The 56,197-nt window shown below is 71.4% G+C and carries 53 protein-coding genes and 7 tRNA genes (1 of these 60 cut by a window edge); 39 read left to right on the top strand and 21 right to left on the bottom strand.

Annotated elements, in window-relative coordinates:
- From ACZ5VD_RS28795 to ACZ5VD_RS28820, 6 genes are all read right to left on the bottom strand, one after another.
- Positions 1-1,006: FMN-binding protein (locus ACZ5VD_RS28795; RefSeq protein WP_468683750.1), on the bottom strand; the 1,006-nt coding region annotated here is incomplete at its 3' end.
- Between the two features lie 28 nt (positions 1,007-1,034).
- Positions 1,035-2,417, bottom strand: coding sequence for a ferredoxin reductase family protein (locus ACZ5VD_RS28800; protein WP_468552277.1), 1,383 nt, complete (start codon positions 2,415-2,417; stop codon positions 1,035-1,037).
- Positions 2,418-2,550: 133 nt separating this feature from the next.
- On the bottom strand, positions 2,551-3,243 hold the full coding sequence (locus ACZ5VD_RS28805; RefSeq protein WP_468683751.1) for a L,D-transpeptidase family protein: 693 nt from the start codon (positions 3,241-3,243) through the stop codon (positions 2,551-2,553).
- Between the two features lie 95 nt (positions 3,244-3,338).
- Complete coding sequence (locus tag ACZ5VD_RS28810; protein ID WP_468683753.1) at positions 3,339-3,686, bottom strand: hypothetical protein; 348 nt, start codon at positions 3,684-3,686, stop codon at positions 3,339-3,341.
- A gap of 373 nt (positions 3,687-4,059) precedes the next feature.
- Positions 4,060-4,644 (bottom strand): pyridoxamine 5'-phosphate oxidase family protein, encoded by a 585-nt coding sequence (locus ACZ5VD_RS28815; protein ID WP_468552275.1) that lies wholly within the window; start codon positions 4,642-4,644, stop codon positions 4,060-4,062.
- Positions 4,645-4,764: 120 nt separating this feature from the next.
- Positions 4,765-5,658, bottom strand: a complete 894-nt coding sequence (locus tag ACZ5VD_RS28820; protein ID WP_468552274.1) for a hypothetical protein — start codon at positions 5,656-5,658, stop codon at positions 4,765-4,767.
- Positions 5,659-5,906: 248 nt separating this feature from the next.
- Here ACZ5VD_RS28820 and ACZ5VD_RS28825 point away from each other — a divergent pair, with 248 nt between their 5' ends.
- The 5 genes from ACZ5VD_RS28825 to ACZ5VD_RS28845 all read left to right on the top strand — a co-directional run bounded on the left by ACZ5VD_RS28825 (position 5,907) and on the right by ACZ5VD_RS28845 (position 11,942).
- Entirely contained in the window at positions 5,907-7,100 is a 1,194-nt protein-coding gene (locus ACZ5VD_RS28825) for an argininosuccinate synthase (RefSeq protein ID WP_468683754.1), read from the top strand.
- 92 nt (positions 7,101-7,192) lie between these two features.
- Positions 7,193-8,626, top strand: a complete 1,434-nt coding sequence (argH, locus tag ACZ5VD_RS28830; RefSeq protein ID WP_468683755.1) for an argininosuccinate lyase — start codon at positions 7,193-7,195, stop codon at positions 8,624-8,626.
- A gap of 74 nt (positions 8,627-8,700) precedes the next feature.
- A complete protein-coding gene (locus ACZ5VD_RS28835; RefSeq protein WP_468552271.1) occupies positions 8,701-9,672 on the top strand; it encodes an aldo/keto reductase in 972 nt (323 codons plus the stop codon).
- 83 nt (positions 9,673-9,755) lie between these two features.
- Positions 9,756-10,319 (top strand): TetR/AcrR family transcriptional regulator, encoded by a 564-nt coding sequence (locus ACZ5VD_RS28840; protein WP_468552270.1) that lies wholly within the window; start codon positions 9,756-9,758, stop codon positions 10,317-10,319.
- 99 nt (positions 10,320-10,418) lie between these two features.
- The gene (locus tag ACZ5VD_RS28845; protein ID WP_468683757.1) at positions 10,419-11,942 is read left to right on the top strand and encodes an MFS transporter; all 1,524 of its coding nucleotides are present in this window, start codon (positions 10,419-10,421) and stop codon (positions 11,940-11,942) included.
- Positions 11,943-12,038: 96 nt separating this feature from the next.
- On the opposite strand, the gene ACZ5VD_RS28850 is transcribed toward ACZ5VD_RS28845, so the two are convergent.
- Entirely contained in the window at positions 12,039-12,659 is a 621-nt protein-coding gene (locus ACZ5VD_RS28850) for a lysophospholipid acyltransferase family protein (RefSeq protein ID WP_468552268.1), read from the bottom strand.
- 430 nt (positions 12,660-13,089) lie between these two features.
- Here ACZ5VD_RS28850 and ACZ5VD_RS28855 point away from each other — a divergent pair, with 430 nt between their 5' ends.
- The 3 genes from ACZ5VD_RS28855 (at position 13,090) to ACZ5VD_RS28865 (ending at position 15,404) form a co-directional block, all read left to right on the top strand.
- Positions 13,090-14,280, top strand: coding sequence for a glycerophosphodiester phosphodiesterase (locus ACZ5VD_RS28855; RefSeq protein WP_468552267.1), 1,191 nt, complete (start codon positions 13,090-13,092; stop codon positions 14,278-14,280).
- 74 nt (positions 14,281-14,354) lie between these two features.
- Complete coding sequence (locus ACZ5VD_RS28860) at positions 14,355-14,861, top strand: sigma-70 family RNA polymerase sigma factor (RefSeq protein WP_468552266.1); 507 nt, start codon at positions 14,355-14,357, stop codon at positions 14,859-14,861.
- A gap of 45 nt (positions 14,862-14,906) precedes the next feature.
- Positions 14,907-15,404, top strand: a complete 498-nt coding sequence (locus tag ACZ5VD_RS28865) for a GNAT family N-acetyltransferase (RefSeq protein ID WP_468683759.1) — start codon at positions 14,907-14,909, stop codon at positions 15,402-15,404.
- Positions 15,405-15,410: 6 nt separating this feature from the next.
- Here ACZ5VD_RS28865 and ACZ5VD_RS28870 read toward each other — a convergent pair whose 3' ends face one another.
- Both ACZ5VD_RS28870 and ACZ5VD_RS28875 read right to left on the bottom strand, forming a co-directional pair.
- Positions 15,411-15,827, bottom strand: a complete 417-nt coding sequence (locus ACZ5VD_RS28870; protein WP_468552264.1) for a hypothetical protein — start codon at positions 15,825-15,827, stop codon at positions 15,411-15,413.
- 1 nt (position 15,828) lies between these two features.
- A complete protein-coding gene (locus tag ACZ5VD_RS28875) occupies positions 15,829-16,188 on the bottom strand; it encodes a hypothetical protein (RefSeq protein WP_468552263.1) in 360 nt (119 codons plus the stop codon).
- Positions 16,189-16,257: 69 nt separating this feature from the next.
- On the opposite strand from ACZ5VD_RS28875, the gene ACZ5VD_RS28880 reads away from it, so the two are divergent.
- The 9 genes from ACZ5VD_RS28880 to ACZ5VD_RS28920 all read left to right on the top strand — a co-directional run bounded on the left by ACZ5VD_RS28880 (position 16,258) and on the right by ACZ5VD_RS28920 (position 28,808).
- Positions 16,258-16,908, top strand: coding sequence for an HAD family hydrolase (locus tag ACZ5VD_RS28880; protein ID WP_468683761.1), 651 nt, complete (start codon positions 16,258-16,260; stop codon positions 16,906-16,908).
- 314 nt (positions 16,909-17,222) lie between these two features.
- On the top strand, positions 17,223-18,269 hold the full coding sequence (locus ACZ5VD_RS28885; protein WP_468552261.1) for a methionine ABC transporter ATP-binding protein: 1,047 nt from the start codon (positions 17,223-17,225) through the stop codon (positions 18,267-18,269).
- Positions 18,266-19,003, top strand: a complete 738-nt coding sequence (locus ACZ5VD_RS28890; protein WP_468552260.1) for a methionine ABC transporter permease — start codon at positions 18,266-18,268, stop codon at positions 19,001-19,003. Before ACZ5VD_RS28885 ends, ACZ5VD_RS28890 begins: the two co-directional genes overlap by 4 nt.
- Before the next feature lie 86 nt (positions 19,004-19,089).
- Positions 19,090-19,914, top strand: a complete 825-nt coding sequence (locus tag ACZ5VD_RS28895) for a MetQ/NlpA family ABC transporter substrate-binding protein (protein ID WP_468683762.1) — start codon at positions 19,090-19,092, stop codon at positions 19,912-19,914.
- 191 nt (positions 19,915-20,105) lie between these two features.
- The gene (locus ACZ5VD_RS28900) at positions 20,106-20,744 is read left to right on the top strand and encodes a GNAT family N-acetyltransferase (protein WP_468552258.1); all 639 of its coding nucleotides are present in this window, start codon (positions 20,106-20,108) and stop codon (positions 20,742-20,744) included.
- A gap of 105 nt (positions 20,745-20,849) precedes the next feature.
- The gene (gene cbiE / locus ACZ5VD_RS28905) at positions 20,850-22,067 is read left to right on the top strand and encodes a precorrin-6y C5,15-methyltransferase (decarboxylating) subunit CbiE (RefSeq protein ID WP_468552257.1); all 1,218 of its coding nucleotides are present in this window, start codon (positions 20,850-20,852) and stop codon (positions 22,065-22,067) included.
- Positions 22,068-22,445: 378 nt separating this feature from the next.
- Positions 22,446-26,537, top strand: coding sequence for a nicotinate-nucleotide--dimethylbenzimidazole phosphoribosyltransferase (gene cobT / locus ACZ5VD_RS28910; RefSeq protein ID WP_468683763.1), 4,092 nt, complete (start codon positions 22,446-22,448; stop codon positions 26,535-26,537).
- Between the two features lie 143 nt (positions 26,538-26,680).
- On the top strand, positions 26,681-27,925 hold the full coding sequence (cobA, locus tag ACZ5VD_RS28915; protein ID WP_468552255.1) for a uroporphyrinogen-III C-methyltransferase: 1,245 nt from the start codon (positions 26,681-26,683) through the stop codon (positions 27,923-27,925).
- A gap of 64 nt (positions 27,926-27,989) precedes the next feature.
- Positions 27,990-28,808, top strand: coding sequence for a TrmH family RNA methyltransferase (locus ACZ5VD_RS28920; RefSeq protein ID WP_468552254.1), 819 nt, complete (start codon positions 27,990-27,992; stop codon positions 28,806-28,808).
- A gap of 16 nt (positions 28,809-28,824) precedes the next feature.
- On the opposite strand, the gene ACZ5VD_RS28925 is transcribed toward ACZ5VD_RS28920, so the two are convergent.
- The gene (locus ACZ5VD_RS28925) at positions 28,825-30,231 is read right to left on the bottom strand and encodes a protein kinase domain-containing protein (RefSeq protein ID WP_468552360.1); all 1,407 of its coding nucleotides are present in this window, start codon (positions 30,229-30,231) and stop codon (positions 28,825-28,827) included.
- 196 nt (positions 30,232-30,427) lie between these two features.
- Here ACZ5VD_RS28925 and ACZ5VD_RS28930 point away from each other — a divergent pair, with 196 nt between their 5' ends.
- The 4 genes from ACZ5VD_RS28930 (at position 30,428) to ACZ5VD_RS28945 (ending at position 32,841) form a co-directional block, all read left to right on the top strand.
- Positions 30,428-30,703, top strand: coding sequence for a hypothetical protein (locus tag ACZ5VD_RS28930; protein ID WP_468552253.1), 276 nt, complete (start codon positions 30,428-30,430; stop codon positions 30,701-30,703).
- 197 nt (positions 30,704-30,900) lie between these two features.
- Entirely contained in the window at positions 30,901-31,098 is a 198-nt protein-coding gene (locus ACZ5VD_RS28935) for a hypothetical protein (protein ID WP_468552252.1), read from the top strand.
- 367 nt (positions 31,099-31,465) lie between these two features.
- A complete protein-coding gene (locus ACZ5VD_RS28940) occupies positions 31,466-32,434 on the top strand; it encodes a phosphotransferase family protein (RefSeq protein ID WP_468683765.1) in 969 nt (322 codons plus the stop codon).
- An 80-nt stretch (positions 32,435-32,514) separates the two neighbouring features.
- The gene (locus ACZ5VD_RS28945; RefSeq protein WP_468552250.1) at positions 32,515-32,841 is read left to right on the top strand and encodes a TFIIB-type zinc ribbon-containing protein; all 327 of its coding nucleotides are present in this window, start codon (positions 32,515-32,517) and stop codon (positions 32,839-32,841) included.
- Between the two features lie 76 nt (positions 32,842-32,917).
- Here ACZ5VD_RS28945 and ACZ5VD_RS28950 read toward each other — a convergent pair.
- From ACZ5VD_RS28950 to ACZ5VD_RS28970, 5 genes are all read right to left on the bottom strand, one after another.
- A tRNA-Val gene (locus ACZ5VD_RS28950) sits at positions 32,918-32,989 on the bottom strand.
- Positions 32,990-33,000: 11 nt separating this feature from the next.
- Positions 33,001-33,072 (bottom strand) — tRNA-Val (locus ACZ5VD_RS28955).
- Between the two features lie 34 nt (positions 33,073-33,106).
- A tRNA-Val gene (locus tag ACZ5VD_RS28960) sits at positions 33,107-33,178 on the bottom strand.
- 1 nt (position 33,179) lies between these two features.
- A tRNA-Cys gene (locus ACZ5VD_RS28965) sits at positions 33,180-33,253 on the bottom strand.
- A 37-nt stretch (positions 33,254-33,290) separates the two neighbouring features.
- Positions 33,291-33,363: transfer RNA gene (locus ACZ5VD_RS28970), tRNA-Gly, on the bottom strand.
- Between the two features lie 179 nt (positions 33,364-33,542).
- Here ACZ5VD_RS28970 and ACZ5VD_RS28975 point away from each other — a divergent pair.
- The 3 genes from ACZ5VD_RS28975 (at position 33,543) to ACZ5VD_RS28985 (ending at position 36,296) form a co-directional block, all read left to right on the top strand.
- A complete protein-coding gene (locus tag ACZ5VD_RS28975) occupies positions 33,543-34,586 on the top strand; it encodes a chorismate-binding protein (protein WP_468683766.1) in 1,044 nt (347 codons plus the stop codon).
- Positions 34,583-35,404 carry an aminotransferase class IV gene (locus tag ACZ5VD_RS28980; protein WP_468552248.1) on the top strand — a complete coding sequence of 274 codons (822 nt, stop codon included), beginning with the start codon at positions 34,583-34,585 and terminating at the stop codon, positions 35,402-35,404. The genes ACZ5VD_RS28975 and ACZ5VD_RS28980 overlap by 4 nt, the downstream gene beginning before the upstream one ends.
- Positions 35,405-35,471: 67 nt before the next feature.
- Positions 35,472-36,296: a GNAT family N-acetyltransferase gene (locus tag ACZ5VD_RS28985; RefSeq protein WP_468552247.1), complete on the top strand. Its 825-nt coding sequence runs from the start codon at positions 35,472-35,474 to the stop codon at positions 36,294-36,296.
- Positions 36,297-36,365: 69 nt separating this feature from the next.
- Here the strand turns inward: ACZ5VD_RS28985 and ACZ5VD_RS28990 are convergent, their stop codons facing one another.
- Entirely contained in the window at positions 36,366-36,890 is a 525-nt protein-coding gene (locus ACZ5VD_RS28990) for a DsbA family protein (protein WP_468552246.1), read from the bottom strand.
- 213 nt (positions 36,891-37,103) lie between these two features.
- On the opposite strand from ACZ5VD_RS28990, the gene ACZ5VD_RS28995 reads away from it, so the two are divergent.
- Together ACZ5VD_RS28995 and ACZ5VD_RS29000 are read left to right on the top strand one after the other, a co-directional pair.
- Positions 37,104-37,553 carry a hypothetical protein gene (locus ACZ5VD_RS28995; RefSeq protein ID WP_468552245.1) on the top strand — a complete coding sequence of 150 codons (450 nt, stop codon included), beginning with the start codon at positions 37,104-37,106 and terminating at the stop codon, positions 37,551-37,553.
- A gap of 179 nt (positions 37,554-37,732) precedes the next feature.
- Positions 37,733-37,885: a hypothetical protein gene (locus tag ACZ5VD_RS29000; RefSeq protein ID WP_164873000.1), complete on the top strand. Its 153-nt coding sequence runs from the start codon at positions 37,733-37,735 to the stop codon at positions 37,883-37,885.
- An 87-nt stretch (positions 37,886-37,972) separates the two neighbouring features.
- Here the strand turns inward: ACZ5VD_RS29000 and ACZ5VD_RS29005 are convergent, their stop codons facing one another.
- A complete protein-coding gene (locus ACZ5VD_RS29005; RefSeq protein ID WP_468552244.1) occupies positions 37,973-38,533 on the bottom strand; it encodes a CGNR zinc finger domain-containing protein in 561 nt (186 codons plus the stop codon).
- A gap of 218 nt (positions 38,534-38,751) precedes the next feature.
- A complete protein-coding gene (locus ACZ5VD_RS29010) occupies positions 38,752-39,165 on the bottom strand; it encodes an SsgA family sporulation/cell division regulator (protein ID WP_004002642.1) in 414 nt (137 codons plus the stop codon).
- Positions 39,166-39,356: 191 nt separating this feature from the next.
- Here ACZ5VD_RS29010 and ACZ5VD_RS29015 point away from each other — a divergent pair, with 191 nt between their 5' ends.
- From ACZ5VD_RS29015 to ACZ5VD_RS29045, 7 genes are all read left to right on the top strand, one after another.
- Entirely contained in the window at positions 39,357-39,815 is a 459-nt protein-coding gene (locus ACZ5VD_RS29015; protein WP_468683767.1) for a TIGR02611 family protein, read from the top strand.
- A 78-nt stretch (positions 39,816-39,893) separates the two neighbouring features.
- A tRNA-Val gene (locus ACZ5VD_RS29020) sits at positions 39,894-39,965 on the top strand.
- A 425-nt stretch (positions 39,966-40,390) separates the two neighbouring features.
- Positions 40,391-41,680, top strand: coding sequence for an ABC transporter substrate-binding protein (locus ACZ5VD_RS29025; protein WP_468552242.1), 1,290 nt, complete (start codon positions 40,391-40,393; stop codon positions 41,678-41,680).
- On the top strand, positions 41,680-42,681 hold the full coding sequence (locus ACZ5VD_RS29030) for a carbohydrate ABC transporter permease (protein WP_468552241.1): 1,002 nt from the start codon (positions 41,680-41,682) through the stop codon (positions 42,679-42,681). The genes ACZ5VD_RS29025 and ACZ5VD_RS29030 overlap by 1 nt, the downstream gene beginning before the upstream one ends.
- Positions 42,678-43,589 carry a carbohydrate ABC transporter permease gene (locus tag ACZ5VD_RS29035; protein ID WP_468552240.1) on the top strand — a complete coding sequence of 304 codons (912 nt, stop codon included), beginning with the start codon at positions 42,678-42,680 and terminating at the stop codon, positions 43,587-43,589. Before ACZ5VD_RS29030 ends, ACZ5VD_RS29035 begins: the two co-directional genes overlap by 4 nt.
- 11 nt (positions 43,590-43,600) lie before the next feature.
- Positions 43,601-44,200, top strand: a complete 600-nt coding sequence (locus tag ACZ5VD_RS29040) for a hypothetical protein (protein WP_468683768.1) — start codon at positions 43,601-43,603, stop codon at positions 44,198-44,200.
- Between the two features lie 117 nt (positions 44,201-44,317).
- Positions 44,318-47,053: an exo-rhamnogalacturonan lyase family protein gene (locus ACZ5VD_RS29045; protein WP_468552238.1), complete on the top strand. Its 2,736-nt coding sequence runs from the start codon at positions 44,318-44,320 to the stop codon at positions 47,051-47,053.
- A gap of 7 nt (positions 47,054-47,060) precedes the next feature.
- On the opposite strand, the gene ACZ5VD_RS29050 is transcribed toward ACZ5VD_RS29045, so the two are convergent.
- Complete coding sequence (locus tag ACZ5VD_RS29050) at positions 47,061-49,520, bottom strand: SCO7613 C-terminal domain-containing membrane protein (protein WP_468683769.1); 2,460 nt, start codon at positions 49,518-49,520, stop codon at positions 47,061-47,063.
- 111 nt (positions 49,521-49,631) lie between these two features.
- Here ACZ5VD_RS29050 and ACZ5VD_RS29055 point away from each other — a divergent pair, with 111 nt between their 5' ends.
- A complete protein-coding gene (locus ACZ5VD_RS29055) occupies positions 49,632-50,078 on the top strand; it encodes an SRPBCC family protein (RefSeq protein WP_468683770.1) in 447 nt (148 codons plus the stop codon).
- 39 nt (positions 50,079-50,117) lie between these two features.
- Positions 50,118-50,189 (top strand) — tRNA-Val (locus tag ACZ5VD_RS29060).
- Positions 50,190-50,265: 76 nt separating this feature from the next.
- Here the strand turns inward: ACZ5VD_RS29060 and ACZ5VD_RS29065 are convergent.
- Positions 50,266-50,991 (bottom strand): exonuclease domain-containing protein, encoded by a 726-nt coding sequence (locus ACZ5VD_RS29065; protein WP_468552235.1) that lies wholly within the window; start codon positions 50,989-50,991, stop codon positions 50,266-50,268.
- A 192-nt stretch (positions 50,992-51,183) separates the two neighbouring features.
- Between ACZ5VD_RS29065 and ACZ5VD_RS29070 the strand changes: the two genes are divergently transcribed.
- The 3 genes from ACZ5VD_RS29070 to thrS all read left to right on the top strand — a co-directional run bounded on the left by ACZ5VD_RS29070 (position 51,184) and on the right by thrS (position 55,046).
- On the top strand, positions 51,184-51,750 hold the full coding sequence (locus ACZ5VD_RS29070; protein WP_468552234.1) for a DUF4365 domain-containing protein: 567 nt from the start codon (positions 51,184-51,186) through the stop codon (positions 51,748-51,750).
- Positions 51,747-52,979 (top strand): hypothetical protein, encoded by a 1,233-nt coding sequence (locus ACZ5VD_RS29075; RefSeq protein WP_468552233.1) that lies wholly within the window; start codon positions 51,747-51,749, stop codon positions 52,977-52,979. Before ACZ5VD_RS29070 ends, ACZ5VD_RS29075 begins: the two co-directional genes overlap by 4 nt.
- Positions 52,980-53,069: 90 nt before the next feature.
- Positions 53,070-55,046: a threonine--tRNA ligase gene (thrS, locus tag ACZ5VD_RS29080; protein ID WP_468552232.1), complete on the top strand. Its 1,977-nt coding sequence runs from the start codon at positions 53,070-53,072 to the stop codon at positions 55,044-55,046.
- Between the two features lie 104 nt (positions 55,047-55,150).
- On the opposite strand, the gene ACZ5VD_RS29085 is transcribed toward thrS, so the two are convergent.
- Positions 55,151-55,828 (bottom strand): potassium channel family protein, encoded by a 678-nt coding sequence (locus tag ACZ5VD_RS29085; protein ID WP_468552231.1) that lies wholly within the window; start codon positions 55,826-55,828, stop codon positions 55,151-55,153.
- Positions 55,829-55,894: 66 nt separating this feature from the next.
- On the opposite strand from ACZ5VD_RS29085, the gene ACZ5VD_RS29090 reads away from it, so the two are divergent.
- Positions 55,895-56,197: the 5' portion of an HIT family protein gene (locus ACZ5VD_RS29090; protein WP_468552230.1), read on the top strand. The gene runs 258 nt beyond the window's last position; the window shows 303 of its 561 coding nt (coding positions 1-303); the start codon lies at positions 55,895-55,897; the stop codon falls past the right edge of the window.

Consider the following 56,197-nt stretch of genomic DNA (forward strand, 5'->3'; position numbering starts at 1 on the left):
CGTCGATGTCCGCGGTGCCGGCGGCGACGGCTGCCTGGTTGAGTTTGGGTACGGCGTTGGCGGTGACCTGGTCGCTCTGGCCGCCCTTGGGTGCCTGGACGGTCTCGGCCTTGGTGATCTTGCCGCCCGCGACCGTGATCCGGACCTGCACCGCGCCGTACTGCGTCTGGGCGGCGGCACCGGTGACGGTCTTGGCGGCCTGGGCGCCACCCGCGTCCTCGGCGGCACCCGACCCCGACCCCGCGGAGGCCTCCACCTGGTCCAGGGCCGACTGGAGGGACTTCTTGTAGCCGGCGCTGGTGTAGGTGGCTCCGGAGACGGCGTCGATGTCCGCGGTGCCGGCGGCGACGGCTGCCTGGTTGAGTTTGGGTACGGCGTTGGCGGTGACCTGGTCGCTCTGGCCGCCCTTGGGTGCCTGGAGGGTCTCGGCCTTGGTGATCTTGCCGCCCGCGACCGTGATCCGGACCTGGACGGTGCCGTACTGCGTCTTGACCGCGTCCCCGGTGAGCGTCTTGGCCTCGGCCGCGCCCTCCGCGGCGCCCGACCCGGAGCCCGCCGTCGAGTTGGCCTTGTCGATGGCCGACTGGAGGGACTTCTTGTACCCGGCACTGGTGTAGGTGGCGCCGGACACCGCGTCGATGTCCGCGCTCTGCGCGGCCACCGTCGCCTGGTTGAGTTTGGGTACGGCGTTGGCGGTGACCTGGTCGCTCTGGCCGCCCTTGGGTGCCTGGAGGGTCTCGGCCTTGGTGATCTTGCCGCCCGCGACGGTCAGCCGGACCTGGATCGCGCCGTACTGGGTCTGGGCCGCGTCCCCGGTGACCATGCCGGTGCCCGCGGCCTGGGCGCCGCCCTGGGCCGACTCCTGCGCGGCCGGCGGCTGGGACGAAGATCCGCCCGCGGCCGCGGCCGGGTCCGACGACGGTTTCAGCGACAGCAGCAGCACGACACCGGACACGGTGGCGGCGCTGGCGAGCATGACACGTCGGATGGGGTGACTCTTCCTCATCGCTTCTGAGCTCCTGAAGTCCCGTCGCTCACATCTCGAACGACTCGTGATGGATGCGGCGGGCGGGCACACCCGCGCCGCGCAGTGCTTCGTAGACGGACTGCGCGAACCCGGGCGGGCCGCACATGAACACGTCGTGGTCGTCGATGTCCGGCAGCTTCTGCCGCAGCCGGTCCGCCGAGATGTCGGGGCGCGCTCCGTCCGGGCTGTTGACCGCGTACATCAGCCGGGCCCCGCGCTCGTCCGCGATGGCCGCCAGCTCGTCCCACAGGGCCAGGTCGTGGGTGCTGTTGGCCCGGTACAGCAGGGTGATGTCACCGGCAGCGCCGGGCAGCGTCTCGAACAGCGCCCGCATCGGGGTGATCCCGACGCCGCCCGCGACCAGCAGCACCTTGCCGCGGCTGCGGCGGGACGCGGTGAGCGCGCCGTAGGGGCCCTCGGCCCACACCTTGGTGCCGGAGGTCAGCTCGCGCAGCCGCTCGCTGTGGTCGCCGATCGCCTTGACGGTGATCCGCAGCATGTCGGGGCGGGGTGCCGCCGACAGCGAGTACGGGTGCGAGCTGAACCGCATGCCCGGGGCGAGGAACCGCCACCGGAAGAACTGCCCGGCCTCCGCGCCCATCCGGTGCAGCTTCCGCCCGCCGATCAGCACCGACACGATGCCCGGCGTCTCCTCGATCACCGCGGCCACATACAGGCGGTGCCGCAGGTTCAGCCGGATCGGGGTGAGGATCCGGTACCAGATCACCAGCGCGGTCACCGAGCCGTACAGCCCGTACCAGACGGTCTTCGCGGCCGGCTCGACGGCGAACTCGTTGCCGGTGGTGAGCTGGTGCCAGAACGTCAGGAACACCGCCGCGTACGTCAGCAGGTGCACGTGGTACCAGGTGTCGTACGGGATCCGGCGGCGGACCGGGCCGATCGAGAGCAGGCCGATCAGGAACAGCAGACCGGTGCCGATGGCCGCCTTGCCCATGTCGGGCAACTGGTTGATGGAGTCCGTCGTCTGCTGGACGATGTCGCCGAGGCCCTTGCCGGCCTGGAGGGCGTAGCCCCACATGATCAGGAAGACATGGGCGACGGTGAGGCAGAGCGTGTACCGTCCGCTCATCGCGTGCCAGCGCGCCACCCGGTCCGAGCCCACCCGGCGCTCCAGCGCGGGCACCCGGGCCATCTGCAGCACCACCAGCGCCATCAGGTAGCCGGCGAGCAGCCCGGTGATCCGGCCCGCGTTGAGGATCTTGCCGTTGTTGTCGCTGATGGAGGGCGTGTTGGCCCACCACAGCCACAGCACACCCGCTGCCCCGGCCCACACGACGAGCAGCAGCAGGGTCGCCGGTGAGCGGCGCGGGCGGATGCGGCGCATCGTCTGGCGGCGGGCGGCGCGGCCGCCTGCGAGCGTGCTGGTCACGGTTCCTCCGGGGACGGGCAAGGGGGATGGTGTGGTCCCTTGGCCCACAGATACGTGCCGCGTCGCCCGAGTGTTCAGCCGCCCGCCGAGTCCGGTGCGGAAGGAGTGACTGGCGGTAACACCCGCCCGTGGTTCAGTACCGGGTGATCGCCGTACGTCCGCCCGTCGTCCCGATCGCCAGGTGCGGCCCCTCGGCGGGCTCGGCCCAGGCGAGGATCCGCCGCATCGCGTCGGCCGGCACGGACACACAACCGGCGGTGGCCCCACGCCCGTTGACATGGAGGAAGATTCCGGCGCCCCGGCCCCGCACCGGTTCGGCGTAGTTGAACCCGATCACCAGCGCGTGGGCGTACTGCGTCCCGTAGGAGCTCAGCCGCTCCGCCTCCGCCGCCGCACAGTGCGCGGGGCGCGGCTCCACCCACCGGTTGTACGACCGCGAGTCGTTGTCCTGGCACCACCAGGAGTTCCGCCGCACCGCCCGGTAGGGGTACGTCGTCCCGCCCGGCGCCGCCCTGATCCCGAACGCGTACGGCAGGTCGTACAGCCCCGTCGGCGTCGTGCTCGTCCCCTGCCTCCGGGAGGCCCCCTCCACCAGCCCGTTCGCCCCGAAACGGGCTGGTGCGGAACCGGACTTCACCCACCGTCCGCCGCGCCGGTCCCACCACGTCACAGTGCCGGACGTCGAGCCGGTGTGCGCGGCCACCGCCGTGACCAGCTGGGTGCCGCCGCCGGTGTCGGCCATGCGGGAGGGCAGCGGGGCCGATGGGCTCGGGGTGAGTGCGAGCAGGGGCAGGGACGCGAGGGCGACACCACGGCGAAGACGCATGGACCAGACGCTAGGGGACAGCTGCGCACAGAGCGGCACGAACGGGTCCGACCGGGCCGATTCGCGCCGCCCGTGCCGTACGGACCGCTCGTCCCTCAGGCGCCGACCGGGTTCAGCAGGTCGGCGTTCTCCTCGAAGGCGTACAGCAGCAGGTCGGTCATCGCGAAGGTGCCGGCCTTGCGCCGCTCCTCCACCGGACTGAGGAACGGGCGCCGGAACGGGGCCCGGAGGATGGAGTACCGGCTGCCCTCGATCGCACGGTGGAACACCTCGGCGACGACGCGTCCGCCGACGCCGGTCAGCTTCCCGCCGCCGTTCACCTCGGCCTCGCGGAGGATGTGGAACCACAGCGGACGGTCCCGGACCGGCCTCTTGCGCAGCGCGGGCGTCAGCTGGGCGCCGCCGGGCAGGTCGGCGAAGGCGCCGGCCGGCGGCTCCGCCACGTCGAGGCCCGCCTCTTCCCGAGGTGCTCGACGAGCTCCTGGCCGGAGGCCGGCCGCATCATGGTGGCCCGCGTGAGGTTGCGGAACGCCAGGTTCAGTTCGACCGGCGGGGGGCTCGGTGCCGCGCCCGCCGAACGTGCCCAGCGGCAGGTCGGCGAGGGGGTTCACCGGCAGGGTGTCGATGCGCTCGGCGACGTTGAACCGCGCGTCGCTCACGGCGAGATCGGCCCGGCCCGCGGCGCCGAAGTCGAGCGGGCGCCGGAAGTCCGCGATCCAGCCGTGAGAACCGGAACCGGCGCAGTGCGGCGACGTCGGAGAGTGCGGCGGGCTCGGCGCACACAAGAAGATGTTGTGTGTATAGATCAAATAAAAGCTACTGAATCGGACCCAGGGGCAAGGGCAGCCCGGGGAGTCCGTCCATGCTCGTGGCGATGTGCTCCTTCTTCGCGAAGTACGCGCTCAGCGAGTCGTCGTCCTCGCGCGCGAAGCGCCTGCCGTGCAGGTCGCGGTCCTCGTCGTACGACATGTACGGCACCGCGTACCCGCAGGAGTCCCGGACGAGTTCGGCCCGTACGACGATGATCGCGCGCAGCCCGTGCGCGCTCGGGTCGATGTCGGGGAAGCGGGCCAGCAGCTCCCCGAAGCGCGGGTCGTCGCGGAAGACCGGCTCGCCGCGGCCGTGTACGCGCACGATGTTCGGCGGGCCCTGGAAGGCGCACCACATCAGGGTGATCCGGCCGTTCTCCCGCAGATGCGCGATCGTCTCCGCGGAGGACCCGGCGAAGTCGAGGTAGGCCACGGTCAGTTCGTCCAGGATCACGAACGAGCCCTTGAGGCCCTTGGGGGAGAGGTTCACCGTGCCGTCCCCGGAGAGCGGGGCGGTGGCGGTGAAGAAGAGGGGCTGCTCCTCGATGAAGGTGCGGAGTCTGCCGTCTATGCGTTCGTATGTCTTTCCCATGTCTAACGATTATGGGCGAAAGTCTTTTGCCTGTCTAAGGGATTCCGGTATCCGCTCCCCGCGGAGGACCGTGGCCGCCCCGGCCGGCGCTCACACGGGGCGGCCACAGCGCCTGTCACGTCACTCGGTGACCGTGCAGGCGGCCAGGGTGTTCAGACCCTGCGGCTTCTCGGCCGTACGGCCGATGGAGATGGCGATGCGGTCGATGGTCGAGGCGCGCTTGTCCGCCAGCGGGCCGAGGATCGCGTTCTGGACGAAGTTGGGTCCGCCCTGGCCGACGGTGTCGACGAGTCGCTTGTTGGCCTCGGAGATCTGGGTCTGGAGGAGGGTCAGGTTGCGGTCGACCTCGGCCTGCGCGGAGGCCGGGATCGCGGGCAGCTGCGACGCGACGTCCGGGCAGTCGATGGCGCCCGCCGCGCCGGCCTCCTCGCCCGCACCTGCCTCCTCGCCGGCTTCCTCCGCGGCGGTCTCGCTCGGCGTGGCCTCGGCCTCGCCGCCGGCCTCTTCGCCCGCACCCGCTTCCTCGCCGGCGCCCGCCTCCTCGCCCGCCTCGGCGGCACCGTCCGCGTCAAGGGCGCACGGCGCGAGCGCCTCCAGGCCCTGCGGCTTGTCGGCCGTGCGGCCGATCGAGGTGGCGATGCGGTTGACGGTGGCGATCCGCTTGTCCTCCAGGGGGCCGAGGATCGCGTTCTGGACGAAGTTGGGTCCGCCCTGGCCGACGGTGTCGACGAGTCGCTTGTTGGCCTCGGAGATCTGGGTCTGGAGGAGGGTCAGGTTGCGGTCGACCTCGGCCTGCGCGGAAGCGGGGATCGCGGGCAGCTGCGACGCGACGTCCGGGCAGCTGATGGAGCCGGGACCGGCCAGCGTCCGGGCGTTGGTGGTGCCGCTCTTGGAGCTCGCGGGCTCCCCGGCGAGGGCGGTGCCCGCGATGACCGCACCGGTCAGTGCCACGGCGGCGGCTCCGCCGATGATCGTGACGCGACGCTTGTTGTACTTCGGAAGAGCCCTGGACATGGGGATGCCTCACTCGGGTCGGGGGGTCTCGTCGTTGACAAACGCGGCGCCTGCGTTCGGCGAGAGATACGGGTAAGCGGTTTCGGGTGTTCAAAGGATCTTCAAATTTATGGTCATCCCGGCCGGGATTGACGAATCATGCGGAACTCTGCATACTCATGCATGCCGGTGAACGCGGCTGGAGCGAACGCGGTCGCAGTGACTGCGGCCGGCACGCACGGCAGCGAACGCACTGTGAGGAGCACCCCGTGACCGAGCGCGTCGTACTCGCCTACTCGGGCGGTCTGGACACCTCCGTCGCCATCGGCTGGATCGCCGAGGAGACGGGCGCCGAGGTCATCGCCGTGGCGGTCGACGTCGGCCAGGGCGGCGAGGACCTGGACGTCATCCGCAAGCGCGCCCTCGCGTGCGGCGCGGTCGAGGCCGAGGTCGCGGACGCCAGGGACGAGTTCGCCGAGGAGTACTGCCTCCCGGCGATCAAAGCCAACGCCCTCTACATGGACCGCTATCCGCTGGTCTCCGCGCTCTCCCGGCCGACGATCGTCAAGCACCTCGTCGCCGCCGCCCACAAGCACGGCGCCGGCACGGTCGCCCACGGCTGCACCGGCAAGGGCAACGACCAGGTCCGCTTCGAGGCCGGCATCGTCGCCCTCGCCCCCGGCCTGAAGTGCATCGCCCCGGTCCGCGACTACGCGATGACCCGCGACAAGGCCATCGCGTTCTGCGAGGAGAGGAACCTCCCGATCGCGACCACCAGGAAGTCCCCGTACTCCATCGACCAGAACGTCTTCGGGCGCGCGGTCGAGACGGGCTTCCTGGAGGACATCTGGAACGCCCCGATCGAGGACGTCTACGAGTACACCTCCGACCCGGCCGTCCCCCGCGAGGCCGACGAGGTGATCATCACCTTCAAGCAGGGCGCCCCGGTCGCCGTCGACGGCCGGCCCGTCACCGTCCTCCAGGCCATCCAGCAGCTCAACGAGCGCGCCGGTGCCCAGGGCGTCGGCCGGATCGACATGGTCGAGGACCGCCTCGTCGGCATCAAGTCCCGCGAGGTGTACGAGGCCCCGGGCGCGATCGCCCTCATCACGGCCCACCAGGAGCTGGAGAACGTCACCGTCGAGCGCGAACTCGCCCGCTACAAGCGGCAGGTCGAGCAGCGCTGGGGCGAACTCGTCTACGACGGCCAGTGGTTCTCCCCGCTCAAGCGCGCCCTCGACGGCTTCATCGCCGAGGCCAACCAGTACGTCGACGGCGATGTCCGGATGACCCTGCACGGTGGCCGCGCGGTCGTCACGGGCCGGCGCTCGGAGTCGTCCCTGTACGACTTCGACCTCGCCACCTACGACACGGGTGACACCTTCGACCAGGCCGCGGCCAAGGGTTTCATCGACATCTACGGCCTGTCGTCGAAGATCGCGGCGCGGCGGGACCTCGCGTAAGCAGTAGCGTGAACGCCGCCTCCCCACTCGCGCCCTCGCGCCCGGGCGGGGAGACGGCGGCACATCCGATTTCTCGACTAGGAGCAACGCAAGTGAGCAGCAACAGCGGTGACGTACGGCTCTGGGGCGGCCGTTTCGCCGACGGTCCCGCCGAGGCCCTGGCGAAGCTGTCCGCGTCCGTCCACTTCGACTGGCGGCTCGCGCCCTACGACATCGCCGGTTCGCGTGCCCACGCGCGCGTGCTGCACAAGGCGGGGCTGCTCACGGAGGACGAGCTGACCCGTATGCAGGCGGGCCTGGACCGGCTCGAAGCGGACGTGGCCAGCGGTGACCTCGTCGGCACCATCGCCGACGAGGACGTCCACACCGCCCTGGAGCGCGGTCTCCTGGAGCGGGTCGGCCCCGACCTCGGCGGCAAGCTGCGCGCGGGCCGGTCCCGCAACGACCAGGTCGCGACCCTCTTCCGGATGTACCTGCGCGACCACGCGCGGATCATCGGCGGCCTGATCGCCGAGCTCCAGGACGCGCTGGTCGGCCTCGCGGAGGCCCACCCGGACGTGGCGATGCCCGGCCGCACCCACCTCCAGCACGCCCAGCCGGTGCTCTTCGCCCATCACCTCCTCGCGCACGTCCAGCCCCTGATGCGGGACGCCGAACGCCTGCGCCAGTGGGACGAGCGGACGGCCGTCTCGCCGTACGGCTCGGGCGCGCTCGCGGGTTCCTCCCTCGGACTGGACCCGGAGTCGGTCGCCGAGGACCTCGGCTTCGAGCACGGCAGCGTCGGCAACTCCATCGACGGCACGGCCTCCCGGGACTTCGTCGCGGAGTTCGCCTTCATCACCGCGATGATCGGCGTGAACCTCTCGCGGATCTCGGAGGAGATCATCCTCTGGAACACGAAGGAGTTCTCCTTCGTGACCCTGCACGACGCGTTCTCCACGGGCTCGTCGATCATGCCGCAGAAGAAGAACCCGGACATCGCGGAGCTGGCGCGCGGCAAGTCCGGTCGTCTGATCGGCAACCTCACCGGCCTGCTGGCCACCCTCAAGGCCCTCCCGCTCGCGTACAACCGCGACCTCCAGGAGGACAAGGAGCCCGTCTTCGACTCCTGTGACCAACTGGAGGTCCTGCTCCCCGCCTTCACCGGCATGATCGCCACCCTCACCGTCCACCGCGAGCGCATGGAGGAACTGGCCCCGGCCGGCTTCTCGCTCGCCACCGACATCGCCGAGTGGCTGGTCAAGCAGGGCGTGCCGTTCCGGGTCGCGCACGAGGTCGCCGGCGAGTGCGTGAAGGTCGCCGAGGCCGAGGGCAAGGAGCTGGACGGCCTCACCGACGAGCAGTTCGCGAAGATCTCCGCCCACCTCACGCCGGACGTCCGTTCCGTCCTCAACGTCCCGGGCGCTCTCGCCTCCCGCGACGGCCGCGGCGGCACGGCACCCAGCGCGGTCGCCGTCCAGCTCGCGGAGGTCAGGGCGGACGTGGCGGCGCAGCACGCGTGGGCGACCGCGAAGGACAAGAAGTAGCAGGTCCGGTAGGGCGGGGGCATCGCGGGTACGTTGGTCGTCAGCTGTGCAGAGCCGACCGAACGGAGCCCTCGATGCCCTTCGCCCGACTGGCCTCGGCCACGACCCCGACCTGTCACATCGGCCTGGGCCTGGCCGCCGTCGGCCGCCCCGGGTACATCAACCTCGGCCGGGACCGTGACCTCCCGCCCGTGCGCAGTGTCGACGCCCTGCGCGCCCGCACGCACGAACTCCTCGACGCCGCCTACGCCCAGGGCGTCCGCTACTTCGACGCGGCCCGCTCCTACGGCCGGTCCGAGGAGTTCCTCGCCGACTGGCTGCACGCCCGCCCCGACATCGACGACATCGTCGTGGGCAGCAAGTGGGGCTACACCTACACCGCGGCCTGGAGCACCGACGCCGACCGGCACGAGGTCAAGGACCACACGCTCGCCACCTACGAGCGGCAGCGCGCCGAGAGCGACGACCTGCTCGGCGAGCGGCTCGACCTCTACCAGATCCACTCGGTGACCCCGGACAGCCCGGCCCTCACCGACAAGGAACTCCACACGCGGCTGGCCGAAGCCGCCGCCCGGGGCCTCACCGTGGGCTTCTCCACCAGTGGCCCCGCCCAGGCCGACGCGATCCGGGCCGCCCTCGCCGTGACGGTCGACGGCGAGCCGCTCTTCCGGACCGTCCAGTCCACGTACAACGCCCTGGAGACCTCGGCCGGCCCCGCGCTCGCCGAGGCCCACGACGCCGGACTCACGGTGATCGTCAAGGAGGGCATGGCCAACGGGCGGCTCGCGGCCCCGCACGCGCCGGACGCGCTGAAGGCCGTGGCCGAGGAGACGTCTCTGGGCTGCGATGCCGTGGCCCTCGCGCTCGTCCTCCGGCAGCCCTGGGCCGGCGTCGTCCTCTCCGGTGCCGCCACCGCCCAGCAGCTCGCCTCCAACCTGCACGCGGCGGTCGTCGACCTCGACGAGGAACAGCTGAACCGGCTGGCCGGACTGGCCGAGGAGCCGCGGACGTACTGGGAGAAGCGCGGGCAGTTGCCCTGGCACTAGAGCCGGACCTGCCGAGGGAACGGCCATGAGACGGCCATGCCCACGATGAGACAAGAATGTCTCACATGGGTTATCGTCGTCTCATGGCCGTCGATCGTGATCACGTACTGCGCAGCGCCGCCGCCCTGCTGACCCGCAAATCCACCGCGACCATGGACGAGGTCGCCAAGGCCGCCGGGATCAGCCGGGCCACGCTGCACCGTCAGTTCGCCGGGCGCGACGCACTCGTGCGGGCGCTGGAGGCGCTCGGCATCGCCGAGTGCGAGACCGCCCTGGACGCGGCCCGCCTGGACGACGGCCCCGCGAGTGACGCCGTACGGCGCCTGGTGCGCGAGATCGAGTCCGCCGCCGGTCTGCTCGCCTTCCTCTACACCGAGAACCAGCTGTTCGAGGGCGGGGAGCAGGACGCGGGCTGGTCCCGCATCGACGACCGGATCTCCGCCCTGTTCCGGCGCGGCCAGCTGGACGGCGAGTTCCGTATCGACCTCACACCGGCCTGGCTCACCGAGGCGCTGTACGGCCTGCTGGCCTCCGGCGCCTGGATGGTGCAGTGCGGCAAGGGTGCCCCCAAGGACTTCCAGCACATGATCGCCGAACTGCTGCTCGGCGGCGCACTACGGCATCCCGCGGTCCAGCCCGCCACCTGACGGCCCCACCACGTGACGGAACCCGCGCACGCACCCCCGTACGACAGAACCCCCGCGCCACATCACAGCACGGCACCCCGCACGACAGAGAGAGGAATCATGACCAGCACCCTGCAGCCGGCGAACCCGACCGAGGCGGTGAAGCGTCCGGGCCGTTGGCTCGCGCTGTCCGTCCTCGTGCTCGCCGTGCTGTTGGTGGCCGTCGACGCGACCGTCCTCGGTCTCGCGACCCCCTACATCAGCGAGGACCTGAACCCCACCGGCACCCAGCTCCTCTGGATCGGTGACGTCTACTCGTTCGTCATCGCCGGTCTGCTCGTCTCCATGGGCAGCCTCGGCGACCGCATCGGCCGCAAGCGGATCCTGCTCGTCGGCGCGACCGCGTTCGGTGCCGTCTCGGTCCTCAACGCCTATGCCGCGACGCCGGAGTTGATGATCGTCGCCCGGGCGCTGCTCGGAGTCGCCGGCGCGACCCTGATGCCGGCCACGCTCGCCCTGATCCGCAACCTCTTCCACGACGCGCGTGAACGCAGCCTCGCCGTGGGCATCTGGGGCGCGACCGCCTCCGCGGGTACGGCGGTGGGTCCCATCGTCGGCGGCTTCCTGCTCGAACACTTCTGGTGGGGCTCGGTCTTCCTGATCAACCTGCCCGTGATGGCCGTTCTGGTCCTCGTCGGCATCAAGCTGCTGCCCGAGTCGCGGAATCCGCGTCCCGGCCCGTGGGACATGGTCAGCGTGGTGCTGTCGCTCGTCGGCATGATCGCGGTCGTCTACGCCGTCAAGGAGGCCGCCACCCACGGTCTCACCTGGGAGACGGTCGCCTCGGCCCTGCTGGGCGGGGGCGCGCTGTACGGCTTCGTGCGCCGCCAGTTCACCCTGCCGACCCCGCTGCTGGACATGCGGCTGTTCCGCAACCGGGGCTTCAGCGGTGCGGTCCTCGCCGACCTGCTGACCATCCTCGGCCTGTCCGGGCTGGTCTTCTTCCTCTCCCAGTATCTGCAACTGGTCCAGGGCAGGCGCCCGTTGGAGGCGGGACTGGCCGAACTGCCCGCCGCCGTCGGCGCGGTGGCGGCCGGTCTGATCGCCGGTTCCGTGGCGCGCCGCTACTCGGTGCGCTCCGTGGTCGCCGGCGGCCTGGCGGCCGTGGGTCTCGCCCTGGCCGCCCTCACCGTGATCGACGAGTCCACCGGCTACCCGCTCCTCGGCGCCGCCCTCCTGGTCGTCGGCATCGGCGCCGGTTTCTCCTTCACCGTGACCGCCGACGTGATCCTCGGCTCCGTACCCAAGGAGCAGGCGGGCTCCGCGTCCGCGGTCTCGGAAACGGCCTACGAACTCGGCGCGGCCCTCGGTATCGCCGTACTCGGCTCGATCGTCACCGGCGTCTACCGGGACTTCACCGGCCCGGCCGGCACACCGTCGGCGGCCCACGAATCCCTGGGCGGCGCGGTGGAGGCGGCGGCCGGACTGCCGCCGCGGACCTCGGAAGCACTGCTGACCGCGGCCCGGACGTCGTTCGTGGACGGACTCGCCCTGGCGGCGGGGGTGGGCGCGGCGGTACTGCTCACCGCGGCGGTAGCGGCCTGGTTCCTGCTACGGGACCAGCGTCTCGACAGCGCACCGTAGGCGCACGGCCCAACGCCGGGCCGGCCAACGCCCCAGGGGCGCGGGGAACCGCGCGACCAGCCGCAACGCACCCGCGCCCGGCACACCACAGACCGCTTACGCGGCCTTCGCCTTCGTGGCGTACATGTCCACGTACTCCTGGCCCGACAGTCGCATGACCTCGGTCATCACCGAGTCGGTGACCGCCCGCAGCACGTACCGGTCACGGTCCATTCCCTCGTACCGGGAGAACTCCATCGCCTCGCCGAAGCGAACGGTGACGCGGCCGGGCCGCGGAACACCCGCGCCGCCGGGCTGGATCTTGTCCGTGCCGATGATGGCGAACGGCACCACGGGCGCGCCGGTCATCATGGCCAGCCGGGCGATGCCGGTACGGCCGCGGTAGAGCCGGCCGTCGGGGGAGCGGGTGCCCTCCGGGTAGATGCTGAAGACCTTGCCCTCCTCCAGCACCCGGCGGCCGGTCATCAGCGCCGCGACACCGCCGCGCCCGCCGTCCCGGTCGACCGGGATCATGCCGCAGCCGGTGAAGAACCAGGCCATGAGCCGGCCCTTGAGGCCCTTGCCGGTGACGTACTCGTCCTTGCCGATGAAGAAGACCTGCCGGTCACAGAAGAGCGGCATGATCATCGAGTCGATGAAGGTGAGGTGGTTGCCGGCCAGGATCACCGGACCGTCGCCGGGGATGTGCTCCGCGCCCTCCACCCGTGGGCGGAACATCAGGCGCATGATCGGTCCGAGCACTGCCTTGATGAGCGCGAAGCGGGACAACGGGCCCTCCGGTGTCAAGAGAATGGTGAGGGAATCTGTATGAGTCTGTGCAGGTGAGGACATTACTCGCGGCCAGGGGGCTCGTGCACATCGGGCGCAGGGGATTCACCGAGGTCTTACGTACTGTTGACGTCGGTTTACCTGCGGTGGCACCGCGTTGCCCGCCGGTAACCCGCACGGAACGATGTGACGGAGGTCGCGCACCCACCGCACAGCCACCGAGTGCCCCGCCCGCCGGCCCTGAAGCCGACCGGGCATCAGACATCTGTTCCCATGCGACATCCCGAGTCACCCGCGTGTTCCGCCGGAGGTCTCCCACCCGCCATGGACACGCACCTACGATCGGCGCGCATTGTCGAGCCGACGGTAGGAGGCGTTCATGGGAACCCAGGAGTCGCAGCACGCGCAGGGGCCGACCGGGCAGACGGGGGGTACCGGACGCCGGGCGCTGCTCGGCGCCGCGGTGCTGGGCGCGGGCGGAACGGTCCTCGGACTGTCCGGGACGGCGAGAGCGGCCGACGCGGGCCACGGAGGCGGGGGCGGCGGCGTGAGGAGCCTGCCCCGGCCGACGATCATCGGCCACCGGGGCGCCAGCGGCTACCGCCCCGAACACACCCTCGGCTCCTACCAGCTGGCCCTCGACCTGGGTGCCGACATCGTCGAGGCCGGCGACCTGGTCCCCACCAGGGACGGCCACCTCGTCTGCCGCCACGAGCCGGAGATCGGCGGCACCACGGACGTCGCGAACCACCCCGAGTTCGCGGACCGCAAGACCACCAAGGTCCTCGACGGCGTCCCCACCACCGGCTGGTTCACCGAGGACTTCACGCTCGCCGAGCTCAAGACGCTCCGCGCGATCGAGCGCATCCCGGCCAACCGCCCGCACAACACCCTCTACGACGGCCGCTGGGAGATCCCCACCTTCGAAGAGGTCCTGAAGTGGCAGGACGCACAGACCCGCAAGCGCGGCAAGCAGGTCTGGATCTACCCCGAGGCCAAGCACCCCACCTACTTCCGCAAGCTGGGCCTCGGCCTGGAGGAGCGGATCGCCCGGGTGCTGCGCAAGCACGGCAAGGACCGCAAGAACTCGCCGGTCATCGTCCAGTCCTTCGAGCCGACCAGCATCCGGCGCCTCGCCAAGCTGATCGACAACCCGCTGGTGGTCCTGCTGTCCGGCGCCACCAGCCGTCCCTGGGACTTCGTCGAGACCGGTGACCCGCGCACGGTCGCCGACCTCGTCACCCCGAGGGGCCTCAAGGAGATCGCCTCCTACGCCCAGGGCATCGGCCCCACCCTCGACCTGGTCATCCCGCGCGACGCGGCCGGCCGGCTCACCACGCCGACCACCCTGGTCAAGGACACCCACGCGGCGGGCCTGATCCTGCACCCCTACACCATGCGCAACGAGAACCCCTTCCTGCCCACCGAGTTCCGCAAGGGCACGGACGCCGACGCCTACGGCGACGTCTTCGGCGCCTACCGGGTGTACTTCGCCACCGGCATCGACGGCGTGTTCACCGACAACCCGGACACCGGCGTGCTGGCCCGCGAGGACTTCGTCAACGGCTGAGCCACCGGCCCCGGTTGGGGTGACAGTCGGCCGCCCGGGCAACCCAGGACCCGGGCGGCGGCGTCGCCCCGCATATGACGCACGACCTCCTCACCACCCTGCGCCCCCTGCTCACCGCCGAGGCCGATGCCGAGGCACATGCCACCGGTACGGAACCGGGCGACCTGGAGCAGGCGGTCTGGCTCCGCCTCCTGGAACGCCTGGACACCCAGGGCCCGCCCCTCGACCCGCCCGGCTGGCTCCGCCGCGCCGTCCGCTCCGAGTCCCGCCGCACCCGCCGCAGGAGCCGCCTCGAACGGCCGTACGCCGCCGAACCGGCCGACGACGGCGACCGCACCCCCGAACAGCTCGCCCTCGCCTCGGCCCGCCGCCGCGCCCTCCACGACGCCGTACGCCGATTGCCGGGCCGCTGCCCGCGACTGATGGCGGCCCTCCTGTCACCCAGGGACCTCACCTACCGGGAAATCGCGGGGGAGTTGGGTATGTCACAGGGCAGTCTGGGTCCGGAACGTTCCAGATGCCTGGGATGTCTGCGCCGATTGCTCACTCCGGAGGTTGCGGCCCGTGGAGCACGGGGATAGGAGTGAAGGACAACAGGCGATCAGGTGAGCGGGAGGCGTGCGCACATGGGCATGAGCGTGACCATCTCGGCGGCGACCGAGCACGACGCGGAACAGATCTTCAGGCTGCAGTACCTGTGCTTCCAGAGCGAGGCCGCGCTGTACGGCAACTACCGCATCGATCCGCTGGTCCAGAGCCTGGACTCGGTCCGCGGTGAGGTCGTCGCGGACTGTGTCTTCGTGGCCCGGCTCGGCGAGGAGGTCGTCGGCTCGGTCCGCGGCTCGGTGACCGAGGACGGCGCCGCCGCCATCGGCAAGCTCTGCGTCCACCCCCGCCTCCAGGGTCACGGCATCGGCGCGCGGCTGCTGCGCGCGGCCGAGTCCGCGCTGGCCGAGGAGCGCGGCGCCAAGCGGTTCCGCCTCCACACCGGCCACCGCAGCGAGGGCAACCTCCGCCTCTACCGCCGGGTGGGCTACGAGACGGTGGGCACGTCGGAGGGCGCGGACGGCGTACCGATGATCGTCCTGGAGAAGCCGGCGGGAGCCTATGTGGCCACCGCCTGACGTCCGTCAGGCGGTCCGCGCCCGGCGCAGCCAGTAGATGGCCGACAGCGGCAGCAGGACCGGGATGAAGAGATACCCCATGCCGTAGTCGGACCAGACGGTCGCGTCGGGGAACGCCGAGGGCTCCACCAGGGTCCAGGTGCCGACGGTCAGCACGCCCACCAGCTCGGCGGCGCAGCACACCAGCGCCGCCCTGCGGGCCCTCTCGCCGCCCCGGACCAGCGTGTACGTGATGAAGCCGTACACCACACCCGCGATCGCCGACAGCGTGTACGCGAGCGGCGCCCGGTCGAACTCGGTGGCGATCTGGTAGATCGAGCGCGACACCGCGCCGACGACCATCACGCCGTACAGCCACACGAGCAGCGTTCCCGGCCCGCTCGCCAGCCGGCTCCGCGCCGGCCTCTCCTGCGTGGCGGCCACCTCAGCCTCCCCAGATGTCGTAGAGACGTACCTCAAGGACCGCCAGCACCACACCGCCGGCGGCCACCGTCACCGAACCCCACCGCGTCCGCTCGCCCAGCGACATGAACCCCGCCGCCGGGACACACGCGAACGCGCCCAGCAGATACGCCACGAAGATCGCCGTGCCCTGCTCCGGCTTCTCGCCCCGCGCCAGCTGCACGATCCCGACCACCAGCTGGACCAGGGCCAGCACGGACACCACGGCCATCCCGATGAAGTGCCAGTCCTTGGTCGGCTGGTCACGGTAGGCGGCCCAGCCGCACCACGCGGCGAGCACGAGCGCGGCGACGCCGGTCACGAGCGTCAGGGCAGCAAGCATGCCGCGACCCTATTACGGGCCAAAAGACCCGAGGCCGCCGACCCCGACGTGCGTCGTAGGGTCGACGGCATGAAGATCCACGCACAAGCCCTGCTGTTCGACAACGACGGGACCCTCGTCTCCTCCCTCGCCTCGGTGGACCGCTGCTGGACCCGGTGGGCCGCGGAGTACGGCATCACCGCCGAGGACTTCGCCCGCGTGGAACTGCACGGCCGGCCGGCCGCCGAGATAGCCGCCGACCTGCTGCCCGCCGACATCGTGGGGCAGGCCGTCGCGCGGATCGAGACGCTGGAGGTGGAGGACGTACCCAACGACGGGGTCCGCCTGCTTCCCGGCACCCGGGCCTTCCTCGACGCGCTCCCCGCCGACCGCTGGGCCGTCGTCACCTCCGCCACCCGCCGCCTGGCCGAGGCCCGCCTCGACGCCGTCGGCATCCTGCCCAAGACACTGGTCACCGCCGACGACATCACCCGCGGCAAGCCCGACCCCGAGCCCTACCTGCTCGCCGCCCGCGCACTGGGCGTCGACCCGGCCCGCTGCGTCGTCTTCGAGGACGCCCCGGCCGGTCTCCAGGCCGGCCGCGCCGCCGGGATGACCACCGTGGCATTGGCCACAACCCACCAGGCCCACGAGCTCACCGCCGACCTGGTGGTGAAGGACCTGTCGGCCCTGTCCGCACTGGTCACCGCCGAGGGCGTCGAGATCTCCGCCCAGGACTGACGACTGTCCACCACTGTCCGCCATCCGGACAGTAGTTCTTGGTCGACTCCATACGTCTGCTTTACTGATCACATGACCACGACGAGCATGCGCACCCTTGCGACCGAGGCGACCCTGACGCCCGGTGCTCGTTGTACGTGTCGAATGCGCGCCTTCTAGAGGGCCCTCGCACCACCCCTGAGCCTCGCGCCCCGAAGCGAGCCTGTGGCATGTCCGTACGCCTCCAGCCGTACGTGACCGCGCCGCCGCGCGCACCACCTCCTCCCGTACCAGGGCACACCCACGCCCTGCACACGACAGTGACGGAAACCCACGTGATCACCACATCGGGCCTCACCAAGGTCTACCGCTCACGCGGCCGCGAGGTCACCGCCCTGGACGGCGTCGATCTCCATGTCCGCGAAGGCGAGGTGTACGGCGTCATCGGCCAGTCCGGCGCCGGCAAGTCCTCGCTCATCCGCTGCGTCAACCTCCTGGAACGCCCCACCGCCGGAACGGTGACCGTCGCCGGCCAGGACCTCACCGCCCTCGCCGGACGCGGACCCCGGGCCGGGCGGGAACTGCGCCGGGCGCGCAGCCGTATCGGCATGGTCTTCCAGCACTTCAACCTGCTGTCCACCCGGACCGTGCGGGACAACGTCGAGCTGCCGCTCGAAATCCTCGGCAAGTCCGGCCAGGAGCGCTCCCGCAAGGCCCTCGAACTGCTCGACCTCGTCGGTCTCGCCGACAAGGCCAACGCCTACCCGGCCCAGCTCTCCGGCGGCCAGAAGCAGCGCGTCGGCATCGCCCGCGCCCTGGCCGGCGACCCCAAGGTCCTGCTCTCCGACGAGGCGACCAGCGCCCTCGACCCCGAGACCACCCGCTCGATCCTCCACCTGCTGCGCGACCTGAACCGGCAGCTGGGGCTCACGGTCCTGCTCATCACCCACGAGATGAACGTCGTGAAGTCGATCTGCGACTCGGCCGCTCTCATGGAGCGGGGCCGCGTCGTCGAGTCCGGCACCGTCAGCGAACTGCTCGCCACCCCGGGCTCCGAGCTGGCCGCCGCGCTGTTCCCGGTGGGCGGCGAGGCCTCCGGCGCCGACCGCACGGTCGTCGACGTCACCTTCCAGGGCGAGGCCGCCACCCAGCCGGTCATCTCCCAGCTGTCCCGCACCTACAACATCGACATCTCGATCCTCGGCGCCGCCATCGACACCGTCGGCGGCCTCCAGGTCGGCCGGATGCGTATCGAACTGCCCGGCCACTACGAGGACAACGTCGTGCCGATCGGCTTCCTGCGCGAAAAGGGCCTGCAGATCGACGTGGTCGGCGAAGAAGACGGCGAGGAGCCCCAGCTGGTGAAGGAAGGTGCCAAGTGACCTGGTCCGAGATGCAGCCCCTGCTGGAACAGGCGTGTTGGGACACCCTCTACATGGTCGGCTGGTCCACCCTGATCGCCGTCGTCGGTGGCCTCCCGCTCGGCATCCTCCTCGTCCTCACCGACCGCGGCGGACTGCTGCAGAACGTCCTCGCGAACAAGGTCATCGGGCAGGTCGTGAACATCGCCCGCTCGATGCCGTTCATCATCCTGATGGTCGCCCTGATGGGCTTCACCCGCTCCATCACCGGCACGACCATCGGCCGCGAGGCCGCCATCGTGCCCCTGGCCATCGGCGCGATCCCCTTCTTCGCGCGCCTGGTCGAGACGGCCGTCCGCGAGGTGGACGGCGGGCTCGTCGAGGCCGTGCAGTCCATGGGCGGCAACACCTGGACGATCGTCCGCAAGGTCCTCGTACCCGAGTCCCTGCCGTCGCTGATCTCCAGCACCACCACCACGATCGTCGCCCTCATCGGCTACTCGGCGATGGCCGGCACGGTCGGCGCCGGCGGACTCGGCGACATCGCCATCCGCTACGGCTACCAGCGCTTCGAGACCGACCTGATGTGGATCACCGTCGCGATCCTCGCCGTCGTGATCTCGCTCATCCAGTTCGCCGGCGACTTCGCGGCCCGCTCCCTGCACCGCCGGGGCGGCCGGGGCGGTGCCGCTCCGAGGCTCCGCCTGTTGAAGCCCAAGGGCCCGGCGACACCCGACGTCGGCAAGGCCGCCTGAAGCCCCTCGCCGCACCCACCCCACCCGAAGACCGCCCCGTCCCACCCATCACGGGGTCGCTCCACCCATCAGGAAAGGCACTTTTCGTGCGTAACACCGCCAAGATCACGACCGCTGTCCTCGCCGCCGGAACCCTCACCCTCGGGCTCACCGCCTGCGGCGCGGACGACTCCGCCTCCGACACCAGCGGCCCGCTGGTCGTCGCCGCGAGCCCCACCCCGCACGCCGAGATCCTGAACTACGTCAAGGACAACCTGGCCGAGAAGGCGGGACTCGACCTGGAGGTCAAGGAGTTCCAGGACTACATCGTCCCGAACACCGCGACCGAGGACGGCTCGGTGGACGCCAACTACTTCCAGAACCAGCCCTACCTGGACGACTTCAACAAGAAGCGCGGCACCCACATCGTGCCCGTCGTCACGGTGCACCTGGAACCGCTCGGCCTCTACTCGAACAAGGTGAAGAGCGCCGACGCCCTGAAGAGCGGCGCGACGATCGCCCTCCCGAACGACGCCGTGAACGAGGCGCGCGCCCTGAAGCTGCTCGCCGCCGACGGGCTGATCACCCTCAAGGAGGGCGTCGGCAGCGAGGCGACCCCGCAGGACATCTCCAAGAACCCGAAGAACCTCAAGTTCAAGGAGGTCGAGGCGGCCCAGACCGTGCGCTCCCTGGACGACGTGGACGCCGCGGTCGTCAACGGCAACTACGCCATCTCCGCCGACCTCAAGCCGGCCGAGGACGCCCTCGTCCTGGAGTCCGCGAAGAACAGCCCCTACGGCAACTTCCTCGCCGTCAAGGAGGGCAACGAGGACGACCCGCGCGTGAAGAAGCTCGCCAAGCTCCTCACCTCCGCCGAGGTGAAGAAGTTCATCCAGGACAAGTACGCCGGGTCCGTCATCGCCTCGTTCTGAGCGCTCCCGGAGTCCGCGAAGGACACCCCCACGCCGGTCGCCTCCGGCCGACGGGGCGTATACGGCGTATCGCCACGCACGGGGTCGACTCCCTCACCGGGAGTCGACCCCGTCGTGCGTCGCGGTGCTTTCATGCTGCATGCTGGGCAGTTCAGCAGGCTGAAGGTTTCCCGACGGTTACGGAGCGGCGCATGACTGGCACCTTCCCCAACATCTCCATCAACACGGAGCGGTTGGTGCTGCGTCCCCTCGACGAGGACGACGTGCCTGCCCTGGCCGAGATGATGAACGACGAGCAGGTCGCGGCCTGGACCGACGTCCCCCAGCCCTTCACCGAGGACGCCGCCCGCGCCTGGATCACCGACCACGCGCCCGCCGAACGCGAGTCGGGCCGCGGCCTCGACCTCGCCGTCACCGAGTTCCTCACCCAGCGCCTGGTCGGCGTCGTCCAGCTCACCAAGACGAACTGGCACATCAGGTCCACCGAGCTGTCCTACGTCATCGCCCCCTGGGCCCGAGGTGAGGGGTACGCCTCCGAGGCCGCCCTCGCCACCTCCCAGTGGCTCCTGCGCGACCAGAAGATCGAGCGCGTCGAGCTGCGCACGGCGGCCGACAACACCGCCTCCCAGCAGGTCGCCCAGAAGATCGGCTGTATCAGCGAGGGCGTCCTGCGAGGCGCCTGCATAGCGCACGTCCGCACCGAGGACGGCACCTGGACCGACGTCCGCACCGACTTCATCGTCTGGAGCCTGCTCCCCGAGGACCTCGACGGGGCCGACGAGCAACTGGCCGACTCCGGCGGTTTCACGTCGTTCTCGGACTGGAACTGACCGAGGGGGCCGACGATCCGGCCGACTCCACCGGATACGCTCACGGAGCCCGCCCTCCGGGCCGGTCCTGACACCCCGCGCACACCCTCTGGAGACTGAGACACGATGGCCGACCGGGTCACGGTGATCGGCTGGGACGGCTCGCCGCTGACCGCCGCGGCACGCTCCGCCCTGAGTGCCGCCACCCTGGTGGCCGGCACCGCCCACCACCTGGCGCTCCCCGAGGTGCCGCCCGGCGCCGAACGCGTCCGCCTCGGCAGCGTCGCCCTCGCCGCCCGCCGGATCGCCGGCCACCGCGGCACCGCGGTCGTCCTCGCCGACGGCGACCCCGGCTTCTTCGGCGTCGTACGGACCCTGCGCGCGCCCGAGTTCGGCCTGGAGGTCGAGGTCGTCCCCGCGGTCTCCTCCGTCGCCACCGCCTTCGCCCGCGCCGGCATGCCCTGGGACGACGCCCAGGTGGTCGTCGCACACCGGCGCACCCTGCGACGCGCGGTGAACGTGTGCCGCGCCCACAGCAAGGTCGCCGTCCTCACCTCGCCCGGGGCCGGCCCCGCCGAACTCGGCCTCCTCCTGGAGGGCGTCCACCGCACCTTCGTCATCTGCGAGGAACTCGGCACCGACCGCGAACAGGTCACCGTCGTCACCTCGGACAAGGCCGCCGACCACATCTGGCGCGACCCGAACGTCGTCATCGTCATCGGCGGAAACGCCGCCCCCGCCGTCACGGGGGAGGGCGGCTGGATCGCCGGACGCGACCCGGGCACCGGACCGCGCGGCTGGACGCAGCCCGCCGAGGCCTACGGCGGTGACCTGGGCGAAGGCGAGTCGGACCTGCTCCGCGCGGCCCAACTCGCCCGGCTCGGACCACGCGTCGGCGACCTCGTGTGGGACATCGGCTGCGGCAGCGGTGCCTTCGCGGCCGAGGCGGCGCGGGCCGGGGCGGCCGTCATCGCCGTCGACCGGGACCTCGCCGCGTGCGCCCGCACCGACGCCGCCGCGCGCGGCTTCGGCGTCCAGCTCCAGATCGTGCGCGGCGCCGCCCCGCTCGTCCTGGAGAACCTGCCCGAACCGGACGTCGTCCGCGTCGGCGGCGGGGGAGCGGCCGTGATCTCGGCCGTGGCCGACCGCCGCCCGCAGCGCATCGTGACCCACGCGGCGACCCGTGACGCGGCCGAACTCGTCGGCCGCGACCTGACCGAGCACGGCTACCGGGTCGAGTGCGCCCTCGTTCAGTCCGTCGAACTCGACACCCGGGCCTGGACGGAGACCGAGCGGAGCGTCGCGTTCCTGCTCAGCGGCCTGCTGCCGGATCGTACGGCCTGACTCCGGAACCGTCCCGGATTGTGTCCCCGTGATCCTGTTGTCGTACTGCGCGCGGTAGGCTGGCCGATCGTCGTACCGCACTCGGACGCCCGGCGCTTCGTCGCTCAATGTCCCGAAAACACGCCCGTTTTGGGGTGGGTGTGGTACGGCGAGACCGGAGGACGCGCAACGTGGCGCAGTCCACAGCGGACCGTGGCGGATCAAGCTGTCGCAACGGGGGAACGGCCGCGACAATGCCAGTTAATGGCTTTGTCGTCTTTTGGCGTCGGGTCGTTCGTGCCGCTGGGCACGCACGCTCGTTCTTCACTGCGGGGCGGTCGGTGCGCCGTTCCGGGTGAGCCGGCCGAAGAAGCACTAACCGATGGGCGAGGGGTACGCATGACCGACACCGGCCAGGTCCCGGGCGAGGGACTGCCGGAGAACGCAGGCATGGTGGAGCAGCCGGGCGTCTCCGCGCACGGTGCGTACACCTACCTCTCCGAAACCACCGCCGAGGACGAAGACCTGTTGCTGCTGCCGGGTGCCCAGGGCGCGTGGGGCAACGAGGTCGCCCCACCCACGCCGGAGCCGGTCGTCGAGACCGTGCACGAGCCGGGCCCGCACGAGATGTCCGGCCGCGACAGCGGCTCGGTCGACCTGAGCGCCGTCCGTTTCCCCGGCTCCGTGGCGCCCGCGGTGTCGGTACCGCCCCGCCGCCCCCTGCACCTCGGCCCGCCCATCCCCGACGCCTCCGCCAGCCCGGTCCGCTCGCTCGCCGACCGCGGTGCCGTCGGAGCACCGGTACGGCACCCCGGCCCGATGGCGGCCGGCCCCGAGTACCTCGACGTGCCCCAGCCGCTCCGCGAGATGTCCCCCCAGGGCGCTGTGCCCTGGGGCGCCGCCCCCGTCCAGGGCGTGGCCCCGGCACCGGTGGCCTTCGAGACGACGGCTGCCGAAACGGTTGTTCCGGCGCCGGTGCCCGAGATCGACGCGGTGGAGGCGGCCCAGGCCGCGGTGGCCCGCCTCACGACCGAGGCCGACGCCGTGACGGCCGCGCAGCTCGCCGAGACGGAAGCGGAAGCGGAGGCATTCGCCGTCCCGGAGACCGGGACAGCGGCGGAGGCGGTGACCCCGGACGCCGAGGTCGCCGCGGCGCCTGTCGCGCAGGCTCCGGAGGGACAGGGCCACGGGTTCGCCGAGGTCCCGGAGGCCCAGACACACGAGCTGGCGGAGACGGCCGAGGGCCAGGACCCCGGATTCACGCCGTCCCCGCAGGACGCCGTGGCCGTGGCCGACGCCGAGGTCGTACCCGTTGGAGAGGCCGTGTGGGGCGACGACGCCTCGCGGACTCCCGCGGAGACGCAGGTTCCGGAGGCCGAGCAGGTTCCGGCGACCGAGCAGCTTCCGGAAGCCGTCCAGGGTGTGGACGAGGACCCGGCGTCGCCGGTGGATCAGGGCGAGGCCGTCGCCCCCCTCGCCACCGAGGCCGTCGCCGTGGACGCCGAGCAGGCGGCGGCGTTCGCAGCGGAGGGCGGACCGCTGGAGGCGCTCGACGCCGACCAGCAGCCGTGGCCCGACGCCCCGGCCGACGCCGGTCGGGAACCGGACGCCGAGGTCGGAGAGGCCCCGGCAGCCCCCCCGGCCCCGGAGGCCGCATACGCGCCGGACGCCGCACACTCCCCGGAGTTCGGACACCCGCTCGCAAGCGACCTGGTGTCCGAGACCGCTCCGGTGTCCGACATCGCCGGGGTGTCCGAGGCCGAGCCGGAGGCCATCCCCTCCGACCTTCCGCTCGCCCCCGAGGCCATCGCCGCCGACATCGCGCCGGAGGCCGATGCCGCCAGCGGGCAGCCCGCCCCCCTGGACGCCGGGACCGCGGAAACCGACCCATCCCAAGACGCCATCGACCCCTCCCAAGACGCGGCACCGGCCCCCGAAGCCGCCGCTCAGGACGCCGTACTGATCCCCGAAGCCGCACCCGAGGAAGCCGTACACCCCTCCGAGGCTCCCGCCGCAGAGCACGTGCCGGCGATGCCCGAGGCCGTACCCTTCCCGGCCGCTGCGGACGTCGCGGACGCCGGCGAGGCCCCGCAGCCCGCGGACAGCCCGGCGGCAGTCGTGGAGGAGGTCCCCGAAGCCGTGACTCCCGAGCCGTCTCCCCAGGCCCAGTCCCAGCCGCAGCCCCTGCCGGTCGAGCAGGCCGTCGCGGAGCAGATCCAGGTCGCGGAGCAGGGCCACGCACCCCTCGTGACCGCTCAGGACGCGCAGGGCCCCCAACTCGTCCCGGCCCCGTACCTCGCGCACGAGGACACGCCGCCCGTGATCGACCCGGCCGCCGAACTCCCCGAGGCCCAGCCGCAGTTCGCGGTCCCCGACACGGACCTCCCCGGTCACGCCGCCCCCACCCCCGAACCTTCCGCCGATCACCCCCTCGGCGAGTTCGTCCAGGTCGAGGGCTTGGTGCCGACCACTCCGCACCTCGCACCGACACCCCCGCACGGCATGACCCTCCCCCCGGAGATCCCGCAGGCGGCGGAGACACCGCAGACCCCGGAGATCCCGCAGGCACCGGACGCCGTCACCCCGGTCCCCGCACCCCGTGAGGGCGACCCCGGCCTCGTACAGCACGCGGACGACCTGGACACCCGGGCCGCCGAACAGGAGGACCAACAGGACCGGGACCGGCAGAACCAGCAGGACCAGCAGGACCAGGAAGAGATGAGCACCGCGCCCGTGGCAGACGTACGACAGTCCACCGGCCCGGCCGCCCCCGCCTACGACGACGCCGAGCGCGAGGCCGTCCTCAAGGTCATGCGCGAGCGCCGCGACATCCGCAACGGTTTCCGCAGCGACCCGATCCCGCACGAGGTGCTGCTCCGCGTCCTGGAGGCGGCCCACACCGCCCCCTCCGTGGGCCACTCGCAGCCCTGGGACTTCGTGGTCATCCGCTCGGCGGAGACCCGCGACAGCATGCACGAACTGGCCATGCGCCAGCGGGACGCCTACGCGAAGTCCCTCCCCAAGGGCCGGGCGAAACAGTTCAAGGAACTGAAGATCGAGGCGATCCTCGACACCCCGGTGAACATCGTGGTCACCGCCGACCCGACCCGCGGTGGCCGGCACACCCTCGGCCGGCACACCCAGCCGCAGATGGCCCCGTACTCCGCCGCTCTCGCCGTCGAGAACCTGTGGCTCGCCGCCCGCGCCGAGGGCCTCGGGGTCGGCTGGGTCAGCTTCTTCGACGAGCGCGAGATGGTCCGCGCCCTCGGTCTGCCCGAGCACCTCGAAGTCATCGCGTACCTGTGCGTGGGCTACGTCGACGAGTTCCCGGACGAGCCCGAACTGATGCAGGCCGGCTGGTCCAAGCGCCGCCCGCTGTCGTGGGTCGTGCACGAGGAGACGTACGGCCGCCGCGCGCTGCCCGGCGAGGAGCCGCACGACCTGCTCGGCGAGACGGTCGCGCAGATCCGCCCGCTGGACGCCAAGGCGCTCGGCGAGGCGTGGGAGCGACAGAAGCGGATGACCAAGCCGCCCGGCTCGCTCGGCATGCTGGAGATCATCTCCGCGCAGCTGTCCGGCCTGTCCCGGCAGTGCCCGCCGCCGATCCCGGAGCCCGCGGCCGTCGCGATCTTCGCCGGCGACCACGGCGTGCACGCGCAGGGCGTCACCCCCTGGCCGCAGGAGGTGACGGCCCAGATGGTCGCCAACTTCCTCGGCGGCGGCGCGGTCTGCAACGCCTTCGCCGCCCAGGTGGGCGCCGAGGTCTGCGTGATCGACGTGGGCGTGGCGGCCGAACTCCCCGCGACCCCGGGGCTGCTGCCCCGCAAGGTCCGCGCGGGCACCTCCGACATGACCACCGGCCCCGCGATGACCCGCGAGGAGGTCAAGCAGGCCATCGAGGTGGGCATCGAGACGGCCCGCGACCTGGTGGCGGCCGGCAACAAGGCCCTCCTCACCGGTGAGATGGGCATCGCGAACACCACCGCGTCCGCCGCCCTGATCTCGGTCTACACGGACGCCGACCCGGCCGAGGTGACGGGCCGCGGCACCGGCATCAACGACGAGACCCTCGCCCGCAAGACCGAGGTCGTCCGCCGTGCCATCGAACTCCACCAGCCCGACCCGGCCGACCCGATCGGGGTCCTCGCCGCGATCGGCGGCTTCGAGCACGCCGCCATCGTCGGCCTCCTCCTGGGCGGCGCCTCCCTGCGGACGCCGGTGATCCTGGACGGCGTCAGCGCCGGCGCCGCCGCCCTGGTGGCCCGCGCCATCGCCCCCGAGGTCCTCGCGGCCTGCATCGCGGGCCACCGCAGTGCCGAGCCCGGCCATGTGGCCGCCCTGAACAAGCTGGGTCTGCGTCCCCTGGTCGACCTCGACCTCCGTCTGGGCGAGGGCACGGGCGCGCTGCTCGCCCTGCCCCTGGTGCAGAGCACGGCCAGAGCGATGCACGAGGTGGCGACGTTCGACTCGGCGGGAGTCACCGAGAAGTAGGCGGCGACCGGGGGTGGTCCGGGCACGTGTCCATGCGGGCCCCCCACCCCCGCCGTACGCTGAACCCGCAGCCTAGAATCCGCACGTCAGGGCCGCTCCAGAGCCGCAGCGCCCAGCCATGCCCGTCCGAGGAGCCGCACCTCATGGCCGAACACCCCGCCTACCCCGTAGGCCTCCGCCTCACCGGCCGCCGAGTGGTCGTCCTCGGCGGCGGCCAGGTCGCCCAGCGCCGCCTGCCGGCCCTGATCGCGGCGGGCGCGGACATCCTTCTCGTGTCTCCCGAAGCGACCCCTTCGGTCGAGGCCATGGCGGATGCGGGCGAGATCGGCTGGCAGCGGCGCCCGTACGCCGACGGCGACCTCCGGCACGCCTGGTACGCCCTGATCGCGACCAGCGACCCGGAGGCGAACCGGCGGGCCTCCGCCGAGGCGGAGACGCACCGCGTGTGGTGCGTCCGCTCCGACGACGCCGACGCGGCGACCGCGTGGACCCCGGCCACCGGCACCAGCGAGGGCGTGACGGTCGCCGTCCTCACCACCAACGCCAAGGGCCGCGACCCCCGCCACACCGCCGCCATCCGCGACGCGGTCGTGGAGGGCCTCCGCGACGGCACCCTGGTGGCGCCGCACCACCGCACCCGCACCGCCGGCGTCGCCCTGGTCGGCGGCGGCCCCGGCGACCCGGACCTGATCACCGTGCGAGGCCGCCGTCTCCTCGCCGAGGCCGACGTCGTCATCGCCGACCGCCTCGGCCCGCGCGACCTCCTCGCCGAACTCCCGCCGCATGTCGAGGTGATCGACGCGGCGAAGATCCCGTACGGCCGCTTCATGGCCCAGGAGGCCATCAACAACGCCCTGATCGAGCACGCCAAGCAGGGCAGGTCGGTCGTACGGCTGAAGGGCGGCGACCCCTACGTCTTCGGGCGCGGAATGGAGGAGGTCCAGGCCCTCGCCGAGGCCGGCATCCCCTGCACCGTCGTCCCGGGCATCTCCAGCTCCATCTCCGTCCCTGGCGCGGCCGGTATCCCGGTCACGCACCGCGGGGTCGCCCACGAGTTCACGGTGGTCAGTGGCCATGTCGCCCCCGACGACGAGCGTTCCCTCGTCGACTGGCCGTCCCTCGCCAAGCTGACCGGCACGCTCGTGATCCTGATGGGCGTCGACAAGATCGGCCGGATCGCCGAGACCCTGGTCGCCCACGGCAGGTCCCCGGACACCCCGGTCGCCCTGGTCCAGGAGGGCACCACGGCCGCGCAACGCCGGGTCGACGCCACCCTCGCCACGGTCGCCGAGACCGTACGGACCGAGGAGGTGAAGCCGCCGGCCGTCATCGTCGTCGGCGAGGTCGTCACCGTGGGCACACAGGCCTCCGCACACCCCTCCGAGTAACCGCGGGTAACACAACTCGTTCCCAGCCGTTGGCACCGCACCCAGGACAAGGCAGTATCACCCTGTGGCCGATCTCATCACCGTCGATGACCCCGACGACCCGCGCCTGCACGACTACACGGGCCTGACCGACGTCGAACTGCGCCGCAAGCGCGAACCGGCCGAGGGCCTGTTCATCGCCGAGGGCGAGAAGGTCATCCGGCGGGCCAAGGACGCCGGATACGAGATGCGCTCGATGCTGCTGTCCGCGAAGTGGGTCGACGTCATGCGTGACGTCATCGACGAACTCCCCGCCCCGGTCTACGCGGTCAGCCCGGAACTCGCCGAACAGGTCACCGGCTACCACGTGCACCGCGGAGCGCTCGCCTCGATGCAGCGCAAGCCGCTGCCGACGGCCGCCGACCTCCTCCAGAGCGCCCGCCGGGTCGTCGTCATGGAGTCGGTCAACGACCACACCAACATCGGCGCGATCTTCCGCTCGGCCGCCGCCCTGGGCATGGACGCGGTGCTGCTCTCCCCGGACTGCGCCGACCCGCTCTACCGCCGCAGCGTCAAGGTCTCCATGGGCGCGGTCTTCTCCGTGCCCTACGCCCGTCTCGACACCTGGCCCAAGGGCCTGGACTCGGTCCGCGAGGCGGGCTTCACCCTCCTCGCCCTCACCCCCGACCCCAAGGCCAGAACCCTCGACGAAGCCGCCCCCCACAAGATGGACCGGGTGGCCCTGATGCTCGGCGCCGAGGGCGACGGCCTCTCCACCCAGGCCCTGGTGGCCGCCGACGAATGGGTCCGCATCCCCATGGCCCACGGAGTCGACTCCCTCAACGTGGGCGCGGCGGCCGCGGTCGCCTTCTACGCGGTGGCGACGGGCCGCCCCGCGCTCTAGCCGCCGAAGCGCGCCCCTACTCGGACGTCGAGAGCGTCGACTCGTAGCGCTGGGACATCACCGGCGCCGGCAACGGCTCATACCCCGGCTGCTCCAGCCGATTCCGTACGACGTCCCCCTCGCCACCGAGTCCGCGCGACGGCCCCTGACAGCCCTGCGCCGCGGCGATGGCGAGCGCCACCAGCAGCGTGACCACGACGAACACGAACAGCCGCTGGCGCAGCAGGCGCGGATTGGCGGGCCGCCGGCCCGTACCCGTGCCCCTCGGCCCCGGCCGACCCGCTCCGCTGCGCGGCGCCGGACGGCTTCCGCCGCCGGACCGCGTCGTGTTCCGCGCGCCCGCCCCGGACCGCGAGGACGGACCGCCGCCCCGCGAGGCACCGCCCCCGCGCGACGGGGCCCCGCCCCGCATCGGCGCCGGACCGCGGGAGCCGGTACCACTGCGCGGCGGGGGAGTCCCCTGCGTGCCCGAGCCGCCGGGCTGACCCTGCGGACGCCGCTGCGGCGCCCGCTCCGGATAGGTGTCGGCGAGCCGTCCGGCGGTCCGGTCCGCCTCACCGCCGCGTGGCGCGGGCGGCCGTACGTCCGCCATGCCCTGTGCCTCCCGGGCGGCGATCTCCTTCAGCCGCAGCGACAACTGCAGGGTGCTGGGCCGTTCCTCGGGATCCTTCGCCAGACATGCGCGGACCAGCGGAGCCAGCGCGTCCGGCACGCCGTGCAGCTGGGCCTCCTCGTGCACCACCCGGTACAGCATCACCTCGGAACTGCCGTGCCCGAAGGGCGAGTCGCCCATCGAGGCGTACGCCAGGGTCGCGCCGAGGGAGAAGACGTCCGTCGCGGGCGTCACCGCGGCGCCGCGCACCTGTTCGGGGGCGAGGAAGCCGGGAGAGCCGACGGCGGTGCCGACATGGGTGAGCGTGGAGGCGCCCGTCGCCCAGGCGATGCCGAAGTCGATGATCCGCGGGCCCTTGGGGGACAGCAGGATGTTGGACGGCTTGAGATCCCGGTGCACGACACCGGCTTCGTGCACCGCGACCAGCCCCTCCGACAGGGCGGCCCCGACGGCGGCCACGTCGGCGGCCCCCAGCGACCCCTCGTCGGCGACCTTGTCGTGCAGCGAGGGTCCGGGCACGTACTGCGTGGCGAACCAGGGCCGGTCGGCGTCGAGGTCGGCGGCGACCAGCCGTGCCGTACAGCCGCCGCGAATCCGCCGTGCCGCCGACACCTCGCGCGCGAACCGGGAGCGGAACTCCTGGTCCTCCGCCAGATCCGGCCGGATCACCTTGAGCGCGACCCGCTGCCCCTTGCGGTCGGAGCCGAGATAGACCACGCCCATCCCGCCCGCGCCGAGCCGTCTGTGAAGCCTGAACGAGCCGACGACGCGCGGGTCCTCGCGCCTCAGGCGCATCATCGCCATGTTCATCCCCGCTGCCCGGTCCGTATGACGTGCCACAGCTTACGTTTCCACGGCCCGCCGCGCGCAGAGGCCGCGCCCTCCGGGCCCGATCGATTGTCAGTGCCGGGTGGGAGAATTGAAGAGTGGTCAGGGAGCTCGCGGACAGGGCGACTTGGGCGGGTCTGTGATCTCAACCACCTGTCACAGAAGGGGGATTGAACCCGTGAAGGGTGATCGCGTGGAGATAGTCGTGGACGCCGGGGACACGACGCGTACGTACGAGGTGGTGGCGAGCAGGGCGGGCCGCCGGGTGGAGACAGCGGTACGCCGAGGGGTCGTGGAAGTGAGCGAAGTCACTCGCAACGGCTCCGTGGTCCGGACGGCGCGTTTCATGGCGACGAGGGTGCTGGCGCTGGTGGAGCAGCCGATCCCCCGTGAGGACAACTCCGAGAAAGCGGGGCACAGCGGGCGACCCCTCCGGGAAGACCCCGAGACCTAGGTCTCCGTCTCCACCCACGGGAGTACTCCGCAGGTCATGGCTCATCCTCCGGGAGGCCCGGCATTCGGTACGAGGGCATGACGTGCGCCGACCGCCGGACGCCTAGATTTGAGGTCAAGCGGCGGGTGCAGCACTCGTCCCCCGAGGTCAGACACCCGCCGCTGTCAATGACAACCGAATCGGTCAGGAGAGGGACCATGGCCTACACGGCACCGCGGACACTGGTCCGCACCCAGGAGCGCATGGCGCTCCGCCCCCGCCGCACGGGCCGTCGCCACCCCTTGGTGGCGACGCTCATGGCCCTTCCCCTGGCGGCCCTGCTCCTCCTCGTCTTCGACGGCTGGGAGACAGTGGCCATGCAAGCGTCGTCCGTGGGAGTGATGCTGGGGCGCTGAGCGGCGACCCCAGGCCCGGAAGAGCGGTCCGGGCGGGGACATCCACCCATGAAACCCCGTGGGGACGGGGGTGCGGCGGACGGCAAAAAATGCCGGTGCAGCTGGGGAGCTGCGCCGGCATTGCCATGTCCAGAACCGGAACGGATACCTCCGGCGGTCTGCGTGCGGGGCAGGGGTCCGGGGGCGGCAACCCCAGCGCGAGGGCCACCTTTCGATCGGCCGGGTCGGACGAGGGGTGGGCACAGTTCCGGGGCCCTGGAGCGGAGCTCCCGGCAAGGCCCGCCCCGTGGCGGACCACCCGATACTCAGGCCCCCACCAACCTGCGTACCCTCGCCAACGAAAAGCCCCGCCCCCGCCAGGAGCCCAGTGACCCACGCCCACCCCCTGCTCTCCGCCCTCACCACCCGAGCCCGGGCCAGGGCCCACTCGGCCCCTTCCCCCTGCCCCTGCGGAGCGGCGGGGGGTCCGGCAGCCGGGGCGACCGCCACCCTCGCCGACCGCCCCGACGCCACAGTCGTCCGACATGTCGACACCGTCGCCAAGGCGCACGCCCCGGACACCACCCGCGCCGACCTGACCCCCCGCCTCAGCGTCGCCGCCCACCACTCCGGCATCCTCCTGCCCCCGCTCACCCCGACCCCGGTCGACCTGCACGGCAGGCTGGTGACGTTCTGGCCCTACGGCACCCCCGTGGACCCGGAGAACCCGGACGCGGCCCCCTGGGAGGACGTCGCCACCCTCCTCGCCCACCTCCACCGCATCCCGGCACCGGCCGCCCTGCCTCCCATGCGGGGCCCCGTCAAAGCCGCCCTCGCGGTCACCCGCCTCCGTGCCACGGCCGCGGACCACCCCGCCACCGCCCCCGTCCTGCACGCCTGGTCCACCCTTCCGGCCTGGTCCCGCGCCGAGGCGCCCATGCCGGACACCGGCATCCTCTGCCACGGCGATCTCCACCTCGGCCAACTGGTCCGCCACCCCGCCCCCGACGGCCCGTGGCGGCTCATCGACGTCGATGACCTCGGCGTCGGCGTCCCGGCCTGGGACCTCGCCCGGCCCGCGGCCTGGTACGCCTGCGGACTGCTCCCGCCCGACGACTGGACCCGCTTCCTGACCGCCTACCGCACGGCGGGCGGCCCGGCCCTCCCTCCGCACGGCGACCCCTGGCCCGCGCTGGACGTCCCGGCCCGCGCCCTCACCGTGCAGACCGCCGCCCGGTCGATCGCCAAGGCCGTCGCGGCGGGCCGATCCCTGGACGAGGTGGAGCAGGCACTGGTCGACGCCTGTGACCGAATGGCGTCCGCCCCGCCGGAATTGGTGGAAGGTTCCCCCAAGTAGGGTGCAACCGACCGCAGCAGGACAGAGTCTGTCCTGGCGTACCACTAAGCAGGACCGACGGGCGAGGAGTTGAGCCGACCATGCAGTGTCCGAAGTGCCATGCACCGATGCACACGTACAACCGCAACGGCGTCCAGATCGAGCAGTGCAGCGGCTGCCGCGGCATCTTTCTCGACTACGGCGAGCTGGAGTCGCTGACCCGCATGGAGTCCCAGTGGGGCGGACCCGCGGTCCCGCCGCCCCCGGCCGCTCCGCAGTACCCGGCCGCCGGCCAGCAGCAGTACCCGGGTGCTCCCGTCGCCCCCGCCTGGGGTGCCCCGCAGGGCGGCCACCACGGGGGGCACCATGGCGGTCACCACGGCCACAACCGCAACCGCGGCTTCGGTCACATGCTGTTCTCCAGCTGACGGCTGACACTCGGCGGTCGACAGCGGACCGGCATACGAGGAAGCCCCCGGCCGCAGGGTCGGGGGCTTCGGTGTGTGGACGATACTGGGATTGAACCAGTGACCTCTTCCGTGTCAGGGAAGCGCTCTCCCGCTGAGCTAATCGTCCGGGATACTGCGTGCGCGATACTGGGATTGAACCAGTGACCTCTTCCGTGTCAGGGAAGCGCTCTCCCGCTGAGCTAATCGCGCGGGTCGGGCCTTCGACGATCTCTCGAAGATCCAGTGGACGATACTGGGATTGAACCAGTGACCTCTTCCGTGTCAGGGAAGCGCTCTCCCGCTGAGCTAATCGTCCTTGGAGGTGGAGACGGGATTTGAACCCGTGTAGACGGCTTTGCAGGCCGTTGCCTCGCCTCTCGGCCACTCCACCAGGAGTGCAGGGGATCGGGAAGACCCCTGTTCCATCGAGCGGACGACGAGGTTCGAACTCGCGACCTCAACCTTGGCAAGGTTGCGCTCTACCAACTGAGCTACGTCCGCCTGTCGTTTCGGATCGCTCTCGCGGCCCGGCGACGAGTTGAACTCTAGCGGATACCGGGGCCAGTACAAAAACGCGTTTGCGCAGCGTGCTGCGGTGCGCCTGCTCAGGGACGTGCCCAGGGGTTTCCGAAGAGACACGGCCAGGTCACGCGCCGGACACCCGCCCTAGACTCGACCGCGTGCTCCACCTCCCTGCCCTCGCCCGTTTCGGCGACCGCGCTGCCACCGGTCTCCTCGACGTCACCAGCGATCCCGCGGCTCTGGACTCCAGCGGGTTCTGGGCGGTCTGCGCGGACTTCGAGGGACGTCTGACCTGTGCCCGCTTCCGGGACGTACGGGAGGAGCCGGTGCCCGCGCCGGTGCCGGGGGAGTGGCAGGGTCCGGCGGCCGGTGACTGGACGTCCTCGCTCGACCGCGCCGCGTACACGGCCGGGGTGCGGCGGATCCGGGAGTACATAGCCGCCGGTGAGGTCTACCAGGCCAACCTCTGCCGGGTGCTCTCCGCGCCCGTGGCGCCGGACGCCGACGTGGACGCCCTCACCGCCCTGCTGGCGCGCGGCAACCCGGCGCCGTACGCGGGAACGATCCGGCTGCCCGGCCACGGGGTGGAGATCGCCACCGCCTCCCCGGAGCTGTTTCTGCGCCGCGACGGCCGGGCCGTCGAGTCCGGGCCGATCAAGGGCACCGGGCGCACCGAGGCGGACCTCCTGGACAAGGACTACGCCGAGAACGTCATGATCGTGGACCTTGTCCGCAACGACATCGGGCGGGTCTGCGCCACCGGCAGCGTGAGCGTGCCGGACCTGTGCGTGATCGAGAAGCATCCCGGCCTGGTCCACCTGGTGTCGACCGTCCGCGGCGAACTCCGCGAGGACGCCGGCTGGCCCGAGCTGCTCGGCGCCGCCTTCCCGCCCGGGTCGGTCACGGGCGCGCCCAAGTCGAGCGCGCTGCGGATCATCGAGGCGCTGGAGACGGCACCCCGGGGGCCGTACTGCGGCGGCATCGGCTGGGTCGACGCCGACCGGGGAGTCGGTGAGCTCGCCGTGGGCATCCGGACCTTCTGGATCGACCGGGCGGAGGGCGTGCTGCGCTTCGGTACCGGCGCCGGCATCACCTGGGGCTCCGACCCCGAGGCGGAGTGGCGCGAGACCGAACTGAAGGCGTCCCGGCTGCTCGCGGTAGCGTCGGGCACGTACGAGGTGACTGGAGGGACCCGAACGTGAAGATCTGGCTCGACGGTGGACTGCAGGACATGGAGTCCGCCCGTGTCTCCGTCTTCGACCACGGGCTGACCGTGGGCGACGGCATCTTCGAGACGGTGAAGGCGGTGGACGGCAGGCCGTTCGCGCTCACCCGCCATCTCGACCGGCTGACCCGCTCCGCGCGCGGCCTCGGCCTGCCCGCCCCCGACCTCGACGAGGTCCGCCGCGCCTGCGCCGCCGTGATCGAGGCCAACCCGATGCCGCTCGGCCGGCTGCGCGTCACCTACACCGGCGGGCACGGTCCGCTCGGCTCGGACCGCGGCGAGCACGGCCCGACCCTCGTCGTCGCCCTCGGCGAGACCGGCCGGCGTCCCGACTCCACAGCCGTGATCACGGTCCCCTGGACCCGCAACGAACGCGGCGCGCTCACCGGCCTCAAGACGACCTCGTACGCCGAGAACGTCGTCGCCCTCGCCCGCGCCCGCGAACAGGGCGCCTCCGAGGCGCTGTTCGGCAACACGGTCGGACAACTCTGCGAAGGCACCGGGTCGAACGTCTTCGTCGTCCTCGGCGGCGAGATCCACACCCCGCCCGTCGCCTCCGGCTGTCTCGCCGGCATCACCCGCGCCCTGGCCGTCGAGTGGACGGGCGCCAGGGAGACCGACCTGCCGCTGGACGTCCTGGAGCGGGCCGACGAGGTCTTCCTCACCTCCACCCTGCGGGACGTCCAGGCCGTGCACCGCGTCGACGCACGCGAACTGCCGGGCGTACCGGGTCCGGTGACCGCGAAGGCGATGCGGATCTTCGACGAGCGGGCCGGAAACGACCTCGATCCGTAGGGCTCGATCCGTGAAGGCGGCCGATATTGGGCTGACCTCGGGCTCGCGGACGGGTAGAACTCCCTTGATGACCACGACCCTGCGGCCCGACGAGCCGCTTCAGCGCAACGCCGACGGGACGCGTTCACGCCGTTACCAGGTGTGTGTGAACAGCCGTCCCGTCGGCGCGGTCCACCTCGGTACCTCTCCCGCCTTCGGCGACTCGGTGGCCCGCGTCCACTCCGTACGCATCGAGGAGCCCGACCGCCGGCGCGGCCGGGGCACGGTGGCCATGCTCGCCGCGGAGGAGGTGGCGCGCGGCTGGGGCTGCGGGCAGATCGAGATCCAGGTGCCCGCCGACTCCGAGGCCGGGCTTCGGCTCGTCCAGGCGCTCGGCTACGTGGTGCGCAACCGCGGCATGGCGAAGGACCTCGGAGACAGCCCGCCCGAACTGCCCGCCGGCTACCGGGCCCGCCCGATGACCGAGACCGAGTTCGTCGCCTGGCAGGAGCGCGAGGCGCAGGAGTACGCGCGCACCTGGATCGAACGGGGCGTACCGGAGGCCGAGGCGTACGCCAAGGCCCGCAGCGACCACCAGAGGCTCCTGCCGCGCGGCCTCGCCACCGAGAACACGCGGCTCAGCGTCCTGGAACACGAGGGCGCCCGCGTGGGCGTCCTCTGGCTCGCCCGGCGCGACGGAAAGGCGTTCGTCCACAAGGTCGAGACCGACGAGGCCCACCGAGGCCGGGGACACAGACGCGTGCTCATGCTGCTGGCGGAGATCCAGGCCGCCGCCGAGGGCGGACGGACCCTGGGCCTCAACGTGTTCCAGGGCAACACCCCGGCCGAGCGGCTCTACGAGTCGCTCGGGTACGGGACGACGCAGTACGCGCTCTACAAACCGTTGCTGTAGGACCCCTGGTGGGCCCTGGTGGGCCAGAGACCGTCGGTGCGGCCGGGCCCGGGCCCGGCCTCGGCCGGCTCAGGCGTTCCGCGCGGCCAGCAGCCGGTCCGCGATCTCCTCGATGCGCTCACGCAGTCCGGCCTGGCTCTTGCCGCCGTCGAGGAGCTCGCCGTCGATGACATAGGTCGGGGTGCCGGTGACGCCGATCGCCTTGCCCTCGGCCTGGTCGGCGTCCACGATCAGGATGTGCCGGCCGTCGATCAGGGCCGTGTCGAACTCCTCGGCGTCAAGGCCGAGTTCACGCGCGATGTCGACCAGGAGGGGCTCGCCCCGGCGGTCCAGCTCGGCGACCCGGCCGAGCACCGCCTCGACGTACGGCCATCCCTGACCCTGCTCCGTCGCCTCCTCGGCGGCCTGCGCGGCGGCGAAGGCGTGCCGGTGCTTCTCCAGCGGGAAGTGCCTCAGCCGCAGTTCCAACCGGTCGCCGTAGCGGGCGCGCAGGGCACGGATGTCGTCCAGGGCGCTGTGGCAGTCCGGGCACTGCAGTTCGCACCAGATGTCGAGAACGGGCGCGGCCGGACGCGCGGGGGAGGAGTCGCTCATGGCCCCAGTCTTCCAGTCCCGTCCTGGACGTCCCCATCGGACCCGGGTGCCGGGCCGCGACCGCGGGGGACGACGTCGACCGGCACCTGGGGAGGAGCCGACCCGGAGATGTCCCTGATGTCCGGTCGGAGCATGGCCCGACCGGGGGCCTGGGGTGCAGGATGGAAGGGACGAAGTGCCCCCGCCGACCGAGCCCTGCCCCTGGAGGACCGGATGATTGCCGAGACCGTCTGTTCCGCCGTCGCCGCGGCCGGCCTGGGCATCGCGGCGGTCACGGCGTACCGCAAGCGTTTTCTCTCCGCCGTCCGTATCGCCGCGTACTCACTGGTGCCTCTCGGTCTGGTCATGACCGGAGTGGTCGAGTGGCTGGCGGACACCGCCCTCAGCCCGACGGCCTGGGCGGGCTTCGGGGTGCTCGGTGTCTCCTGGGTACTGTTCGCGAGCACCCGGGCGGTGGAGCGCCGCCGCGGAGGCACCCGCAAGGAGCGCCGGGCGGCGGCCAAGGGCGCCGCCCAGCCCGACGCGGTCGCGCCGACGGCCTCGGCCCCCTCCCTCGGCCCCGGCACCCGTCCGGCGGCCAAGCCGGCGAACCGGCCCCGCACCGGGACCGCCACCGACGACTTCAGCGACATCGAGGCCATCCTCAAGAAGCACGGCATCTGACCCCTCCACGGCGATCGGCATATGACGTCCGCATGAGGCACTGAAACGACACAGCGTGTCCCTGCACGTCCGGAAGTGATCACGACTCGAACCGGACATCACGGAATCCGGCGAACTCCCGCTCATTACGGGCGTGTTGATCGCGTCAGGCATCCCGACTGCGTCATCATCGCCGCGAGATGCTGGACACGACACAGAGCGACGCCGCGCCGCCGCAGGACGAGCCGCGCGGATGCCTCTTCGCCCTTTCCCAGCCACCGCTGATGATCTTTCTTGCGGTGATCGGGTGTCTGCTGCTCACGGCTGCGCTGCACGACCTGCTGTTGCTGTGACCCGTACCCGCGGTCCCCGGCGTCACCCGCCGGGGGTCGCGACCACACCAGGGCCCTGTCGGGGCCGTCCCGTACCGTCCGGGGCTCTCAGCCCGCCGCTTCCTTGCGCCGCGCCCGGTAGGCGGCCACGTGCAGCCGGTTCCCGCAGGTGCGGCTGTCGCAGTACCGCCGCGACCGGTTCCGGGAGAGGTCCACGAAGGCGCGCCGGCAGTCGGGCGCCTCGCAGCGGCGCAGCCGCTCGTGCTCGCCGGCCACCACGAAGAACGCCAGCGCCATCCCGCAGTCGGCCGCCAGGTGATCCGCGACGGAGGCGCCGGGCGCGAAGTAGTGCACATGCCAGTCGTAGCCGTCGTGGTCGGTGAGCCGCGGTGTGGTGCCGGCGGCGGCGACCAACTCGTTGATCAGCGCCGCGGCGGCCCGGGGGTCCGTAGCGGCGAAGACCGAGGCGAACCGCCCGCGGATCTTGCGCACCGCCGAGAGGTCGAACTCGGAGAGCACTCCGACATCACTGATCTCGTGGTTTCGTACGAAATCGGCGAGGCCGGCGACATCCGCCAGCGCGTCCGGAGCCGTGTCGTCCTCCGGCGCGGTGTTCACCAGATCCACCACGGTGTCGAGGGCGCACCGGGTGTCGTGGGTGATCAGCACGTTTCGCTCCCTGGCCTGGGGGTCGGGCGGACGCCCGCCGATGCTGGCCGATGGTAATGCGTCGCGCGCCTCGGGGAGGCCGACGGCGGGACGACGCACACCGGCGCCGCCCCCGTGAGGATCCACGGTGACGGCGCCGGTGCCTGCCCTATGCGGTTGTCTGAGCCCGAGCCGTCGCCCCGAGTGGACGGCGCCGGGCGGCTCTGTGCGGCCTCGCCCTAGCTTTCCGCCAGGATGTGCGAGAGCTCTTGATCGAGATCGAAGTGGCGATGCTCCGTACCGGGTGGCACGGCGGCATCCGTTCGCTTCAGGAAGGACTCCAGGGCCCGCGCAGGGGCCTCCAGCAGAGCTTCCCCTTCGGGGGAGCTCAGGGCGATGCAGACGACGCCCTGACCGTGACTGCGCGACGGCCAGACACGGACGTCGCCGGTTCCGGTGGGCCGGTGGAGGCCTTCCGCGAGCAGGTCGCGGGCGAACACCCACTCGACGGTCTCCTCGGCACCGGTGTGGAAGGTGGCGTGCACGGCGTAGGGGTCGGCCGTGTCGTACCGCAGGCCTGCGGGGACAGGCAGGGAGGACTCGCTCGACACAACGAGGCGCAGGTGCAGCTCGCAGCTGACCGTGGTGTTCATAAGCGCCAGGGCCTTTCGCTCAGTGTGCGCTCGGGGATTCGCACGTCGGCGAAATCGACATGCCACCTACGGTGCCGTTGTAAACCCCTCTGAGTGTTTTGCGTGCCTTTACGTAACTCTTCCGGCCGAGAGCGTGTTCGCACGGTACGCCCATTACGGTGACCGGTTTCCGTCCGGTAGGGTTTGGCTGTATGAACACGGGGAGTGACGAGCCGGGCGAGGTTGCCGTGGCGGCGGACGAGACGCGGACCGACGGGGCGAAGAGCGGGAGCGAGCAGCCGCTCGGCTCCAAGGCGCCGGAATTCATCAAGGCGCGACGCATGCTGCACCTGAGCTGGCAGGTCGGTGTCTTCGTCATCGGACTCGCGGTCGTGGGCGCCGGCATCGTGATGCTGCCGCTGCCCGGACCGGGCTGGGTCGTGATCTTCGGTGGCATGGCGATCTGGGCGACCGAGTTCGTCTGGGCCCAGCTGGTACTGCGCTGGACCAAGCGCAAGGTCACCGAGGCGGCGCAGCGCGCCCTCGACCCGGAGGTCCGGCGGCGCAACATCATTCTGACGTCGATCGGCCTGGTCATCGTGGCCGTCATCGTCGGTTTCTACCTGTGGAAGTTCGGCTTCGAGATGCCCTGGAAGATCAAGGACCAGTGAGCCGCGAGAGGCGTGCGCGGGCCGGCCTGCGGCGGTCGTCCGCACCCTCTGACTTGGGGTAATGTTCTCCCTGCGTCCGGGCGATTAGCTCAGTGGGAGAGCGCTTCGTTCACACCGAAGAGGTCACTGGTTCGAACCCAGTATCGCCCACCGGACCGGCGGCCCGTCTGCACAGCGGACGGGCCGCCGTCGTATGCCCGCCTCCCGAGCGCGCACACGTCGGCCGCTGCCTCGGTAGGCGCGGGGCCCCGCCCCGGGCGGGCGGCGGCGCGCGGCGGCAGTGCCCCGGTCGTCCCGGAAGTGCCCCTGCCCGGCGGCGAGTTCCGGCCGATCACCCTCCGCGTGCGGAAGACCAGTTGGTGTTCGGCCCGTCGGCCGCACGCGCCTCACCTGCGGAGTCCCGCGGCCTTCCCTCCGCAGTGGTCCCGACGCACCGTCAACTCGCCCGGCGGGCTCACAAGAAATTCCTGTCCGAATCATTGACGCACCCCGAGGCCCTCCGTAACTTGTGCCAGCAAGCGCTTACTTGAAACGATTCATGCAGGCGGCAACGACGCTGCGGGGAGGGTCCGACTGTGGGAACCAGCAGGAATGTTGAGAGGCGCACGATCCTGAAGGCCGCGGGGGCGACGGCGGCCACACTGGGCCTGGCCGCGACCACGGGGTGCGGGGGAGACAGCGGTACGTCGGCGGACGGGACGGTCACGATCCGTTACGCGTGGTGGGGTGCCGAGGACCGTGCCGAGCGCATCAACAAGACCATCGTGCTCTTCGAGAAGAAGTATCCGAAGATCAAGGTGAAGACGGACTTCCAGCCTTACCTCGACTTCTGGAAGAAGTTCAACACCCAGGCTTCCGGTGGTAATCCGCCGGACGTCTTCCAGAATGCCATTGGATTCCTGCGCAAATACGACGCGAAGAATGTGCTGCTGGATCTCAGCGCACAGGTCGAGGCGGGCAATCTCTCCATGGACGGCTTCCGGGCCGGCCTGGAGAAGTTCGGCGAGGTCGACGGCAAACTCCTCGGGGTTCCGGTCGGTTCCAACTCGATGTCCCTGGTGATCGACAAGCCCGTCTACACCAAGGCCGGTGTGAAGCCGGAACAGGGCTGGACCTGGGACGACTTCGACGCGGCGATGCAGAAGATCCGCGACAAGGCGGGGCGGGCCGGCGACAGCGGCATGTACGGCGTGATGTACCTGTACGACCTGTATCTGCGTCAGAACGGCAAGGCGTTCTTCACCGCGGACGGACTCGGTTTCACCGAGGCGGATCTGACGGACTGGTGGACCAAGGCCAAGAAGGGCGTCGAGGAGGGGCTCTACGCCGATCCCAAGAAGGTCGCCCAGATCAAGCCCAAGTCGGCGGTCTCCGCGGAACTCGCCGGCGGCGAGTTCACCTGGGACAACTTCACCGTCCGCTACACCTCCGAGGGCAAGAGCGAGTACGGTCTGGCGCCCATTCCGACCACCGACGGCAAGAAGACCGGCCAGTACCTCGGCTCCCTCATGCTCAGCGCCTCCAAGCGGACGCAGCATCCGAAGGAGGTCGCCCAGTTCATCGACTTCATGACACACGACCCCGAGGTCGCGAAGATCATGGGCTACGACCGGGGGGTGCCGGCGACGCAGGCGCAGTTCGACGCCTTCCAGCCGACCGACGAGGTCAACAAGGCGATCGCCGCCTACGAGGAGTCCCTCGTCGCGGCCGGGGTCCTGGAGCCGATCACCCCGCACCCGAACGGCGCCGACATCTGTGAGTCCGCGTTCCTGCGCATCGCCGAGGAACTCGCGCTGGGCACGCGCTCGGTGAGCGAGGCCGTCAAGCAGTTCTTCACCGAGTCGAAGACGGCTCTCGGCAGCTGATGGGAACCACCGTGACACACGCCCCTGCGATGGAGGACCTGACCAAGGACTCCGAGCCGCGGCACGGTCCGGTCGACTCCCCGCGCCCCGCCGCCCTCAAGCGGCGGGGCCGCCGGGAGACCCTGGCCGGCTATCTCTTCATGTCCCCGTGGATCGCCGGGTTCCTGCTGCTGACAGCGGGGCCGATGATCGCCTCGCTCTACTTCGCGTTCACCGACTACAACCTGTTCGACACACCGAAGTGGATCGGGCTCGACAACTTCTCCGAGATGTTCGGCGACCCGCGCTGGCGCCACTCGGTGCAGGTGACGCTCTGGTACGTGGCCGTCGGGACACCGCTCAAACTGCTGCTCGCCCTCGGGGTGGCGCTGCTGCTCGCCCAGCAGCGGCGCGGCCAGGCCTTCTACCGGGCCGCGTTCTACGCGCCCTCGCTGATCGGCGCGAGCGTCTCCGTCGCGATCGTCTGGAAGGCGATCTTCTCGGACGACGCGGTCGTGGACCGGACGCAGCAGTTCTTCGGGATCGACGTCGGCGGCTGGACCGGCGACCCGGAGCTGATCATCTACAGCCTGGTGGCGCTCACCGTCTGGCAGTTCGGCGCCCCCATGGTCATCTTCCTGGCCGGTCTCAAGCAGGTCCCGCGCGAGCTGTACGAGGCCGCCGAGGTCGACGGGGCCGGCAAGCTGCGGCGGTTCTGGAACATCACCCTGCCGATGATCTCCCCGGTCCTCTTCTTCAACGTCCTGCTGGAGACGATCCACTCCTTCCAGATCTTCAGCTCGGCGTACATCGTCGGCGGCGGCGCCGGCGGCAACGCCTGCGGGCCCGCCGACGGGTCGATGGTCTACACCTGCTACCTCTACGTCCAGGGCTTCGAGAACAGCCGGATGGGTCTGGCCTCCGCCATGGCCTGGATGCTGCTCGTCGCGGTCGCCCTGGTGACGGCGGTGCTGTTCTGGTCCCAGAAGCGCTGGGTGCACTACGAGGAGGGCGCCCGATGAGCGCACAGGCCACCGAGATCGCCCCGGCTCCGGACCCGTCCATGGCCCCGTCCACCAAGGGTGGCGCCTTCCGGCAGCGGCTGCCCGGCTCCCTCGCCTGGCACATCGGGTCCCTGCTGATCCTCGCCGTGATCCTCTATCCGGTGGTCTGGGTCATCGGCGGCTCCTTCAAGAAGAGCGAGGACATCGTCGGCAGCCTGGACCTGTTCCCGGGCGACCCGATCACCTCCAACTACACGCGGCTGGGCGAGGGCATCGCGGACATCTCGATCTCCACGTTCTTCGTCAACTCGCTCACCCTCGCGCTCGGTTCCGTGGCCGGCATCGTGCTGTCCTGCTCGCTGACGGCGTACGCCTTCGCGCGGATCAGGTTCGCGGGCCGCAATCTCCTGTTCACGCTGATGATCGGGACGCTCCTGCTGCCGTACCACGTGCTGCTGATCCCGCAGTACGTGCTGTTCCGCAACATGGGGATGATCAACACGTACACCCCGCTGCTGCTGGGGAAGTACCTGGCCACCGAGGCGTTCTTCGTCTTCCTGATGATGCAGTTCATGCGCAACCTGCCCAAGGAGCTCGACGAGGCCGCCCGTCTCGACGGCTGCGGGCACCTGAGGATCTACTGGTCGATCGTGCTGCCGCTGTGCCGTCCGGCCCTGATCACCAGCGCGATCTTCACCTTCATCAACTCGTGGAACGACTTCATGGGCCCGTTGATCTACCTCAACGAGCCGGACAAGTACACGGTCTCCCTCGGTCTGAAGATGTTCGTCGACCAGGAGGGCGTCGCCGACTACGGCGGCATGATCGCCATGTCGCTGGTCGCCCTGCTGCCCGTGCTGGCGTTCTTCCTCGCCTTCCAGCGCTATCTGATCGACGGTATGGCGACCTCCGGACTGAAGGGCTGAGGCGACCGACCATGGCCGAAGCGCGCGCGAAAGCCCGTACCCCGCGAGGGGAGTCCGTCCTCGCCGAACGGTTCGGTGTGTTCGCCGAGTGTCTGCTCACCGGGGTGTGGATCGCGGTGGCCTCGCTGGGCGTGGTCACCTATCCCGCCGCCTTCGCCGCCGGCGCGCGGCACCTGCGCCGCCGCACCACCCACCAGGCGGGCGGGTGGCGGGAGTTCGTCGCCGACTTCCGGGTGGCCGTGCGCGGCGGATGGCTCGCCGGGCTCGCCGGGTGGGCGGCGGCGGGCGCGGTCTGGGTGGACGTCCAGGCCGTGCGGGCCGGGATTCCCGGTGGCCCGCTGGTCGGGGCCGTCGGCGTCCTCGCGCTGATCGGGCTCGCCGTCGCCGGGCTGCGGGCCTGTGCGGTGTGGACGCCGGGCGCCACCTGGCGCGTTCTGCTGGCGCGGGCCGGGCGCCGGACCGTGCTCGACCCCGCCGGTTCCTTCCTGATCGTCGGCGGGCTGGCCGTGGTGGCCGTGTCCGCCTGGCTCGTCGCACCCCTGGCGGTCCCGGTCCTCGGGGCCGTCTCGGCGGCGGCCGTCGCCGTCGAGGAGCGCTACCGGCACCGCTGACGGGCGGTGCCCTCGTACCGGGTCGGCGCTCCGGCGCCGTACCTCCATCTGTCATGCCCCTGACCAGCCGCACCGCAGTGCCTCCCGCACGGAACGGAAAGGAAAGGCTGCATCCCTATGTCTCCCATTCCCCGCAGGTCTCTTCTCAAGGCGGCCGCGGTCGCCGGAGCCGCCGCGCAGTTCAGCTGGGCGCTAGGAGCGAAGGACGCGCAGGCTGCGCCGAGAGCCGCCGACGCCGACGCGGATCCGGTGACCCTGGACTGGCTGGAGGACGGCGGCCTCGGCGCCGCCCCCGGCTCCACCCTCGGCGTCCCCTGGCCCAAGGGCACCTACCGGGAGGACCAGGACTTCGCCGCGACCGACGCGGACGGCAAGGCCGTGCCCGTGCAGTCCTGGCCCCTCGCCTACTGGCCGGACGGCTCCCTCAAGTGGACCGCGCACGCCGTGAGTTCGGGCAACGGCAAGCTCACCCTGGCCGCGGGCGAGACCACCGCCCCCGCGAAGAAGGTCACCGTCGACAGGAGCGGTGGCACGATCACGGTCTCCACCGGGGTCATCACCGCGAAGATCGGCAAGTCCGGCGCCACGCTGATCAAGTCGGTCACGCGTGGCTCGACGGAGATCGCCAAGAACGGCCGCCTCGTCCTGATCCGCCAGCCCGAGATCGAGGACGAGGACCAGGGCGCGGTCAAGACCGAGCGCTTCGAGGGAGCCATCTCCGGTGTCACCGTCGAACAGGACGGCCCGGTCCGCGCGGTCGTCCGCATCGACGGCAAGCACCGCAAGGGCGGCCGGAGTTGGCTGCCGTTCTCGGTCCGCCTCTACTTCTACGCCGGCGCCGACTCCTTCCGCATGGTGCACACCGTCACCTTCGACGGCACCCAGGAGCCCGGCAAGGCCAGCGGCGACTTCATCCGCGGCCTCGGCGTCCGCTTCACCGTGCCGATGCGCGACCAGTCCTACGACCGCCATGTCCGCATCGGCGGCGACGGCACCGGTCTGCTGCGCGAGGCCGTCAAGGGCATCACCGGACTGCGCCGCGACCCGGGCGCCGCCGTGCAGGCCGCCCAGTACGCGGGCGAGAAACTGCCCGACCCGGCCACCTGGGACCAGCGCGTCACCACCCGCCTCCAGTACATCCCGGAGTGGGGCGACTACACCCTCTCCCAGCTCTCCGCCGACGGCTTCGGCCTGCGCAAGCGCACCAAGAAGGGCCACGGCTGGATCGGCGCCGGCGGCGGCAAGCGGGCCTCCGGCTTCGGCTACGTCGGCGGTGTCAGCGGCGGACTCTCCTTCGGCCTGCGGGACTTCTGGGAGAAGTACCCGGCCCAGCTCGACATCCGCGACGCCCAGACCGACGAGGCCGAGGTCACCCTCTGGCTCTGGTCGCCCGAGGCACAGCCCATGGACCTGCGCTTCTACCACGACGGCATGGGCCAGGACACCTTCGCCGAACAGCTCGAAGGCCTCAACATCACCTACGAGGACTACGAGCCCGAGTTCGGCACCCCCTACGGCATCGCCCGCACCTCCGAACTCCTCTTCTGGGCCAACGAGTCGACACCCTCGGCCGAGGCCCTGGCCCGGCAGGTGAAGGCCGTACGCGTACTGCCCCAGCTCGCCGCCCCGCCCAAGCAGCTCATCAAGGCCGGCGTCTTCGGCCCGGGCCTCTACGCCGAACCGGACCGCTCCACACCCGCCAAGGCCAAGATCGAGGACCACCTCGACTTCCTCTTCACCTACTACAAGGACCAGGTGGAGATGCGCCGTTGGTACGGCTTCTGGGACTACGGCGACATCATGCACACGTACGACACGGTCCGGCACCAATGGCGGTACGACGTCGGCGGCTACGCCTGGGACAACTCCGAACTCTCGCCGGACCTCTGGCTCTGGTTCGCCTACCTGCGCTCCGGACGGGCGGACATCTTCCGCTTCGCCGAGGCGATGACCCGGCACACCGGCGAGGTCGACGTCTACCACCTGGGCAAGTGGGCCGGCCTCGGCACCCGGCACGGTGTGCAGCACTACGCCGACAGCGCCAAGCAGCAGCGCATCGCCAACACGACGTACCGCCGCTACTACTACTTCCTCACCGCCGACGAACGGGTCGGCGACCTCATGCACGCCAACGTCGACTCCGACGAGACCTTCCTCGTCCTCGACCCGATCCGCAAGATCCGCACCGAGCCGTACACACCCGACCGGCACGCCCTGTCGATCGGCTTCGGTACCGACTGGAGCGGCCTGGTCTCCGCCTGGCTGACCGAGTGGGAGCGCAAGGGCCCCAAGTGGGAGAAGGCCAAGGCGCGCGTCCTGTCGACGATGGAGACGATCGCTGCCCAGCCCAACGGGTTCGTACAGGGAAGCGGCCTGTACGACCTGGACACCGGGAAGTTCGCGACCGCCGCGGCACCCGTGGTCGGGGTCTCGCACCTCTCCGCCGTGTTCGGCCTCAACGAGCTGTGCGCCGAACTCATCGACCTCGTCGACATGCCGAAGTTCAACGAGGCCTACTTCGACTACTGCCGCTACTTCAACGCCACGAAGGCCGAACAGGCGGCACGCTACGGCTCCAACTTCGGCAGCCTGCTGCTGTTCCAGGGCCACTCGCGCCTCGACGCGTACGCCGCCGTGCAGACCGGCGACGAGAAACTCGCCAAGCGGGCGTGGGAGAAGTTCTACAACTCCGACGGCTACAAGGAGTCGGCCCCCTGGAAGACGGAGGAACTGAGCGGCCCCGTCACCCTGGTCCCGGGCAGCGAGGCCGCGTGGGTCGCCACCAACGACACCGCGCTCTACGGCCTCGCCGCCATCGAGAACCTGGCACTGCTGGGCGACAAGATGCCGTAGCGGCAGGCTAGTTCATCCTCCCCAGGGCCTCCCGCGCCCGTCGGACGTCCCGGATGCGCTGCTCGTACGTCGCACCGAGTGCGAGCAGCAGGAGTCCGGCGAGGGCGGGAGGCACCCAGCGGGGAAGCGCGTCGGCCACCTGGACCAGGTAGGGGGCGAGCTCGTGCAGTGTGTCCAGGATCAGCACCGAGCCGCCGAGCAGGAGCGGCGCCCGGAGGTGGTGCCCGGCGCCCAGCAGCGTGACCGACAGCGCGCCCAGCCCCAGCAGCAGCGGGCGCGTCCAGTCGGTGTCGCCCCAGACGGCGATCAGGCTCGGCACGAGGGTGGCGGCGAGGCCGGGGCCGTACGCCGTCCAGGAGGACGTCCGCGGGTCGCGGCGCCTGCGCAGCGCGCCCAGCAGCAGCGCCGGGACGGTCACCGGAAGCGTGTACGCCTCGGGCGTCCCGATGTCCCAGGCCGTCAGGCGTACCCAGGTCGCCAGGACGAACAGCGCGGCGGCCGCGTAGCCGACGGGGCGCCGGTCGGGGCGGATCGCCGTGCCCGCGGCGATCACCGCGCACAGGGCCAGCACCAGCGCCAGCAGCGGCGGATCGGTGACGGCGAGTCCCACGGCGAGCAGGCCGACGGTGGCTCCCGCGACCTCGACCGGTACGACGGCCGGGCCGTTGCCCCGGCGCGCGGCCAGCAGGGCCGCCGCCACCGGGACGGTGAGTACGAGCAGCGCGGTGTGCGACGGCTGCCAGTTCAGGGCCGCGCCGGTCGCGCAGGCGAGTCCGGCGGCGTACCCGAGTGCGGCCGGCGCGGTGACGGGTGCCAGGCGCGGATGCCAGGAGGCCGCCGCGAACAGCACGGTCAGGGCGGACAGCACGGCCAGGGTCGCGGACCGCGAGGCGAGCGAGAGGAAGGCCAGGCTGAGGGAGCCGGCCAGGGCGAGGACGAGGGCGGTGAGCCGAGGAGGAGTCAACGGACGGGCCGTCGCCGTGCCGTGCGGCGCGGGCGTGCCCCGGCGTACGTACACCGTCGCCGCGAGGGCCCCGGCCGTCATGACGCCGTAGGTCGACAGGGCGGCCGTATAGGGAAGTTCGAGCACCGCCGGGAGCACGAACGGCGTCACCCACAGCAGGGCCGTCGCACCGCACCGCGCCCGGGACCGCCAGAGCGTGCCACGGACCGTCCGGGCGAAGACGACCGCGACGGCGGCGACGGCTGCCAGGACGAGGGGAGCCGTCTCCGTGTGCGGCGGCCAGGGCCCGTCCAGCGCGACCGCCGCGCGGGCGTCCGCCGGCGCGCCGGTCCAGGCGCGTTCCGCCCAGCCGACCGGACCCAGCAGCGCCAGAGTGACGACGGGCAGTGACCACAGCACGGCCAGCGTCTGTACGGCGCCCGAGGCCCACACGAAGCCGTGCCGCACCGCCGCCGGCAGCCGCCCGGCCCGCAGCGTCGCCAACAGGGCGATCCCGCACACCAGATGGACCGGAACCGTCCACGCCTCCGGCAGCGCCGGGCGCACCGCACCGCCGAGCGCCGCGACGCCGAGCAGCCCGGCGATCACCGCGAGACCGAGGGCGTCCTTGCGGCCGGGACCGCGCGCGTCGGCGCTTTCCTCCGCTGCCTCCGCGATGCCGTCGTGCCAGGCGGCGCCCAGCGCTGTCGCCGCCGCGAGGAGGAGGAGCGCCGCCGCACGGGCGGCGGCGCTCGGGCCGGTGGCCGTCCAGGACAGCCAGCCGGCGGCCAGTACGCCCCAGCCGCCCATGCCGTACGCGCCGATCGCCGCGACGATCCGCACGGAACGGGCCGATACCCGCAGCGCCACGCCCGTGTCGAGCGCGGCAGTGAACAGGAGCGCGGTGGTGACCCCGTAGGGCACGGCGTCGGCGGCCACCGCCCAGAGCAGCAGCGGGAGTTGGGCCACGGACAGGGCGGCGGGCAGGGGCAGGCGCAGCGCGCGGGTGGCCGGCAGCAGACCGTACGCGGCCCACACCAGCGCGAGCACCGCGGAGGCGACCGCCGTGTACCCCGTGCCGTCGGTGCCCGCGAGCGCGGCCCCGTGCAGGGCGTAGGCGTCCAGCACCGTCAGCGCGAGCCCGAGGCCCGCCACCGACTCGGCCGTCGAGCGCAGCCCTCGCTTCAGCAGCACCGCCGGTGCGGCGAGCGCGGCCAGCGTGACCGCGCCCAGCACCAGGGCCCGCCCGGCGATGCCCATGTGCCCCCAGCTGACCAGCGTGAACACCATCGCGGCGATGGTGAGCAGGACGCCACCGAGCAGGAGCAGCACGTTCTGGACGCGTGGCGCGGAGGTCTCGGGGCGGGGTGCGCGAGGCGGCGCGGCAGGTGTCGGCCACGCCTGGTGCAGGGCCGCGACCAGCCAGGCGCGGCGCGTCAGCAACTGGGCCCGGCGGGCGTCGAGGTGCCACAACTCGGCGTCGATGAGCCGCAGCTCCTCGGCCGGCGGCGGAATGTGCGTCATACCGTCGAGTGTGGTCGGCGTCACCTCGCACAGCATGAGTGTGGGTACTCAGGACGTACTCAGATGTGCGCCGCCCGGGGCCCGGGCCCGCGCCTGGGGCACACTCCGCTCATGGACTTCACCCGCTACCGCTTCCACAGCCGATGGCGGCTGCCCGCGCCGCCCGCCGCCGTGTACGACGCCCTGGAACGGGCCGAGGACTATCCGCGCTGGTGGCCCCAGGTGCGCGAGGTGAACCGGATCGACGACACGACCGGCGTCATCCGCATCCGCTCCCTCCTCCCGTACGACCTGACCTTCACCGCCCGTGAGGTACGGCGGGACCCGGCGGCCGGCACCCTGGAGATCACCATGTCCGGGGACATCGACGGCTGGGCGCGCTGGACGATCACCGCGGACGGCACCGGCAGCCTGGCCCGCTACGAGCAGGTCGTCGACGTCAACAAGCCGTTGCTGCGCCGGTTCGCCGTCCCGGGACGGCCGTTGTTCCGGGCCAACCACCGGCTGATGATGAGGTCCGGGCGGCGCGGGCTCGTCGGCCACCTGCACGCGGTTTGAACGAAGGGTGCGGGGACCTGTATTGTTCAGTGCGTTCCCGGGCGATTAGCTCAGTGGGAGAGCGCTTCGTTCACACCGAAGAGGTCACTGGTTCGAACCCAGTATCGCCCACCGGGACAAGCCGGTCCGTCTCAGACGGACCGGCTTTCCGCATGTCGAGGGCCTTTGGTGTCGAGAGCCCCCTTCCTCATGCAGCCGCGGGCAGGTCCGGACGCAGGGGCCACGCCGGGTCCACCGACTCCTCCGAGCCGCTGCGCGCGAACCACGCCTGCAGGCCCCGGGCCTGCGCCGCGTGCCACACCGACTGCAGGGTGTGCAGTTCGCCGGGGCTCAGCCGCTCCAGCCGGGCCGCGAACCGGCGCCCCACCGCGCGTACGACATCCAGCGACGCCAGGGCGTCGGCCCCCGCGTCGTGCGCGCCCTCCAGCGAGACGCCGTAGTGGGCGCACAGGTCGGTCAGGGTGCGGCGGCCCTTGCGGTAGCGGTCCAGATGCTTGTCGAGGACCCGGGGATCCAGCACCAGCAGCGGCGAGGAGTCGAACCAGCGGTCCAGCGACGAGGCCCGGTGCCGGCGCAACTCCCGGTCCAGCATCGTCAGGTCGAACGGCGCGTTCATCACCACCAACGGCCGCGCCGCGACGGCCTGTTCGGCCAGCACCTCGGCTATCTCGTACATCACCGGAGCGGGCCAGCGGCCGTTGCGCTGGAGATGCTCGTCCGTCAGTCCGTGTACCTCCGTCGCCCCGGCCGGCACCGGCACGCCAGGGTTCACCAGCCACCGGGTCACCCGCGGCCGGGTGCCCGGGGCGTCCTGGACGACGACGGCGGCCGACACGATCCGGTCGGTCTCGACGTCGACACCCGTGGTCTCCGTGTCGAATGCGGCCAGGGGCCCTTCGTACCAGCAAGCCATATCTACTCAACCCCTTGTTCACCCGCGGCGGCTGACGCCCCGTCTTCTGCCCCGTTTGGTGATACCCGGGCTGTTTGCGCCGTACGCCGGAAGGACACAACAGGAGTACGGGTCTTTGCAGTTCAGCGACCCGGCGCAGGATTCGACTGGCCCCGGAGTGGGCATTCAACCTGGCTTGGAAGGCTGTTGGTCATGGCGATAGCGCAGCCCGAGCGGGGCGGGCTGCTGCCCGAACGCACGGGCCCCCATCGCGGCACACTCGCCACCACCGCCTGCATGGAAACGTTGCAGGTGGGCTACTTGCACGCGGTCGCGGCGGCCGCCGGCTGCTCGCTGTCCCAGCCGTTTCCGGACAACGGCATCGACTGGCACGTCAGTCACGGCTCGCCCGGGCACACCGTCGACGACGAGGTGACCATCAAGGTGCAGCTCAAGTGCACCTACCAGGTCCCGCCCAACCCGCCGGGCCGCTCCTTCTCCTTCACGCTCGACAACGACCACCTGCGCAAGCTCGCCCGCACCCCGGTCTCGGTCCACAAGATCCTCGTGGTGATGCTCGTGCCCAGAGCCCAGGACGACTGGCTCCGCGCCGGCCACGACCGGCTCGACCTCAGACACTGCTGCTACTGGGTCAACCTCGCCGGTCACGCCGTCACCGGGCGGACCCGGACCACCGTGCGGATACCGACCTCGCGCATCTTCGACGACCGGGCGCTCTGCGAGATCATGACGCGGGTCGGGACGGGAGGCAGACCATGACGCACCGCCCGCTGGACGAACCGCTGAGGCAGGTCCGGCCACACCCCGTCGACCGGACGGCCGCCTGGAGCCGGCCCCCCGAACCCGCTCAGGTCGACCCCGCCGTGCTCGCCGCCCTGCTGCGCCGGCACGGCTGGCAGCGGCGCGGGGGAGCGCCCGGACGGTACGGCCGCTGGACCCCGCCGGGACCGGGCGGCAGCGTGACGAGTCTGCTCGTGCCCGAGAACCGGGCCTTCCCCGACAGCGAGGACCTGCTCGGCGAGGCCCTCCTCGCGCTGTCCCGCAGTGGAACACCCTCCGCGCGCGAGGTGCTGCTCTCCCTCGCCGTGCCCAGCGACGAGATCCGCTGGTGGCGGGACGTCCCCACCGGCCCGGGCGGAGCCACGCCCTGGACCGTCGAGGAACAACTGCGCTCGGCCGCCCGCCAGATGCTGCTCGCCGGAGCGCTCGCCACGCGCGCGCGAGCCGGCTACTACGGCGTCCGCCACCGGCGTACCGCCGTCGCCTCCCTGGACGACATCCTCGTCGGCTCCGCCACCGGCGGCCGTCGGCTCACCGCCTTCGTGCCCGTCGACACCGGCCGCCCCCTCGCCGTACGTCTCCACCAGGCCCTGAACGCCGCCCGTGAGGCCATCGACTACCAGCGGGCCACCGGCGGCATGGACGCCTTCGACGGCGCCGTCGAGGCGGGCGTCAGCCGCGAGCTCACCGAGGCGCTGATCGCCCTGGTACGCGGCACGGAGGGCGCCCGCATCGGCGTGGAGTGGGCGCCGGCCGCCGGTGTCCCCGAAGGGTGCGCGGCCCCCGTCGAGGCCGTCGAGTTCTCGCCGGGCGACCTGCCCGCCCTGCGCGAGGCCGGCGCCCGCTATCTGCGAGAGGAGCCCTCCGTGCCGGTGCGGGTCACCGGAGCGGTGGTCCGGCTCCGCAGGTCGGGGCCGCGCGGCCGGGGAACGGTCCGGCTGCGGGTGATCGCGGGCGCCGACATCCCCTACGTACGCCTGTCGCTCGACGAGGAGTCGTACCGCGTCGCCGGGCAGGCGCACCTCGTGGGGCTGCCGGTGCGGGTGCACGGACGGCTGGAGAGCAGGGGCGGCTTCCGGCGGCTCACGGACGCCTCCGGGGTCGAACCGGTCCAGGTCGACGAGGCGGACAAGGACCGGCTGATGAAGTCCTCGCAGGGCACCGCGGAGATCACGGCGTTCTTCGAGGAGGCCTGCGGCGAGGACTGATTTCGCGGAGGGCGGTGCCGGGTCGGTACGATCCCCTATTGCGCGCGCCCTCGGTATGGCGCCGCATCCGCCTTCAGTCAGGAGAGACCGGTGTCAGACGTCCGTGTGATCATCCAACGCGATTCCGAGCGGGAAGAACGCGTGGTGACGACGGGCACCACGGCCGCCGAGCTCTTCACCGGCGAGCGGTCGATCATCGCCGCGCGCGTGGGCGGCGAGCTCAAGGACCTGTCGTACGTCCTGTCCGAGGGCGAGGAGGTCGAGGCCGTCGAGATCTCCTCCGTGGACGGCCTGAACATCCTGCGCCACTCCACCGCGCACGTGATGGCGCAGGCCGTGCAGGAGCTCTTCCCCGACGCCAAGCTGGGCATCGGCCCGCCGGTCAAGGACGGCTTCTACTACGACTTCGACGTCGAGAAGCCGTTCACGCCCGAGGACCTCAAGGCCGTCGAGAAGAAGATGCAGGAGATCCAGAAGCGGGGACAGAAGTTCTCCCGCCGGGTGATCACCGACGAGGCCGCCCGCGAGGAGCTGGCCGACGAGCCGTACAAGCTGGAGCTGATCGGCCTCAAGGGCTCCGCCTCCAGCGACGACGGCGCGGACGTCGAGGTCGGCGCCGGCGAGCTGACGATCTACGACAACCTCGACGCCAAGACCGGCGACCTGTGCTGGAAGGACCTCTGCCGCGGTCCCCACCTGCCTTCCACCCGCCTCATCCCGGCGTTCAAGCTGATGCGCAATGCTTCGGCGTACTGGCGGGGCAGCGAGAAGAACAAGCAGCTCCAGCGCATCTACGGCACCGCCTGGCCGACCAAGGACGAGCTGAAGGCGCACCTCGACTTCCTCGCCGAGGCCGAGAAGCGCGACCACCGCAAGCTGGGCTCCGAGCTCGACCTGTTCTCGATCCCCGAGCAGATCGGCTCCGGCCTCGCCGTCTTCCACCCCAAGGGCGGCATCATCCGCCGGGTCATGGAGGACTACTCGCGCCGCCGCCACGAGGAGGCGGGCTACGAGTTCGTCTACACCCCGCACGCGACGAAGGGGAAGCTCTTCGAGACCTCGGGCCACCTGGACTGGTACGCCGACGGCATGTACCCGCCCATGCAGCTCGACGAGGGCGTGGACTACTACCTCAAGCCCATGAACTGCCCGATGCACAACCTGATCTTCGACGCGCGCGGCCGGTCCTACCGTGAACTGCCGCTGCGCCTCTTCGAGTTCGGGACCGTGTACCGCTACGAGAAGTCGGGCGTCGTGCACGGCCTGACCCGGGCCCGCGGCTTCACCCAGGACGACGCGCACATCTACTGCACGCGTGAGCAGATGTCCGAGGAGCTCGACAAGCTGCTCACCTTCGTGCTGGAACTCCTGCGCGACTACGGGCTCAACGACTTCTACCTGGAACTGTCCACCAAGGACCCGGAGAAGTTCGTCGGCTCCGACGAGGCCTGGGAAGAGGCCACCGAGACGCTCCGCCAGGTCGCCGAGAAGCAGGGCCTGCCCCTGGTCCCGGACCCGGGCGGCGCCGCGTTCTACGGCCCGAAGATCTCCGTCCAGACCAAGGACGCCATCGGCCGCACCTGGCAGATGTCGACGATCCAGCTCGACTTCAACCTGCCGGAGCGTTTCGAGCTGGAGTACACGTCCCCCGACGGTTCCAAGCAGCGCCCGGTCATGATCCACCGTGCCCTGTTCGGCTCGATCGAGCGGTTCTTCGCGGTCCTCCTGGAGCACTACGCGGGGGCGTTCCCGGCGTGGCTGGCGCCGGTGCAGGCGGTCGGCATCCCGGTCGGCGACGCACACGTGGAGTACTTGGAGAAGTTCGCCGCTGACGCGAAGAAGAAGGGGCTGCGTGTCGAGGTCGACTCGTCGTCGGATCGCATGCAGAAGAAGATCAGGACCGCTCAGAAGCAGAAGGTCCCGTTCATGATCATCGTCGGGGACGACGACATGAACGCGGGCACGGTGTCGTTCCGATACCGCGATGGCTCGCAGGAGAACGGCATTCCGCGGGACGAGGCGATGGCCAAGCTCGTTGATGTCGTGGAGCGTCGAGTGCAGGTCTGATTCTGCTCCCCGGGTTCGGGGACGGCCCCAAGATTCGCCATGGCCGCAAGCAGAAGGTTCCTTGCTCCCCACGCACGCGGGGTTGTCACGGGCCCCGGGAGAGTTCATCCTTCCCGGGGCCCGTCGTCGTCCTCCCGTGCGAAGACCTGGAGCAGCCAGGACGCGAACGTCCCGGTCACCGCGCCGAGCAGGGCCAGGCCGATGGCCATCACCCCGACCGCGATCAGCCGACCCGGGCCGGTGACGGGGGCCACGTCGCCGTAGCCGACGGTGGCGAGGGTCGCGCAGGTCCACCACACGGCGTCCCCGAAGGTCCGGATGGTCGCGTCCGGTGCCGAGTGTTCCTGCTGGTAGACACCGAGCGCGCCCGCGAAGCCGAGGAGGACCGTCGCCAGCCCGGCGTAGACCATCACGCGCGCGTGCAGTGCCAGCCGGGGGCGTCCGTGCCGCCGTTGCACGGCCTCGTAGACCTTGACCACGCGCAGCGGTCGCAGGAGCGGCAGGATCAGTACGACGGTGTCCAGCAGATGCGTCCGGACGAAGCGCAGCCGCTGCCCGCTCAGCCGCCAGCGCACCGCGTAGTCGACGGCGAACAGCGCCCAGGCGACCAGCGTCAGGGCGAGGCAGACGTCGAGCAGCGAGCCGGGCAGATCGGCGAGTACGCGGACCGCGTACGCGGCGAGAAAGACCAGTGAGGCCAGGCCGAGCGGGCCTTCCGTGCGCTGTTCCCAGCGGGCCGTGCGGCCCTCGTCGTCCCTCGGCGGTGCACTGTCGTCGTCCACCGGCCCAGCTTGGCGCGGGACGCTTTTCGCACAACCCGGCGACACGGCGCGAATGGGCGAAGCCATATGCTTCACTGCATGACGAGTGAGCCGGAGCAGCAGTGGGGCGTGGGGACCCAGGACGCGTTCCAGCGTCTGTGGACTCCCCATCGGATGGCCTACATCCAGGGTGAGAACAAGCCGACCGGCCCGGGTGCCGACGACGGCTGCCCCTTCTGCTCGATCCCGGCCAAATCCGACGAGGACGGGCTGGTCGTCCGGCGCGGTGAGCAGGTCTACGCGGTGCTCAACCTGTACCCGTACAACGGCGGACACCTGATGGTCGTGCCCTATCGGCACGTCGCCGACTACACGGACCTCACCGACGCG

The sequence above is a fragment of the Streptomyces sp. NPDC032822 genome (genome assembly GCF_055578825.1).

Coding starts and splice junctions, on each gene's coding strand:
- ACZ5VD_RS28805 (WP_468683751.1), bottom strand. CDS start 3,243: ATGCGTCTTCGCCGTGGTGTCGCCCTCGCGTCCCTGCCCCTGCTCGCA.
- ACZ5VD_RS28815 (WP_468552275.1), bottom strand. CDS start 4,644: ATGGGAAAGACATACGAACGCATAGACGGCAGACTCCGCACCTTCATC.
- ACZ5VD_RS28820 (WP_468552274.1), bottom strand. CDS start 5,658: ATGTCCAGGGCTCTTCCGAAGTACAACAAGCGTCGCGTCACGATCATC.
- ACZ5VD_RS28835 (WP_468552271.1), top strand. CDS start 8,701: ATGCCCTTCGCCCGACTGGCCTCGGCCACGACCCCGACCTGTCACATC.
- ACZ5VD_RS28840 (WP_468552270.1), top strand. CDS start 9,756: ATGGCCGTCGATCGTGATCACGTACTGCGCAGCGCCGCCGCCCTGCTG.
- ACZ5VD_RS28845 (WP_468683757.1), top strand. CDS start 10,419: ATGACCAGCACCCTGCAGCCGGCGAACCCGACCGAGGCGGTGAAGCGT.
- ACZ5VD_RS28850 (WP_468552268.1), bottom strand. CDS start 12,659: ATGTTCCGCCCACGGGTGGAGGGCGCGGAGCACATCCCCGGCGACGGT.
- ACZ5VD_RS28855 (WP_468552267.1), top strand. CDS start 13,090: ATGGGAACCCAGGAGTCGCAGCACGCGCAGGGGCCGACCGGGCAGACG.
- ACZ5VD_RS28860 (WP_468552266.1), top strand. CDS start 14,355: ATGACGCACGACCTCCTCACCACCCTGCGCCCCCTGCTCACCGCCGAG.
- ACZ5VD_RS28865 (WP_468683759.1), top strand. CDS start 14,907: ATGGGCATGAGCGTGACCATCTCGGCGGCGACCGAGCACGACGCGGAA.
- ACZ5VD_RS28875 (WP_468552263.1), bottom strand. CDS start 16,188: ATGCTTGCTGCCCTGACGCTCGTGACCGGCGTCGCCGCGCTCGTGCTC.
- ACZ5VD_RS28880 (WP_468683761.1), top strand. CDS start 16,258: ATGAAGATCCACGCACAAGCCCTGCTGTTCGACAACGACGGGACCCTC.
- ACZ5VD_RS28900 (WP_468552258.1), top strand. CDS start 20,106: ATGACTGGCACCTTCCCCAACATCTCCATCAACACGGAGCGGTTGGTG.
- cbiE (WP_468552257.1), top strand. CDS start 20,850: ATGGCCGACCGGGTCACGGTGATCGGCTGGGACGGCTCGCCGCTGACC.
- cobT (WP_468683763.1), top strand. CDS start 22,446: ATGACCGACACCGGCCAGGTCCCGGGCGAGGGACTGCCGGAGAACGCA.
- cobA (WP_468552255.1), top strand. CDS start 26,681: ATGGCCGAACACCCCGCCTACCCCGTAGGCCTCCGCCTCACCGGCCGC.
- ACZ5VD_RS28925 (WP_468552360.1), bottom strand. CDS start 30,231: ATGAACATGGCGATGATGCGCCTGAGGCGCGAGGACCCGCGCGTCGTC.
- ACZ5VD_RS28935 (WP_468552252.1), top strand. CDS start 30,901: ATGGCCTACACGGCACCGCGGACACTGGTCCGCACCCAGGAGCGCATG.
- ACZ5VD_RS28945 (WP_468552250.1), top strand. CDS start 32,515: ATGCAGTGTCCGAAGTGCCATGCACCGATGCACACGTACAACCGCAAC.
- ACZ5VD_RS28985 (WP_468552247.1), top strand. CDS start 35,472: ATGACCACGACCCTGCGGCCCGACGAGCCGCTTCAGCGCAACGCCGAC.
- ACZ5VD_RS28990 (WP_468552246.1), bottom strand. CDS start 36,890: ATGAGCGACTCCTCCCCCGCGCGTCCGGCCGCGCCCGTTCTCGACATC.
- ACZ5VD_RS28995 (WP_468552245.1), top strand. CDS start 37,104: ATGATTGCCGAGACCGTCTGTTCCGCCGTCGCCGCGGCCGGCCTGGGC.
- ACZ5VD_RS29000 (WP_164873000.1), top strand. CDS start 37,733: ATGCTGGACACGACACAGAGCGACGCCGCGCCGCCGCAGGACGAGCCG.
- ACZ5VD_RS29010 (WP_004002642.1), bottom strand. CDS start 39,165: ATGAACACCACGGTCAGCTGCGAGCTGCACCTGCGCCTCGTTGTGTCG.
- ACZ5VD_RS29015 (WP_468683767.1), top strand. CDS start 39,357: ATGAACACGGGGAGTGACGAGCCGGGCGAGGTTGCCGTGGCGGCGGAC.
- ACZ5VD_RS29030 (WP_468552241.1), top strand. CDS start 41,680: ATGGGAACCACCGTGACACACGCCCCTGCGATGGAGGACCTGACCAAG.
- ACZ5VD_RS29035 (WP_468552240.1), top strand. CDS start 42,678: ATGAGCGCACAGGCCACCGAGATCGCCCCGGCTCCGGACCCGTCCATG.
- ACZ5VD_RS29040 (WP_468683768.1), top strand. CDS start 43,601: ATGGCCGAAGCGCGCGCGAAAGCCCGTACCCCGCGAGGGGAGTCCGTC.
- ACZ5VD_RS29045 (WP_468552238.1), top strand. CDS start 44,318: ATGTCTCCCATTCCCCGCAGGTCTCTTCTCAAGGCGGCCGCGGTCGCC.
- ACZ5VD_RS29050 (WP_468683769.1), bottom strand. CDS start 49,520: ATGACGCACATTCCGCCGCCGGCCGAGGAGCTGCGGCTCATCGACGCC.
- ACZ5VD_RS29055 (WP_468683770.1), top strand. CDS start 49,632: ATGGACTTCACCCGCTACCGCTTCCACAGCCGATGGCGGCTGCCCGCG.
- ACZ5VD_RS29065 (WP_468552235.1), bottom strand. CDS start 50,991: ATGGCTTGCTGGTACGAAGGGCCCCTGGCCGCATTCGACACGGAGACC.
- ACZ5VD_RS29070 (WP_468552234.1), top strand. CDS start 51,184: ATGGCGATAGCGCAGCCCGAGCGGGGCGGGCTGCTGCCCGAACGCACG.
- ACZ5VD_RS29075 (WP_468552233.1), top strand. CDS start 51,747: ATGACGCACCGCCCGCTGGACGAACCGCTGAGGCAGGTCCGGCCACAC.